This is a genomic window from Micromonospora haikouensis, from assembly GCF_000876225.1.
In the GTDB taxonomy this organism is placed as follows: domain Bacteria; phylum Actinomycetota; class Actinomycetes; order Mycobacteriales; family Micromonosporaceae; genus Micromonospora; species Micromonospora haikouensis.
The window spans coordinates 57,672-113,567 of record NZ_JXSX01000003.1; the positions used below are offsets into that span (position 1 = coordinate 57,672).

55 protein-coding genes, 3 pseudogenes and 1 riboswitch (2 of these 59 running past the window's edge) are annotated in these 55,896 nt (G+C 74.4%); of the genes and pseudogenes, 36 read left to right on the plus strand and 22 right to left on the minus strand.

Annotated elements, in window-relative coordinates; translation table 11 throughout:
* A protein-coding gene (locus TK50_RS21900) for a carbohydrate ABC transporter permease (protein WP_043969224.1) crosses the window boundary here: on the plus strand, window positions 1-156 show its final stretch. 678 nt of this gene lie to the left of the window's left edge; only the last 156 of its 834 coding nucleotides appear in the window; the start codon falls outside the window, past its left edge; its stop codon occupies window positions 154-156.
* Window positions 157-221: 65 nt separating this feature from the next.
* On the plus strand, window positions 222-866 hold the full coding sequence (locus TK50_RS21905; protein WP_043966772.1) for an MOSC domain-containing protein: 645 nt from the start codon (window positions 222-224) through the stop codon (window positions 864-866).
* A 130-nt stretch (window positions 867-996) separates the two neighbouring features.
* Here the strand turns inward: TK50_RS21905 and TK50_RS21910 are convergent, their stop codons facing one another.
* The 3 genes from TK50_RS21910 to TK50_RS21920 all read right to left on the minus strand — a co-directional run bounded on the left by TK50_RS21910 (window position 997) and on the right by TK50_RS21920 (window position 3,966).
* Window positions 997-1,899, minus strand: coding sequence for a phytanoyl-CoA dioxygenase family protein (locus tag TK50_RS21910; protein ID WP_228986774.1), 903 nt, complete (start codon window positions 1,897-1,899; stop codon window positions 997-999).
* Window positions 1,900-2,121: 222 nt separating this feature from the next.
* Window positions 2,122-2,991 (minus strand): hypothetical protein, encoded by an 870-nt coding sequence (locus tag TK50_RS21915; RefSeq protein WP_043969225.1) that lies wholly within the window; start codon window positions 2,989-2,991, stop codon window positions 2,122-2,124.
* Window positions 2,992-3,183: 192 nt separating this feature from the next.
* Window positions 3,184-3,966, minus strand: a complete 783-nt coding sequence (locus TK50_RS21920; protein WP_043966775.1) for an enoyl-CoA hydratase-related protein — start codon at window positions 3,964-3,966, stop codon at window positions 3,184-3,186.
* A gap of 19 nt (window positions 3,967-3,985) precedes the next feature.
* Here TK50_RS21920 and hemW point away from each other — a divergent pair, with 19 nt between their 5' ends.
* Window positions 3,986-5,209, plus strand: a complete 1,224-nt coding sequence (hemW, locus tag TK50_RS21925) for a radical SAM family heme chaperone HemW (protein WP_199486122.1) — start codon at window positions 3,986-3,988, stop codon at window positions 5,207-5,209.
* A 42-nt stretch (window positions 5,210-5,251) separates the two neighbouring features.
* On the opposite strand, the gene TK50_RS21930 is transcribed toward hemW, so the two are convergent.
* Window positions 5,252-5,875 carry a DUF4870 domain-containing protein gene (locus TK50_RS21930; RefSeq protein WP_043966777.1) on the minus strand — a complete coding sequence of 208 codons (624 nt, stop codon included), beginning with the start codon at window positions 5,873-5,875 and terminating at the stop codon, window positions 5,252-5,254.
* A 309-nt stretch (window positions 5,876-6,184) separates the two neighbouring features.
* Here TK50_RS21930 and hrcA point away from each other — a divergent pair, with 309 nt between their 5' ends.
* The 3 genes from hrcA (at window position 6,185) to TK50_RS21945 (ending at window position 9,162) form a co-directional block, all read left to right on the plus strand.
* A complete protein-coding gene (gene hrcA, locus TK50_RS21935; RefSeq protein WP_043966779.1) occupies window positions 6,185-7,207 on the plus strand; it encodes a heat-inducible transcriptional repressor HrcA in 1,023 nt (340 codons plus the stop codon).
* Between the two features lie 73 nt (window positions 7,208-7,280).
* Entirely contained in the window at window positions 7,281-8,426 is a 1,146-nt protein-coding gene (dnaJ, locus tag TK50_RS21940; protein WP_176734858.1) for a molecular chaperone DnaJ, read from the plus strand.
* Between the two features lies 1 nt (window position 8,427).
* On the plus strand, window positions 8,428-9,162 hold the full coding sequence (locus TK50_RS21945; protein WP_043966783.1) for a 16S rRNA (uracil(1498)-N(3))-methyltransferase: 735 nt from the start codon (window positions 8,428-8,430) through the stop codon (window positions 9,160-9,162).
* Window positions 9,163-9,195: 33 nt separating this feature from the next.
* On the opposite strand, the gene TK50_RS21950 is transcribed toward TK50_RS21945, so the two are convergent.
* Window positions 9,196-9,957 carry an SDR family NAD(P)-dependent oxidoreductase gene (locus TK50_RS21950; RefSeq protein ID WP_043966785.1) on the minus strand — a complete coding sequence of 254 codons (762 nt, stop codon included), beginning with the start codon at window positions 9,955-9,957 and terminating at the stop codon, window positions 9,196-9,198.
* A gap of 45 nt (window positions 9,958-10,002) precedes the next feature.
* On the opposite strand from TK50_RS21950, the gene TK50_RS21955 reads away from it, so the two are divergent.
* The 10 genes and pseudogenes from TK50_RS21955 to TK50_RS21990 all read left to right on the plus strand — a co-directional run bounded on the left by TK50_RS21955 (window position 10,003) and on the right by TK50_RS21990 (window position 18,692).
* Window positions 10,003-10,353, plus strand: a complete 351-nt coding sequence (locus TK50_RS21955; RefSeq protein WP_043966787.1) for a histidine triad nucleotide-binding protein — start codon at window positions 10,003-10,005, stop codon at window positions 10,351-10,353.
* 82 nt (window positions 10,354-10,435) lie between these two features.
* Window positions 10,436-11,842 (plus strand): serine hydrolase domain-containing protein, encoded by a 1,407-nt coding sequence (locus tag TK50_RS21960; RefSeq protein ID WP_422119954.1) that lies wholly within the window; start codon window positions 10,436-10,438, stop codon window positions 11,840-11,842.
* Between the two features lie 155 nt (window positions 11,843-11,997).
* Window positions 11,998-12,693, plus strand: a pseudogene (locus TK50_RS35020) (PhoH family protein); the annotation flags it as partial.
* Between the two features lie 258 nt (window positions 12,694-12,951).
* Window positions 12,952-13,500 (plus strand): annotated as a pseudogene (locus TK50_RS35025) (LAGLIDADG family homing endonuclease); the annotation flags it as partial.
* Window positions 13,501-13,764: 264 nt separating this feature from the next.
* Window positions 13,765-14,133 (plus strand): annotated as a pseudogene (locus TK50_RS35030) (PhoH family protein); the annotation flags it as partial.
* Window positions 14,134-14,142: 9 nt separating this feature from the next.
* Window positions 14,143-14,616: an rRNA maturation RNase YbeY gene (ybeY, locus tag TK50_RS21970; RefSeq protein WP_043966793.1), complete on the plus strand. Its 474-nt coding sequence runs from the start codon at window positions 14,143-14,145 to the stop codon at window positions 14,614-14,616.
* Window positions 14,592-16,010 carry a hemolysin family protein gene (locus TK50_RS21975; protein ID WP_043969227.1) on the plus strand — a complete coding sequence of 473 codons (1,419 nt, stop codon included), beginning with the start codon at window positions 14,592-14,594 and terminating at the stop codon, window positions 16,008-16,010. The genes ybeY and TK50_RS21975 overlap by 25 nt, the downstream gene beginning before the upstream one ends.
* Window positions 16,003-16,389, plus strand: a complete 387-nt coding sequence (locus TK50_RS21980) for a hypothetical protein (RefSeq protein ID WP_043966794.1) — start codon at window positions 16,003-16,005, stop codon at window positions 16,387-16,389. Before TK50_RS21975 ends, TK50_RS21980 begins: the two co-directional genes overlap by 8 nt.
* A 5-nt stretch (window positions 16,390-16,394) precedes the next feature.
* On the plus strand, window positions 16,395-17,315 hold the full coding sequence (era, locus tag TK50_RS21985; protein ID WP_043969228.1) for a GTPase Era: 921 nt from the start codon (window positions 16,395-16,397) through the stop codon (window positions 17,313-17,315).
* Window positions 17,316-17,507: 192 nt separating this feature from the next.
* Window positions 17,508-18,692 carry an acyltransferase family protein gene (locus tag TK50_RS21990; RefSeq protein WP_043966795.1) on the plus strand — a complete coding sequence of 395 codons (1,185 nt, stop codon included), beginning with the start codon at window positions 17,508-17,510 and terminating at the stop codon, window positions 18,690-18,692.
* On the opposite strand, the gene TK50_RS21995 is transcribed toward TK50_RS21990, so the two are convergent.
* The gene (locus tag TK50_RS21995; RefSeq protein WP_082106815.1) at window positions 18,679-19,497 is read right to left on the minus strand and encodes a DUF4097 family beta strand repeat-containing protein; all 819 of its coding nucleotides are present in this window, start codon (window positions 19,495-19,497) and stop codon (window positions 18,679-18,681) included. The two genes, TK50_RS21990 and TK50_RS21995, sit on opposite strands and share 14 nt — an antisense overlap.
* A 101-nt stretch (window positions 19,498-19,598) precedes the next feature.
* Between TK50_RS21995 and recO the strand changes: the two genes are divergently transcribed.
* The 3 genes from recO (at window position 19,599) to TK50_RS22010 (ending at window position 21,506) form a co-directional block, all read left to right on the plus strand.
* Window positions 19,599-20,411 (plus strand): DNA repair protein RecO, encoded by an 813-nt coding sequence (gene recO, locus TK50_RS22000; RefSeq protein ID WP_043966796.1) that lies wholly within the window; start codon window positions 19,599-19,601, stop codon window positions 20,409-20,411.
* A gap of 8 nt (window positions 20,412-20,419) precedes the next feature.
* On the plus strand, window positions 20,420-21,223 hold the full coding sequence (locus tag TK50_RS22005; protein ID WP_144420451.1) for an isoprenyl transferase: 804 nt from the start codon (window positions 20,420-20,422) through the stop codon (window positions 21,221-21,223).
* A gap of 97 nt (window positions 21,224-21,320) precedes the next feature.
* Window positions 21,321-21,506 carry a hypothetical protein gene (locus TK50_RS22010; protein ID WP_043966798.1) on the plus strand — a complete coding sequence of 62 codons (186 nt, stop codon included), beginning with the start codon at window positions 21,321-21,323 and terminating at the stop codon, window positions 21,504-21,506.
* 82 nt (window positions 21,507-21,588) lie between these two features.
* Here the strand turns inward: TK50_RS22010 and gndA are convergent, their stop codons facing one another.
* The 4 genes from gndA to TK50_RS22030 all read right to left on the minus strand — a co-directional run bounded on the left by gndA (window position 21,589) and on the right by TK50_RS22030 (window position 26,063).
* Entirely contained in the window at window positions 21,589-23,034 is a 1,446-nt protein-coding gene (gene gndA, locus TK50_RS22015; protein WP_043966799.1) for an NADP-dependent phosphogluconate dehydrogenase, read from the minus strand.
* Window positions 23,035-23,167: 133 nt separating this feature from the next.
* Window positions 23,168-23,968, minus strand: coding sequence for an energy-coupling factor transporter transmembrane component T family protein (locus tag TK50_RS22020; RefSeq protein ID WP_043966800.1), 801 nt, complete (start codon window positions 23,966-23,968; stop codon window positions 23,168-23,170).
* A 31-nt stretch (window positions 23,969-23,999) separates the two neighbouring features.
* Complete coding sequence (locus tag TK50_RS22025) at window positions 24,000-25,436, minus strand: ABC transporter ATP-binding protein (RefSeq protein WP_043966801.1); 1,437 nt, start codon at window positions 25,434-25,436, stop codon at window positions 24,000-24,002.
* A gap of 36 nt (window positions 25,437-25,472) precedes the next feature.
* Window positions 25,473-26,063: an ECF transporter S component gene (locus tag TK50_RS22030; RefSeq protein ID WP_043966802.1), complete on the minus strand. Its 591-nt coding sequence runs from the start codon at window positions 26,061-26,063 to the stop codon at window positions 25,473-25,475.
* A 70-nt stretch (window positions 26,064-26,133) separates the two neighbouring features.
* Window positions 26,134-26,239: riboswitch (TPP riboswitch) on the minus strand.
* Between the two features lie 322 nt (window positions 26,240-26,561).
* On the opposite strand from TK50_RS22030, the gene TK50_RS22035 reads away from it, so the two are divergent.
* From TK50_RS22035 to TK50_RS22065, 7 genes are all read left to right on the plus strand, one after another.
* Window positions 26,562-27,503, plus strand: coding sequence for a permease (locus tag TK50_RS22035; protein WP_043969230.1), 942 nt, complete (start codon window positions 26,562-26,564; stop codon window positions 27,501-27,503).
* Entirely contained in the window at window positions 27,500-28,276 is a 777-nt protein-coding gene (locus TK50_RS22040; RefSeq protein WP_043966803.1) for a TIGR03943 family putative permease subunit, read from the plus strand. The genes TK50_RS22035 and TK50_RS22040 overlap by 4 nt, the downstream gene beginning before the upstream one ends.
* Window positions 28,277-28,305: 29 nt before the next feature.
* A complete protein-coding gene (locus TK50_RS22045) occupies window positions 28,306-29,136 on the plus strand; it encodes an alpha/beta fold hydrolase (RefSeq protein WP_043969231.1) in 831 nt (276 codons plus the stop codon).
* Window positions 29,133-30,008 carry an AAC(3) family N-acetyltransferase gene (locus TK50_RS22050; RefSeq protein ID WP_082106497.1) on the plus strand — a complete coding sequence of 292 codons (876 nt, stop codon included), beginning with the start codon at window positions 29,133-29,135 and terminating at the stop codon, window positions 30,006-30,008. Before TK50_RS22045 ends, TK50_RS22050 begins: the two co-directional genes overlap by 4 nt.
* The gene (locus tag TK50_RS22055) at window positions 30,005-30,754 is read left to right on the plus strand and encodes a sugar isomerase domain-containing protein (protein WP_043966804.1); all 750 of its coding nucleotides are present in this window, start codon (window positions 30,005-30,007) and stop codon (window positions 30,752-30,754) included. Before TK50_RS22050 ends, TK50_RS22055 begins: the two co-directional genes overlap by 4 nt.
* A gap of 144 nt (window positions 30,755-30,898) precedes the next feature.
* Window positions 30,899-31,402 carry a DUF6328 family protein gene (locus TK50_RS22060; RefSeq protein WP_043966805.1) on the plus strand — a complete coding sequence of 168 codons (504 nt, stop codon included), beginning with the start codon at window positions 30,899-30,901 and terminating at the stop codon, window positions 31,400-31,402.
* A gap of 139 nt (window positions 31,403-31,541) precedes the next feature.
* Complete coding sequence (locus TK50_RS22065; protein ID WP_422119955.1) at window positions 31,542-33,599, plus strand: acyl-CoA dehydrogenase family protein; 2,058 nt, start codon at window positions 31,542-31,544, stop codon at window positions 33,597-33,599.
* A gap of 30 nt (window positions 33,600-33,629) precedes the next feature.
* On the opposite strand, the gene TK50_RS34505 is transcribed toward TK50_RS22065, so the two are convergent.
* The gene (locus TK50_RS34505) at window positions 33,630-33,800 is read right to left on the minus strand and encodes a hypothetical protein (RefSeq protein ID WP_176734065.1); all 171 of its coding nucleotides are present in this window, start codon (window positions 33,798-33,800) and stop codon (window positions 33,630-33,632) included.
* Between the two features lie 148 nt (window positions 33,801-33,948).
* On the opposite strand from TK50_RS34505, the gene TK50_RS34510 reads away from it, so the two are divergent.
* Window positions 33,949-35,148, plus strand: coding sequence for a cellulose binding domain-containing protein (locus TK50_RS34510; protein WP_241774089.1), 1,200 nt, complete (start codon window positions 33,949-33,951; stop codon window positions 35,146-35,148).
* Window positions 35,149-35,157: 9 nt separating this feature from the next.
* On the opposite strand, the gene TK50_RS22075 is transcribed toward TK50_RS34510, so the two are convergent.
* The 8 genes from TK50_RS22075 to TK50_RS22110 all read right to left on the minus strand — a co-directional run bounded on the left by TK50_RS22075 (window position 35,158) and on the right by TK50_RS22110 (window position 41,519).
* Entirely contained in the window at window positions 35,158-36,603 is a 1,446-nt protein-coding gene (locus TK50_RS22075; protein WP_063838615.1) for a cellulose binding domain-containing protein, read from the minus strand.
* A gap of 570 nt (window positions 36,604-37,173) precedes the next feature.
* A complete protein-coding gene (locus TK50_RS22080; RefSeq protein ID WP_043969236.1) occupies window positions 37,174-37,779 on the minus strand; it encodes a hypothetical protein in 606 nt (201 codons plus the stop codon).
* Between the two features lie 48 nt (window positions 37,780-37,827).
* Entirely contained in the window at window positions 37,828-38,223 is a 396-nt protein-coding gene (locus TK50_RS22085) for a Fur family transcriptional regulator (protein WP_043966806.1), read from the minus strand.
* On the minus strand, window positions 38,220-38,519 hold the full coding sequence (locus tag TK50_RS22090; RefSeq protein WP_043966807.1) for an ArsR/SmtB family transcription factor: 300 nt from the start codon (window positions 38,517-38,519) through the stop codon (window positions 38,220-38,222). The genes TK50_RS22085 and TK50_RS22090 overlap by 4 nt, the downstream gene beginning before the upstream one ends.
* A 43-nt stretch (window positions 38,520-38,562) precedes the next feature.
* Window positions 38,563-39,429 carry a metal ABC transporter permease gene (locus tag TK50_RS22095; protein WP_043966808.1) on the minus strand — a complete coding sequence of 289 codons (867 nt, stop codon included), beginning with the start codon at window positions 39,427-39,429 and terminating at the stop codon, window positions 38,563-38,565.
* Between the two features lie 2 nt (window positions 39,430-39,431).
* Window positions 39,432-40,193: a metal ABC transporter ATP-binding protein gene (locus TK50_RS22100; protein WP_043966809.1), complete on the minus strand. Its 762-nt coding sequence runs from the start codon at window positions 40,191-40,193 to the stop codon at window positions 39,432-39,434.
* The gene (locus TK50_RS22105; protein ID WP_422119965.1) at window positions 40,190-41,155 is read right to left on the minus strand and encodes a metal ABC transporter substrate-binding protein; all 966 of its coding nucleotides are present in this window, start codon (window positions 41,153-41,155) and stop codon (window positions 40,190-40,192) included. The genes TK50_RS22100 and TK50_RS22105 overlap by 4 nt, the downstream gene beginning before the upstream one ends.
* A gap of 106 nt (window positions 41,156-41,261) precedes the next feature.
* Window positions 41,262-41,519, minus strand: a complete 258-nt coding sequence (locus tag TK50_RS22110; protein WP_043966811.1) for a DUF6703 family protein — start codon at window positions 41,517-41,519, stop codon at window positions 41,262-41,264.
* Window positions 41,520-41,547: 28 nt separating this feature from the next.
* Between TK50_RS22110 and TK50_RS22115 the strand changes: the two genes are divergently transcribed.
* From TK50_RS22115 to dusB, 4 genes are all read left to right on the plus strand, one after another.
* Complete coding sequence (locus TK50_RS22115; protein ID WP_043966812.1) at window positions 41,548-41,889, plus strand: antibiotic biosynthesis monooxygenase family protein; 342 nt, start codon at window positions 41,548-41,550, stop codon at window positions 41,887-41,889.
* Window positions 41,890-41,913: 24 nt separating this feature from the next.
* Window positions 41,914-42,489 (plus strand): hypothetical protein, encoded by a 576-nt coding sequence (locus TK50_RS22120; RefSeq protein ID WP_229405238.1) that lies wholly within the window; start codon window positions 41,914-41,916, stop codon window positions 42,487-42,489.
* A 120-nt stretch (window positions 42,490-42,609) separates the two neighbouring features.
* Entirely contained in the window at window positions 42,610-43,989 is a 1,380-nt protein-coding gene (locus TK50_RS22125; protein WP_043966813.1) for a glycine--tRNA ligase, read from the plus strand.
* A 69-nt stretch (window positions 43,990-44,058) separates the two neighbouring features.
* Window positions 44,059-45,234, plus strand: coding sequence for a tRNA dihydrouridine synthase DusB (dusB, locus tag TK50_RS22130; protein ID WP_043966814.1), 1,176 nt, complete (start codon window positions 44,059-44,061; stop codon window positions 45,232-45,234).
* 101 nt (window positions 45,235-45,335) lie between these two features.
* Here dusB and TK50_RS22135 read toward each other — a convergent pair whose 3' ends face one another.
* Together TK50_RS22135 and TK50_RS22140 are read right to left on the minus strand one after the other, a co-directional pair.
* Window positions 45,336-45,989, minus strand: coding sequence for a C39 family peptidase (locus TK50_RS22135; RefSeq protein WP_043966815.1), 654 nt, complete (start codon window positions 45,987-45,989; stop codon window positions 45,336-45,338).
* 312 nt (window positions 45,990-46,301) lie between these two features.
* Window positions 46,302-48,044, minus strand: coding sequence for a beta-N-acetylhexosaminidase (locus TK50_RS22140; protein ID WP_043966816.1), 1,743 nt, complete (start codon window positions 48,042-48,044; stop codon window positions 46,302-46,304).
* Window positions 48,045-48,357: 313 nt separating this feature from the next.
* Between TK50_RS22140 and ppdK the strand changes: the two genes are divergently transcribed.
* Window positions 48,358-51,066: a pyruvate, phosphate dikinase gene (gene ppdK / locus TK50_RS22145; protein WP_043966817.1), complete on the plus strand. Its 2,709-nt coding sequence runs from the start codon at window positions 48,358-48,360 to the stop codon at window positions 51,064-51,066.
* A 122-nt stretch (window positions 51,067-51,188) separates the two neighbouring features.
* On the opposite strand, the gene TK50_RS22150 is transcribed toward ppdK, so the two are convergent.
* A complete protein-coding gene (locus TK50_RS22150; RefSeq protein WP_052504041.1) occupies window positions 51,189-51,689 on the minus strand; it encodes a roadblock/LC7 domain-containing protein in 501 nt (166 codons plus the stop codon).
* A gap of 278 nt (window positions 51,690-51,967) precedes the next feature.
* On the opposite strand from TK50_RS22150, the gene TK50_RS22155 reads away from it, so the two are divergent.
* The 4 genes from TK50_RS22155 to dnaG all read left to right on the plus strand — a co-directional run.
* Window positions 51,968-52,318 carry a VOC family protein gene (locus TK50_RS22155; protein WP_043966819.1) on the plus strand — a complete coding sequence of 117 codons (351 nt, stop codon included), beginning with the start codon at window positions 51,968-51,970 and terminating at the stop codon, window positions 52,316-52,318.
* An 11-nt stretch (window positions 52,319-52,329) separates the two neighbouring features.
* Window positions 52,330-53,565 carry a deoxyguanosinetriphosphate triphosphohydrolase gene (locus tag TK50_RS22160; RefSeq protein WP_043966820.1) on the plus strand — a complete coding sequence of 412 codons (1,236 nt, stop codon included), beginning with the start codon at window positions 52,330-52,332 and terminating at the stop codon, window positions 53,563-53,565.
* An 86-nt stretch (window positions 53,566-53,651) separates the two neighbouring features.
* Window positions 53,652-54,482 (plus strand): siderophore-interacting protein, encoded by an 831-nt coding sequence (locus TK50_RS22165; protein ID WP_043966821.1) that lies wholly within the window; start codon window positions 53,652-53,654, stop codon window positions 54,480-54,482.
* Between the two features lie 99 nt (window positions 54,483-54,581).
* Window positions 54,582-55,896 carry the 5' portion of a DNA primase gene (dnaG, locus tag TK50_RS22170; RefSeq protein ID WP_043966822.1) on the plus strand. The gene runs 557 nt beyond the window's last position, so only the first 1,315 of its 1,872 coding nucleotides appear in the window; it begins with the start codon at window positions 54,582-54,584; the stop codon falls past the right edge of the window.

Here is a 55,896-nt window from a genome sequence, read left to right on the forward strand (position 1 = left end):
CCCGTGGCGATGACGTTCTTCTTCGGCCGCGACGACACCGCCTGGGGGCCGGTGATGGCCGCCTCGACGCTGTTCACGCTGCCGGTGATCGTCTTCTTCCTGCTGGTGCAGCGCCGGATGGTCTCCGGCCTGGTGGCGGGCGCCGTCAAGGGCTGAGGCGCGCGGAGGGGCGGCGCCGGGCGGGGCATCGGCGGGCCGCGATGCCGCCGTAGGCTGTCGCCATGACGGGCAGGCTGGTGACGGTGAACCTCGGCGTGGTGACCGAGGCGGAGTGGGCGGGCGACGCGAGCGGCCGCAGCGGGATCGACAAGCGGCCGGTGGACGGGCCGGTGCTGCTGCGCGTCGACGGGGTGGCCGGCGACTTCATCGGCGAACGGGCCCACCACGGGGGCCCCGACCAGATCGTCTACGCGTACGCCGAGGAGGACGCCGCGTGGTGGGCGGCCGAGCTGGGCCGCGACATCCGGCCGGGTGCCTTCGGCGAGAACCTGACCACGTACGCGGTGGACGTGACCGGGGCGGTCGTCGGCGAGCGGTGGCAGATCGGGACGGCCCTGCTGGAGGTCACCAAGCCGCGCACGCCGTGCCGGACGTTCGCCGGGTTCTGGGGCGTACCGGACCTGATCAAGCGGTTCACGGTGCGCGCCGCCCCGGGGGCGTACCTGCGGGTGCTGCGGGAGGGCGAGGTCGGCGCGGGCGACCCGGTGGAGGTGGTGGAGCGGCCGGCGCACGGCGTGACCGTCGGCGAGGTGTTCCGGGCGAGCACCCTCGAACCGGAGCTGCTGCCCCGGCTGCTCGACGTCCCCGAGCTGCCCGAGTCGCTGCGGCGCAAGGTCGCGCGCCGGCTCGCCACGCCCGACGCCTGAGGGCCCCGGCGGCCCCAGGGGCGCCGCGCCCGATCGCCGCGCCCGCCACGTCGCCGATCGCCGTGCCCAGGTGTTAATAAGGGCCCCCTGCTATGCGGGATGCGTTAACAGGGGGCCCTTCCTCACACCGTCAGCGGAGCCAGGGGATGCTGCGGTCGAGCAGGCCGCGCTCCTTGAGCTCCTTGCGCAGCGGGATCTCGTCGTCGATGTACCCGTTCCAGTTGATGCCCCAGTAGTTGGCGGTGTGGGTGCCCTCGCCGCAGAGCTGGCGCTGCACCGGCGTGCGGTTGGCCCACCACTCGCCGTCGGTGTCGATGTGCAGCTCGTCCAGCGGCCGGATCCACCGGTAGGTGTAGCCGACGAAGAGCATCTTGCGGGTGATGTTCGACAGGTTTGTCGACCGGGAGTGCCACTGGCGGCGGTCGAAGATGAACGCGTCGCCCGGGTTCGCGGTGATCTCCACCGTGCCCTCCGGGTCCGGGTTGTGCACCGTCAGGTCCGCCGGGCGGGGCAGCGAGTTCCACAGGTGGCTGCCCGGGATCACCTTGGTCGCGCCGCGGCCGGTCTCCGACAGGTCGGAGAGCACGTACGCCACCTTCAGCGAGAACATCGGCCGGGGCAGGTTCGGGTCCATCGTCTCCGGGTCGGAGTTCTGCCGGTACCCGTCCTGGTGCCACCCCCAGTACGGCTTCTCCGGCTCCAGCGCCGGCGGGGTGACGTCGAGGTGGTTGTGGTGGGTGTAGATGTTCCAGCCGGCCAGCCCCCACATGTACGGGAAGGCGATCGGGTGGGTCAGCAGCTGGCCGAAGAGCTCGTCGCGCTCCAGGAAGCCCAGCAGGTGCAGGGTGCCGTCCTTGGTGGTGTTGCCCTTGGCCTTCTCCTCCGCGTACACGCGGTCGACGGCCTCCTCCAGGGCGGCCCGGTGGTCCTCCGTCAGCACGTTCCGCAGCAGGAGGAAGCCCTGCTCGTGGAACTCCTTGCGGTCGGTGTCGCTGATCGGTTCGTAGCCGGTCCGGCCGTCGTAATCGAACACCGCGTCGTACCCCTCCCCATGAGGTGAAACCATTTCTGGCACAGGACGCCGATGCTACTGCGCCCGCGCGGGCGGGTGCGGAGCGCGCCCGGCGGTGCGGGGGAGCGGCCGGACAGTTGGCACCCGTCTGGGTACGGAGGGTGAGATCAGGCGCTTCTCCGGCGGCTTTCGCCGGATATGGAGGATTGTGCGGTAACCGTCGGTGTGGAGAATCGAGGCCGCTCAGGCGTCGGCGAAGACCTCGGCGAGCACCTCGCCGTCGTTCGCCGGGGCGTCGCCCACCCGGCTCCAGGTGCCGGCCTTCGCGGTCCACTCCAGGCCGGCGAAGCGTACCCGCTTCACGCCGTGGTCGGAGGCGTGCGAGACCAGCCAGTGCGCGTACCGCCAGCCGTCGCGCCGGTCGTCGGCCGGCACCGCGAGGCCGGTCAGCTCGGCCGGGGACGCCGCCTCCGGCAGCCCCCAGTCCAGGCTCAGGCCCCGGGTCAGCGCGGCGGCGGCGGCCGCGCCCCGCATCACCGGCGTCGCGCCGACCGTGCAGGCCACCGCGCCGGTCGCCTCGCCGAGCAGCGCCCGGGTCAGCACCTCCGACTCGTCCGCCCACTTCTGGTACGCCTCGGGGAACGCCGAGCGCTGCACCTTCTGCGCCGCGTCGGTGACCCGCATCTTCTCCCAGCCGCGCACCCGCTTGAGCGCGGCGTAGAACTTCCGGGTCGCGTACCGGGGGTCGGCGATCTGCGCCTCGGTGCCCCAGCCCTGGCTCGGCCGCTGCTGGAACAGGCCCAGCGAGTCCCGGTCGCCGTCGGGGAGGTTGCGCAGCCCGGACTCCTGGTAGGCCGTCGCGAGGGCGACCACCACGGCCCGCTCGGGCATCTTCCGCTGGACGCCGATGGCGGCGATCGTGGCGGCGTTGGCCATCTGGTCGGCGTCCAGGCGCACCTGGCCGTCGGCCTGCACCGTGCAGGTGCGGCTGGTCAGGGACAGCGGCAGGCGTAGCTGCCCGCCGGCCTGCCGGACGACGAGCCAGATCCCCACCACGGCGATCACGGCGACGACGACACCGGTCGCGACGACTGCCCGACTTCGCACCCGCACCCCCTGTTCGACGGCGTCCGCCAAGAGTACGTCCCCGCCGCCGCCGTCCGGCCCGTCCGACCGATTCGCTCCGTTCCGTGGCGGGTCGGCCGCGATGCGTGTCCGCCTTCCCCGCGCCCCGGCCCTGAAACCGTCGGCCGACCGGGAACCGCTCGGCCGGCCCGCGGGTCGACCGGCCGGCCCGGGAACCGGTCAGTCCGTCGGCACCCAGCTCGCGTCGCGCTTCTCCCGGAACGCCAGCACGCCCTCGCGCCCCTCGTCGGACAGGAAGAACCCGGTCGACAGGGCGGCCAGCTCGGCGACCCCGGCCCGCAGGTCGGCCGCCGGCGGGCGGCGCAGCAGCTCCTTGGCCCCGGCCAGCGCGTTCGGCGCCCCCCGCACCAGCGAGGCGCAGGCCCGCGCCACCGCCGCGTCCAGCGCGTCCGCCGGCACCGCCGAGGTGACCAGCCCGATCTCGGCGGCCCGCCGCCCGTCGAAGGTGTCGCCGGTGAGGTACAGCTCGGCGGCGGCCCGGGGCGCCAGCCGGGGCAGCACGGTCGCCGAGATCACCGCCGGGATCACCCCGATCCGCACCTCCGTGAACGCGAACGTCGCCTCCTGCGCGCAGATCGCCAGGTCGGCCGCCGCGATCAGGCCCAGCCCGCCGGCCCGCGCGGGCCCGGCGACCCGGGCCACCACCGGCTTCGGGCACTCCCAGACCGCCGCGAGCACGTCGCCGAGCATCCCGGCCGGGACCGTGCCGCTGGCGTACGCGGCGGCGGTCTCCTTCAGGTCGGCGCCGGAGCAGAAGACGGGGCCGGTGTGGTCGAGCACCACCACCCGGACCGCGTCGTCGGCCACGGCGGCGGCCAGCCCGGCCAGCAGCTCGGTCATCAGCGGCGTGGAGAGCGCGTTGCGGTTGTGCGGGCTGTCCAGGGTGAGGGTGGTCACCCCACGGGCCGTGGCGACCCGCACGAGCGCGGCGGTGGAGGTCATGCCGGGCACACTAGTGGCCATGCCCGGCGTCCTTCCAGAAGGCGAGCCCGTCCCGGCCGACGGCTCGCTGCCCGCCACCGTGACCCGCGCCGTCGGCGCGCGCGGCTTCGGCGTGTACGTGCACGTGCCGTTCTGCGCCAGCCGCTGCGGCTACTGCGACTTCAACACCTACACCGCCGACGAGCTGGGCGGCGGGGCGAGCCGCGAGGGGTACGCCGACACGGTGCTCACCGAGCTGGCGCTGGCCTCCCGGGTGCTCGGCGGCAGCCCGCCGCCCCGGGTCGACACCGTGTTCGTCGGCGGCGGCACGCCCACCCTGCTGCCCGCCGACGACCTGGCCCGCATCCTCGACGGCATCGACCGCACCTGGGGGCTGGCGGCCGACGCGGAGGTGACCACCGAGGCCAACCCCGAGTCGGTGACCCCGGAGTCGCTGAAGACCCTGCGGGCCGCCGGGTACACCCGGATCTCGCTGGGCATGCAGTCGGCCGCGCCGGGGGTGCTGGCGATCCTCGACCGCCGGCACCGCGCCGGTCGGGCCACCGAGGCCGCCCGGGAGGCCCGCGACGCCGGGTTCGACCACGTCAACCTCGACCTGATCTACGGTACGCCGGGGGAGAGCGCCGACGACTTCGCCGCGTCCCTGGCGCAGGTGGTGGCCGCCGGGGTGGACCACGTCAGCGCGTACGCCCTGATCGTGGAGGACGGCACCCGGCTGGCCGCGCGGATGCGGCGCGGCGAGCTGCCGTACCCCTCCGACGACGTGGCGGCGGACCGTTACCTGGCCGCGGAGGCCGCCCTCGACGCGGCCGGTTTCTCCTGGTACGAGGTGTCCAACTGGGCCCGCACGCCGGCCGGTCGGTGCCGGCACAACCTGCTCTACTGGAACGGCGGCGACTGGTGGGGCCTCGGGCCGGGGGCGCACAGCCACGTCGGCGGGGTGCGCTGGTGGAACGTCAAGCACCCGGCCGCGTACGCGAAGCGCCTGGCGGCGGGGGAGTCGCCCGGCCTGGCCCGGGAGGTGCTCACGCCCGACGAGGCCCACACGGAGGACGTCATGCTGCGGCTGCGGCTCGCCTCGGGGCTGCCGCTGGCCGTGCTGGACGACGCGGGCCGCGCCGGGGCCCGGCGGGCCCTCGCCGACGGCCTGCTCGACCCGGCCGGCTACGCGGCGGGCCGGGCGGTGCTCACGCTGCGCGGCCGGCTGCTGGCCGACGCGGTCGTGCGCGACCTGCTGCCCTGACGGGGGTGGCCCCGACCGGCCGGGGGAGCGGCCGGTCGGGGGTCACTTGATCAGGTTGACGGTCATCGGGTAGCGGTAGGGGCTGCCCTCGTTCGCCTTGATGCCGGCGACGATGCCGAAGATGATGCCGACGATCATGGCGCCGAACCCGATCAGGAGCCCCACCAGGATGCAGGTGAGGATCCAGCCGATCAGGGCGATGACCGACCAGAGGAGCTGGAAGTTCAGCGCCGCAACCGCGTGGGCGCGGACCGTCGGCGACTGGTTGCCCCGGGCGAGCAGGGCGATCAGCGGCGCGAGCCAGCCGAGCACGCCACCGCCGAGGAACATCCCCGCCGCGCCGCCGAAGTGGGCGACCAGGACCCAGGTCTTGTCCTCGTTGTTGGCGTAGCCGCCGGAGGGCGGGCCGTACGCGCCGCCGGTCGGATATCCGCCACCGGGCGGGGGGAAGCCGCCACCGGGTGGCGGGTAGCCGGCCGACGGCGGCTGGTCACCGGTGGGCGGCGGATAGCCACCGGGCGGGGGATAGCCGCCCGCCCCGGGGGCCCCGGACAGTGGTGCGGTGGGGGGCTCGTGCCCCGGCGAGCCGTACGGTGCCGACGGGTTCGGCTCCGGCGGGTAGCCGCCGGGGTCGCCCGATCCGGGAGGGCGAGGTGGTTCAGTCATGCACGTCACGGTAGGGGTTGCGGGCAAGCGGGCACCAGAGCGACACCGCCGCGAAGCGGCGGATGTTCGGCCCGCGCAGGCAGGCGACGGCCCGCACCGGGCGGCCGTCGACCGGTCGGCGCGCGCCCGGCCGGGCTCCCACGCGGTGGCTGCCGCACCCGCGGTCCGTCGTTGATCTTACCCAGCACGGGGCAGCCGACGTAGACTGGCACTCGTTACAGTCGAGTGCCAGGCGTCGACGCACCGGCGGAGCGCCGACCTGCGGTGCCGCCGCGCCGCCGGGCCCGACATGCGACAGGAGGTGGCAGGGTGGGTCTGGACGACCGCAAGCTCGCCGTGCTCCGCGCGATCGTCGAGGACTACGTCGCCACCCAGGAGCCGGTCGGCAGCAAGGCGCTGGTCGAGCGGCACCAGCTCGGCGTCTCCCCCGCGACGGTGCGCAACGACATGGCGGTGCTGGAGGAGGAGGGCTACATCCGGCAGCCGCACACCAGCGCCGGACGGGTCCCCACCGACCGGGGCTACCGCCTCTTCGTCGACCGGCTGTCCCGCGTCAAGCCGCTCAGCCCGGCCGAGCGCCGGGCGATCGAGCGCTTCCTGGTGGGCGCGGTCGACCTCGACGACGTGGTGCACCGCACGGTGCGGCTGCTGGCGCAGCTCACCCGCCAGGTCGCCGTGGTGCAATATCCTTCGCTGGCCCGCTCCTCGGTGCGGCACCTGGAGCTGGTGCCGATCTCCACCACCCGGCTGATGCTGGTGATGATCGCCGACACCGGCCGGGTCGAGCAGCGGCTGGTCGAGCTGCCCGCGCCGGTGAGCGCCGACGATGTCACCGACCTGCGCCGGCTGGTCAACGAGAAGCTCGTCGGCAGCCGGCTGTCGGAGACCCCGCCGCTGGTGCAGGCGCTGGTCGAGGAGTCGAGCCCGCACCTGCGTGGCACCATGACCACGCTCTCCACCGTGCTGCTGGAGACGCTGGTCGAGCGGCACGAGGAGCGCATCGCCCTGGCCGGCACCGCCAACCTGACCCGGGGCGGCCTGCTCGACTTCCAGGGGTCCCTGCGGCCCATCCTGGAGGCGCTGGAGGAGGAGGTGGTGATGCTCAAGCTGATCGGCGAGGCCGAGTCGACCACCACCCGCGTGCTGATCGGCGACGAGAACGAGATCGACAACCTGCGGGCCGCCTCGGTGGTGAGCACCGGCTACGGCCCGGGGGCGACCGCGCTCGGCGGACTGGGCGTGGTCGGCCCCACCCGGATGGACTACCCCGGCACCATCGCCACGGTGCGGGCCGTGGCACGCTACGTGGGCGAGCTGCTGGCCCAGAACTGACCAGTCAGGGCCGACGGCCGGCTCCGGCCGACGACCGGCGCAACGCGACAAGAACATGAGGACACGGGACGCAGTGGCCAGGGACTACTACGGCATCCTCGGCGTGAGCCGGGAGGCCTCCGACGACGAGATCAAGCGCGCCTACCGCAAGCTGGCGCGGCAGTTCCACCCGGACGTCAATCCGGACCCGGAGGCACAGGAGAAGTTCAAGGACATCAACGCCGCGTACGAGGTCCTCTCGGACGACCGGAAACGGCAGATCGTCGACCTCGGCGGCGACCCCCTCGCCCCCGGGGGCGGTGGCATGGGCGGCCCGGGCGGGCCCGGCGGGGCCGGCCCGTTCGTCGGCTTCCAGGACATCATGGACGCCTTCTTCGGCGGCGCGGCCGGCGGCTCCCGGGGCCCGCGCCCGCGCACCCGGCCCGGCGCGGACGCGATCCTGCGCCTGGAGCTGGACCTGCACGAGACGGCGTTCGGCGTCGAGGCCCCCATCACCGTCGACACGGCGGTGCTCTGCACCACCTGCTCCGGGGCGGGCACGGCGGCCGGCACCCACCTGGCCACCTGCGAGGCGTGCGGCGGCCGGGGCGAGGTCCAGTCGGTGCAGCGCACCTTCCTCGGCCAGGTGGTCTCCGCCCGGCCGTGCACGGTCTGCCAGGGCTACGGCACCACCATCCCGCACCCCTGCCCGACCTGCACCGGCGACGGGCGGGTGCGCACCCGCCGCTCGCTGACCGTCAAGATCCCCGCCGGGGTCGAGGACGGCATGCGCATCCGGCTCGCCCAGCAGGGCGAGGTCGGCCCGGGCGGCGGCACCGCCGGCGACCTCTACGTCGAGATCCACGAGCGCCCGCACGACGTCTACTCCCGCAAGGGCGACGACCTGCACTGCCGGGTCACCGTCCCGATGACCGCCGCCGCGCTCGGCACCCGGCTGACGATCAAGACCCTCGACAGCGAGGAGACGGTCGACGTCAAGGCCGGCACCCAGCCGGGCAGCACCCTGCGGCTGCGCGCCCGGGGCGTGCCGCACCTGCGCGGCACCGGCCGGGGCGACCTCTACGTCCACCTCGACGTGCGCACCCCGACCAAGCTCGACGCCGACCAGGAGAAGATGCTGCGCGACTTCGCCAAGACCCGGGGCGAGGAGGTCGCCGAGCTGAGCAAGCAGGGCGGCTTCTTCTCCCGGATGCGCGACGCCTTCAACGGGCACGCCTGAGGTGTCGGCGCCGCTGTTCCTGGTCGACGCGCTGCCCACCGGCGACTCGCTGACCCTCGGCGGCCCGGAGGGGCACCACGCGGCCACCGTCCAGCGGCTGCGCACCGGCGAGGAGCTGCTGCTGGCCGACGGCCGGGGCGGCACCGCCGCCGCCGTGGTCACCGCCGTCGGCAGGGGCGCCCTCGACCTGCGGGTCACCTCCCGGGGATACGTCGACGCGCCCGTCCCCCGGCTCGTCGTGGTGCAGGGCATCGCCAAGGGCGACCGGGGCGAGCTGGCCGTGCAGGCGATGACCGAGGTCGGCGTCGACGAGATCGTGCCCTGGGCGGCGGCCCGCTCGGTGGCGCAGTGGCGCGGCGACCGGGGCGTACGGGCCCGGGAGAAGTGGGCGGCGACGGCCCGGGAGGCGGCGAAGCAGGCCCGCCGGGCGTGGCTGCCGGTGGTGGCCGGCGCCCCCGACGAGTCCACGGCCACGGTGGCCCGCCGGATCGCCGGGGCCGCCGCCGCGTTCGTCCTGCACGAGGAGGCGCAGGAGCCGCTGACCGCGGCCAAGCTGCCCGATGCGGGCGAGATCGTGCTGGTCGTCGGCCCGGAGGGCGGCATCACCGACGCGGAGGTGACCGCGTTCACCCAGGCCGGCGCCCGCCCGGTGCGCCTCGGCCCGCACGTGCTGCGCACCTCCACGGCGGGCGTCGCCGCCCTCTGCGTCCTGGCCACCCGCCTGTCCCGCTGGTGACCCGCCTGTCCCGCTGGTGAACCCCCGCTCCGGTCAGGTGCGCAGGTAGGACGCGCCGTTGAGGTCGACGATCGTGCCGGAGGCCCACTCCGCCTCCGCCGACGCCAGCCAGTGGACCGCCGCCGCGATCTCCTCCGGGCGGGCCACCCGGCCGAACGGGCTCTGCGCCCGGATCGTCGCGCCGCCCTCGCCGGCCAGGTGCTCTGTGGTCATGTCGGTCTCCACGAAGCCGGGGGCCACCGTCGCGACCGCGATGCCGTACGGGGCCAGGGCCACCGCGAGGGACTGGCCGAGCGCGTTGAGCCCCGCCTTGCTCGCCCCGTACGCCGGCTGCTCCGGCTCGCCCCGGAACGCGCCCCGCGACGAGACGTTGACGATCCGCCCGCCCCGCCCGCGCATGTGCTGGGCCGCGCACCAGGTCACGTTGGCCGCCCCGGTCAGGTTGGTCTCCAGCACCTGCCGCCAGCGCCGCTGCCACTCGGCGTAGGACGCGCCGAAGACCGGGTGCGGGGCGTTCCGCTCGCCGTACACCCCGGCGTTGTTGACCAGCACGTCCAGCCCGCCGAGGCGGGCCGCCGCGTCGTCGACCATCACCCGTACCGCCTCGGGGTCGGCCAGGTCCGCGCGGACCACGACGTGGCCGTCGCCCGGCAGCTCCGCGCGCAGCCGCTCGGCCAGCTCCCCGGAGCCCCTGTGGTGGATCGCCACCCGGTCCCCGCCCGCCGCGAACCGCGCCGCCACCGCGCGCCCGATGCCCCGCGAGGCCCCCGTCACCAGCACCGCCCGTGAAGTCACGCGGCCATCATGCCCCAGCAGTCCGGCACCACTTACCATGCCCCGATGGGATCCGACTGCCTGTTCTGCCGCATCGTCGCCGGGGAGATCCCGGCCACCGTCGTCCGGGAGACCGCCACCACCCTCGCCTTCCGCGACATCGACCCGAAGGCCCCGGTGCACGTGCTGGTCATCCCCAAGGAGCACTACGCCGACGTGGCGACCCTCGGCCAGGGCGACCCGGCGCTCGCCGGTGAGCTGCTGGCCACGGCCGCCGCCGTGGCCGAGGACGAGGGGCTGCTCGGCGACGGCTTCCGGCTCATGTTCAACACCGGGGCGTACGGCGGCCAGGAGGTCTTCCACGTGCACGCGCACGTGCTCGGCGGCGCGCCGCTGGGCCCGATGCTCTGCCGCTGAGGGGGCGGGCGCGTCCCGCGCGGGCGTCCGTCGCGGGCGCGTCCCGCGCCGGGGTGTTAGGAAGGGGCCCTTCCTATACGGAATGCGTTGGCAAGGGGCCCCTCCTTACACTGCGGGCGTGAGTGGAATCGACGAACGGCTCGGGCGGATGGTGCGGCGGGTCCAGGCCGAGGGGCGGGTGCCGGCGGTCGCGGCGGCCCTGCACCGGGCGGACCGCCCGCTCTGGACCTGCGAGGCCGGCGGCACCGGCAACGACACGGCGCTCGGCCCGCAGACGCTGTTCCGGATCGGCTCGGTCACCAAGACGTTCACCGCCGTGCTGGTCATGCAGTGCCGCGACGCCGGCCTGCTCGACCTCGACGACCCCGTCGGCGCGCACCTCGACGTGCCCGCACACGGCGAGCTGACCGTACGCCGGCTGCTGTCGCACACCTCCGGCCTGCAACGGGAGCCGCACGGCGACGTCTGGGACACCCTGCTCGCCCCCGGGGCGGACGAGCTGCTGGCCGACCTGGCCCGCGCCGAGCGGGTGCTGCCGCCGGCCCGCCGCTTCCACTACTCCAACCTCGGCATGGCCGTGCTCGGCCAGCTCGTCGCCCGGCTGCGCGGCGGCACCTGGGCCGAGGTGCTCGCCGACCGGGTGCTCGCCCCGCTCGGCCTGACCGCCACCACCGACCGGCCGGGCCCGGCGGCGGCCACCGGGTTCCTCGTCGACGCGTACTCCGACGAGGCGCACCCCGAGCCGCCCACCGACTTCGCCGCGGTCGGCCCGGCCGGGCAGCTGTGGAGCACCGCCACCGACATGGCCCGCTGGGCGGCGTTCCTGGCCGACCCGGCGGCGCTCGACCCCACCGGCGCGGTGCTCGCCCCGGCGACGCTCGACGAGATGCGCTGGCCGCTGACCGTCACCGACGAGACGACCTGGGGGGCCGGCTTCGGGCTGGGGCTGATCCTGCTGCCGCAGGGGGAGCGGGTCGTGCACGTCGGCCACGACGGGGCGATGCCCGGCTTCCTCGCCGCCGTCTACGGCCGCCGGGGCGGCGACGGCACCCCCGGGGCGATGGGCGCGGCGGTGCTCGGCTCGTCCGGGACCGGGGTGCAGGTCATGGAGCTGCCGCACCGGCTGCTCGCCGCCGCCGTCGAGCACGACCCGGCCGACGTCGAGCCGTGGCGGCCGGGCCCGCCGGCCCCGGAGCACCTGCGCGGGATGCTGGGCCCGTGGTGGGGCGAGGGCTTCGAGTCCGTCTTCAGCTGGCACGACGGCACGCTGCAGGCCCGCAGCGCGGGAGACCCGGCGGGGAAGCCCCCGGCGGTCTTCGCCCCGCTGCCGGACCGGCCGGACGTGTTCCGCACCGTCTCCGGGCGGGAGGCCGGCGAGCTGCTGCGGCTGACCCGGGACGCGACCGGGGCGGTGGTCCGGCTGCACTGGGCGACGTACCGCTTCACCCGGGGGCAGGAGACCTTCGACGGGTACGACTTCCGGCGCTGACGCCCCCGGCCGGGCCGGCAAGCCGGCGGCCGGGGGAAATGGGCGAGGTGCCGCCGAGCGGGAAACGTTACGATGGGGGTAACGTCCGATCGCCGCGCCAGCAGGGCCCGGCGCCGAGATCGAGAGCAGGTGCGCAGGGCCCCTCGGCCCGACCCATGACCGGCACCCCACCTCCCGGCCCGCCCCGGGTGCAGACCAGGATCACCGTCCCCGACTCGAAGATCATGGTCAACCTGCTGGGCGCGGGCGACGAGATCCTGCGACTCGTCGAGCGTTCGGTCGACAGCGACGTGCACGTCCGCGGCAACGAGATCACCATCACCGGTGCCCCGGCGGACAACGCCATCGCCGAGCGCCTCTTCAGCGAGCTGCTCGAACTGATCGAGAAAGGCGAGACCCTGACCACTGACGCCGTGCGGCGCACCGTCGGGATGCTGGAACAGGGCGGCACCGAGCGGCCCGCCGAGGTCCTGACGCTCAACATCCTCTCCCGGCGCGGGCGCACCATCCGCCCCAAGACGCTCGGGCAGAAGAAGTACGTCGACGCGATCGACGCGCACACCATCGTCTTCGGCATCGGCCCCGCCGGCACCGGCAAGACCTACCTGGCGATGGCGAAGGCCGTCCAGGCCCTCCAGGCCAAGCAGGTCAACCGGATCATCCTGACCCGGCCGGCGGTCGAGGCGGGGGAGCGGCTGGGCTTCCTGCCCGGCACGCTCAACGAGAAGATCGACCCCTACCTGCGCCCGCTCTACGACGCGCTGCACGACATGCTCGACCCGGAGACGATCCCGAAGCTGATGGCGGCCGGGACGATCGAGGTCGCGCCCCTGGCATACATGAGGGGACGGGCGCAGCCGTACGACGCGCGGGTCCTGACCCCGGAGGGGTTCCGGCCGTTCGGGTCGCTGCGGGTCGGTGACCTGGTCATCGGCTCGAACGGCACGCCCACGCCGGTGATCGGCGTCTACCCGCAGGGGCCGAAGCAGGTCTACCGGGTCACCACCCAGGACGGCGCGTCCACCCTCGCCTGCGGCGAGCACCTCTGGACCGTCGCCACGCCCGACGACAAGCGGCGCGGGCGTCGGCGCACCCTCGAAACCCAGGAGATGATCGGCAAGGAGTGGCGGGGCCACACCCGCCGGTACGAGCTGCCGGTCGTCGCGCCCGTGCAACTGGCGCCGCAGGACGTTCCGCTCGACCCGTACGCGCTCGGGCTGCTCCTCGGCGACGGCTCGATCTCGTGCCGCACGACGCCGGCCTTCTCCACCGCGGACCCGGAGCTGGCCGTCGCGCTCGACGAGGCGCTGCCCGGCATCGCCCTCGTCCGCAAGAGCGAGTACGACTACGTGCTCCGGCACGTCGACGGCCACCGGGGTGGGGTCATCGTCGCCAACCCGGTGACGGCCGTGCTGCGTGAACTGGGCCTGGCCGGGGCGACCTCGGGCACCAAGTTCGTGCCCGAGGTCTACAGGAACAACAGCCTCGACGTCCGGCTGGCCGTGCTCCAAGGGCTGCTGGACACCGACGGCGGGCCGGTCGTCCAGGCGGGGCGCACCTGCCGGGTGCAATACGCGACGACGTCGCCGCGGCTGCGGGACGACGTGGTCTACCTGGCCCAGTCGCTCGGCGGGGTGGCCACCTGGCGGGTCCGGGAGGCCGAGGGGCGTAAGCCCGGCCTGGCCAACGGCCGCCCGGTTCCCTACCGCGCCGACGCCTACGTCGTGGAGATCAGGCTTCCTGCCGGCGTCGCGCCGTTCCGCCTGTCGCGCAAGCGTGCGCTGTACGACGAGCATGGCGGTGGCCGGCCGATGCGGTTCATCGACTCGATCATCCCTGCCGGGGTGCAGGAGACGATGTGCATCCAGGTCGCGGCGGAGGACTCGCTGTACGTGACCGACGACTTCCTGGTCACGCACAACACCCTCAACGACGCGTTCATCATCCTCGACGAGGCGCAGAACACCACGCCCGAGCAGATGAAGATGTTCCTCACCCGGCTCGGCTTCGGTTCCAAGATCGTGGTCACCGGCGACGTCACCCAGGTGGACCTTCCCGGCGGGACGACCAGCGGCCTGCGGGTGGTCCGGGAGATCCTGGAGAACGTGGAGGACGTGCACTTCGCGCAGTTGTCCAGCTCCGACGTGGTGCGCCACCGGCTGGTCGGGGAGATCGTCGACGCGTACGCCCGCTGGGACGCCGAGCGGGAGAACCAGCAGGCGCAGGGCGTGCACGCCGTGCCGGGGCGCACCGCCCAGGGCGGCCGGGCCGGCCGGCGCCGACAGACCTAGGGAACCCAGTTGTCCATCGAGATCGCCAACGAGTCCGGTGTCGACGTCGACACCGACGCCGTGCTCGCCGTCGCCCGGCACGCCCTCGACGAGATGGGGGTCAACCCCCTCGCCGAGCTGTCCGTGCTGCTGGTCGACATCGACTACATGACCGAGCTGAACCACCGCTGGATGGGCGGCGACGGCCCGACCGACGTGCTCGCCTTCCCCATGGACGAGGGCAGCGTCGACCACGGGCCGGGCGAGTCCAGCTCGGCCGGCGGGGAGCCGGCGCTGCTGGGCGACATCGTGCTCTGCCCGGAGGTGGCGGCCAAGCAGGCCGCGACGGCCGGCCACTCCTCGGCCGACGAGCTGCACCTGCTCACCGTGCACGGGGTGCTGCACCTGCTCGGCTACGACCACGCCGAGCCGGAGGAGGAGCGGGAGATGTTCGAGCTCCAGGCCCGGCTGCTGGCCAGCTGGCGGTCGACCCGGTCCGCGTGATGCCCGCACAGGTGTCGGCGGCCGGCGCGGCGGCGGGCCTGCCCGACCTGCAACTGCTCGTCTTCGCGGCCGGGCTGGTGGTGCTCGCCGGCCTGATCGCGATGACCGAGGCGGCGCTGGCCGCCGTGTCACCGGCCCGGGCGGCCGAGCTGGCCCGCGACGGGGCCCGGGGCGCGCGCACGCTCCAGGCCGTCGCCGGTGACGTCGTACGCCACCTCAACCTGCTGCTGCTTCTGCGGCTGCTGGCCGAGCTGACCGCCACCACGCTGGTCGCGCTGGTGGCGGTCGACACGTTCGGCGCGGGCTGGCGGGCGGCGCTGGTCACCGCCGGCGCGATGACCGTGATCAGCTTCGTGGTGGTCGGGGTCGGTCCGCGTACCCTCGGCCGGCAGCACGCGTACGCGGTCGGCCGGGCCGTCGCGCCGCTGGTGCGCTGGCTGGGCCGGGCGCTCAACCCGCTGGCGTCGCTGCTGATCCTGATCGGCAACGCGGTCACCCCGGGGCGCGGCTTCCGGGAGGGGCCGTTCGCCACCCAGGTGGAGCTGCGCGAGCTGGTCGACCTGGCCGAGCAGCGGGGCGTCGTCGAGCACGGCGAGCGGCAGATGATCCACTCGGTGTTCGCGCTCGGCGACACCATCGCCCGCGAGGTGATGGTGCCGCGCACCGAGATGGTGTGGATCGAGGAGAGCAAGACCCTCTCCCAGGCCCTCGCCCTGTTCCTGCGCTCCGGCTTCTCCCGCATCCCGGTGATCGGGGAGAGCGTCGACGACGTGCTCGGCGTGCTCTACCTCAAGGACCTGATCCGCCGCACCCAGGGCGGCGACCCGGCGGCGTCCCGGCTGCCGGTGTCGGAGCTGATGCGCCCGGCGACGTTCGTCCCGGAGTCCAAGCCGGTCGACGACCTGCTGTCGGAGATGCAGGCCGCGCGCAACCACCTGGTCATCGTCGTCGACGAGTACGGGGGCACCGGCGGCCTCGTCACGATCGAGGACATCCTGGAGGAGATCGTCGGCGAGATCACCGACGAGTACGATGTCGAACGCCCGCCGGTCGAACGGCTGGCGGACGGCGCGGTGCGGGTCACCGCCCGGCTGCCCGTCGAGACCCTCGGCGAGCTGTTCGACGTCGAGCTGCCCGCCGACGAGGTCGAGACGGTCGGCGGTCTGCTCGCCCAGGCCCTGGGCCGGGTCCCGATCCCCGGCGCGGAGGCCGAGGTGGCCGGGCTGCGCCTGGTCGCCGAGGGCACCACCGGCCGGCGCAACCGGATCGACACCGTGCTGGTGAGCCGGGTCGAGCCGACCGACCATCCCGACACCACCCCCGGGCGCGGCGAGCCCGCCGAGTCCCGGGGCACCCAGAACCGAGCCGAGGAGAGGCAACCCGCCGATGCCTGAGTCACCCGCCGCGCCCGCCGCCCTGCCCACCCCGTCCGCGCCGGTCGAGCTGAGCGCCGAGGACGGCAAGCTGGTCATCCTCGCCCGAGGGGCCCGGGGCCGGGTGGGCGCCGTGGAGGGAGCCGCGGTGCGCGACCAGGACGGCCGGACGTACGCGGCGGCGAGCGTGTCGCTGCCCTCGCTGACCCTCACCGCCCTCCAGCTCGCGGTGGCCTCCGCCGTGGCAGCCGGGGCGACCCGGCTGGAGGCCGCCGTCGTGGTGACCGAGGCGTCGACCCTGGACGGGGCGGGGCACGCCGCCGTCCGTGACCTCGCCGCCGACGCGCCGATCCACGTGGCCGCGCCGGACGGCACCGTCCTCGGCACGGTGGTCGAGTGAGCGACGTGCGGGGTGGCCGGGCGGGCGACGTCGGCGGCGGGGGAGCGCGCCCGTACCGGGCGGGGTTCGCCTGCTTCGTGGGCCGGCCGAACGCCGGCAAGTCGACGCTGACCAACGCCATCGTCGGCACGAAGATCGCGATCACCTCGAACAAGCCGCAGACCACCCGGCACGTCATCCGGGCCGTGCTGCACCGGCCGGAGTCGCAGCTCGTCCTGGTCGACACCCCCGGGCTGCACCGCCCCCGCACGCTGCTCGGCGAGCGGCTCAACGACCTGGTCCGCTCCACCTGGAGCGAGGTCGACGTGATCGGCCTGTGCATCCCGGCCGACGAGCCGGTCGGCCGGGGCGACCGGTTCATCACCGGGGAGCTGGCCGAGCTGAAGGCCACCGTGCTGGCGGTGGTGACCAAGACCGACCTGGTGGACAAGAAGCGGCTGGCCGAGCAACTGCTCGCGGTCAGCGAGCTGGGCGAGTTCGCCGCCGTGGTGCCGGTCAGCGCGGTCTCCGGGCACCAGCTCGACACGCTGGTCGACGTGATGACCGGCTACCTGCCCGAGTCGCCGCAGCTCTACCCGGACGACATGCTCACCGACGACCCGGAGCAGGTGCTGGTCGCCGAGCTGATCCGGGAGGCGGCCCTGGAGGGGGTCCGCGACGAGCTGCCGCACTCCATCGCCGTGGTGGTGGAGGAGATGATCCCCGAGGGCAACCTCATGAAGATCTACGCCGACGTGTACGTCGAGCGACCCAGCCAGAAGGCCATCGTGATCGGGCACCGGGCCAGCCGGCTCAAGGAGGTCGGCACCACCGCCCGCCGGCAGATCGAGGAGCTGCTCGGCACCCGCGTCTACCTGGACCTGCACGTCCGCGTGGCCAAGGACTGGCAACGCGACCCCAAACAACTCCGCAAACTGGGCTTCTAACCCCCACCCCACGCCCCGCCCCACGTGCCGGATCGGTGGGCCGGGGCGGTGTGGGTGCGGGTGGGGGCGTTGCCGGTTTCTGGCGGAAGAATGGCGTTTCTCACTTTCGGGGCGGCTCCCTGGGCGTTTTGCGGCGGTGGGCCGGAGGGTAGGAAGCCGTTGCCCCCTCTGCTCCCGACCGGAAGCCGGCTGATGCGAAACCGGTACCTGGACCTGCTCCGTGCCCTGGCGATCGTCCGTGTCGTCGTCTACCACGTGACCGGATGGGCCACGCTGACCCTGGTCTTCCCGGCCATGTCGGTGATGTTCGCGCTCGCCGGTTCGCTGATGGCGGCGTCGCTGGACCGGTCCGGCCCGCCGGCCGTAGGCCGGCGGCTGCGCCGCCTGTTGCCCTCGCTGTGGGTGCTGGCCGCGGTCTTCGTCCCTGCCATGCTGCTCACCGGGCTGCCGCTGACACCCAAGGTGCTGCTGTGGGCGTTCCCGGTCGCCGACCCGCCGGCCAACTACTGGGGGGCGCTGGCGCTCAGCGTGATCTGGTATCTGCGCGACTACCTGTGGTTCGTGTTCGCCTCGCCCGTCGCCCTGTGGCTGTTCCGGCGGGCCCCGTGGCCCACCCTGCTCGCCCCGTACGCGCTGCTGGCCACCATCGAGTTCGGACTGTTCCCCGCCGCGCCCACCGTGCTGCGGGAGTTCGGCCTCTACTTCGGCGCGTGGCTGCTCGGCTTCGCCCACCACGACGGCCTGCTGCGGCGTACGGCCAATCGGGTGCTGGTCCCGGCGGCGCTGGCCCTCGGCGTCGCCGGGGCGGCCTGGATCGCCACCCATCCCGGGCCGCGCGGGTACGACCTGAACGACATCCCGCTGGGCAACGCGTTGTGGTCGGCCGCGTTCATCCTCGTGGCGATCGGCCGGGCCCCGGCGTCGGCGGCCTGGGTGGACCGGTCCGCCGTGGCGGGCCGGGCGGTGACGGTGCTGAACCGGCGGGCGCTCACCGTCTACCTGTGGCACATGCCGTTCGTGGTGGCGCTCACCCCGCTGGTCGACGTGGTCGGCTGGTCCCATCAGGACCCGGTGGGCCTGGCGATCCGGGTGGTGCTGGTCTTCGCGCTGGTCGGCGCGGTCACCGCGGCGGTCGGCTGGGTCGAGGACGTCGCCGCCCGCCGGCCCCCGGAGCTGTTCCCCGGCGGCGCTCGCCCCGAACCGCGCACCCGAACCGGGGCCGGAGCGGGAGCCGGAACCGGGGCCGCCGCCGGCCGCCCCGTGCCGGCCGGCGGCAGCCCCGTGCCCGTCAGCCCGGCGCCGGCCGGCTACGACCGGGCGGTGCTGCCCGCGCCCCGCGCCCCCGAGGAGCACACCCTCAAGCTCAGCGCGCGGTGACCGTCACGTTGCCGCTGTCGGCGGCCACGTCGAGCAGCAGCGACGCGCCCGGGTCGTCGACGATGCCCAGCTCGGCCTCGCCGGAGTCGACGTCCGAGCGCACCCGGTACCGGCCGGCGGGCACGACGAGCTGCACGTCGCCGCTGGCGGCGTGCGCCCGCACCGAGGCCGGGACGGCCAGCTCGACGGTGACGCCGCCGGATTCGGCCTCGGCGTCCACCTGGCCGCCCAGGCGGCTGCCCGTGATGTCGCCCGACGAGGTGCGCAGGGTCGCCGGGCCGCGTACGTCGTCGACCTCGACGTTGCCGGAGCTGGCCTCGGCGCGGACCGCCCCGGTCGCCCGGGTGATCTCCAGGTTCCCCGAGTCGAGCCGGAAGTCCACCTCGCCGACCCGGCTCAGCACCACGTTGCCCGACCCGGTCGCGCCGCTCACGGCGACGCCCTCCGGGGCGTTCACCTCGTAGGAGATCGTGCAGCGCGAGCCGCAGTCGGTGTCGAGCACCAGCTCGTCGCCCCGGATCTCGTACCGGGCCTCGGGCTGGTCGCCGTGGTAGCGCAGCACCCGCTTGATCCGCACCTGGCCGGCGGGGCCGCCGCCGACGACCGTCACGTCGCCCGAGCCGGGCAGCACGGTGACCCGGGCGATCCGCGTCGACTCGACGTCGTCGAAGTCCAGCCGGCGCAGCGACAGGTTGTCGCACCCGGCGAGGAGGATCAGGGCGGCGGCGACGGCCCCGACCGCGACGGCGCGGGCGGGGACGCCGCGGGTGGGGCGGGTGGCGTGGGCGGTCGGGTGCGAGGCCATGGCCGGCACGCTACGGCCGGTCCGGCCCGCCGCGCATCGGGGATCACCCGCCGGGCACCCCGATTCGACCCTGATTCCGTGGGCCGGGAGAGAATGATCGGATGGCCGGGTACCGCCGACAGCTCTACCGCGACGACGCGGTGGTCCTGCGCGTGCAGAAGCTCGGCGAGTCCGACCGGATCATCACCCTGCTGACCCGCCGGCACGGGCGGCTGCGCGCGGTGGCCCGGGGGGTCCGCCGCACCACCAGCAAGTTCGGTGCCCGGCTGGAGCCGTTCGGCCACGTCGACGTGCAGCTCGCCGGCGACCCGAAGGGCAACACCGGCAGCTCGCTGCACAGCGTCAGCCAGGTCGAGGGGATCGACCTGTACGGCAAGCGGTTCCTCGGCGACTATCCGCGCTACACGGCGGCCAGCGCGATCGCCGAGACCGCCGAGCGGCTCACCCCGGTCGAGCGGGAGCCGTCGCTGCGGCTGTTCCAGCTCACCCTCGGCGCGCTCAAGTCGCTCGCCCGGGGCGAGCACGCCACCACGCTGGTGCTCGACGCGTACCTGCTGCGGGGGATGGCCCTGGCGGGCTGGGCGCCCGCGCTGACGGCCTGCGCGGTCTGCGGCACCCCCGGGCGGCACCGGGCGTTCTCCGTGCCGGCCGGGGGCGCGGTCTGCCCGGACTGCCGGCCCCCCGGCGCGGCCCATCCCGCCCCGGCGACCGTCGACCTGATGTCCGCGCTCACCACCGGCGACTGGGTGCTCGCCGACGCCACCGAGACCGGCGTACGCCGGGAGTGCAGCGGCCTGGTCGCGGCGCACCTGCAGTGGCACCTGGAGCGCGCGCTACGCTCGCTGCCGCTGGTCGACCGGGGCGGCCCGACGGCCGGCGGTGCCGCCGCCGTGGACAGGGGGAAGACCGAGTGATCCGATCGATGAGGGCCGGCCGGCGTGAGCCGGTGCCGCCGACTCCGCACCCGTCGGGCGCCCGGCCCCCGGCGCTGCCGGCCGACGCCCTGCCCAAGCACGTCGCGATCGTCATGGACGGCAACGGCCGGTGGGCCAAGGAGCGGGGGCTGCCCCGCACCAAGGGCCACGAGCAGGGCGAGCACAGCCTCTTCGACACCATCGAGGGCGCGATCGAGCTGGGCATCCCCTACCTGTCGGCGTACGCGTTCTCCACGGAGAACTGGCGGCGCTCCCCGGACGAGGTCCGGTTCCTGATGGGCTTCAACCGGGACGTCATCCGTCGCCGCCGCGACCAGCTCGTCGACCTGGGCGTGCGGGTCGTCTGGTCGGGCCGTGCCGGCCGGCTGTGGAAGAGCGTCATCTCCGAGTTGCAGACGGCCGAGGAGATGTCCCGGGGCAACTCGACGCTGACGCTGCAGTTCTGCGTCAACTACGGCGGGCAGGCCGAGATCGCCGACGCCGCCGCCGCGATCGCCCGCGACGTGGCGGCCGGCCGGCTCGACCCGGAGCGGGTCACCGAGAAGACCGTGGCGAAGTACCTCTACCACCCGGAGGTCCCCGACGTGGACCTCTTCCTCCGCCCGTCCGGCGAGGAGCGGATCTCCAACTTCCTGCTGTGGCAGACCGCGTACGCGGAGCTGGTGTTCCTCGACACCCTCTGGCCCGACTTCGACCGCCGCCACCTGTGGTACGCGTGCGAGCTGTACGCCCAGCGGGACCGCCGGTTCGGCGGGGCGCTGCCCAACCCGGTCGCCCCGCCGCAGCCCTGACCGGTCCGCAGCCCTGACCGGCCCGTAGGGACGCTTACCGGCGCGGCCGGTGGGGTATCACCTCCGGCAACGGACCCGACGGCGGAGGTGAACCCACATGATTCAGAAGCGGATTGCCCAGTGGGCGGTCATGGCGGTCGCCGTGCCGCTGGCGGCGGCCGGCGCGCGCCGGCTCAGCCACACGCTGGAGGCCCGGCGCGGCCCGACCGGCGTGACCCGGATGCTGACCAGGGGCGCCGACCTGCTGCGCCCGCAGAAGACGAAGCGCCGCCGGTTCTTCTGACCCGACCGGTTCTCCCCGACCCGACCGCGCCGGTGCCGCCCCCGAACCCCGGGGGTCGGCACCGGCGCGGTGGCGCTGCGGCTCAGGCCTCCACTTCGGAGCGGCCCTCGGTGGCCCACAGGGTGTGGAACGAGCCGTCCCGGTCCACCCGGCGGTAGGTGTGCGCGCCGAAGTTGTCCCGCAGCCCCTGCAGCAGCGCGGCGGGCAGCCGCTCGGCGCGCAGCCCGTCGAAGTACGCCAGCGACGACGAGAACGCCGGCGTCGGCACCCCGGCCCGTGCCGCGTCGATGACGACCCGCCGCCAGCTCGGCACGCCCGCGCTGACCGCCTCGGCGAAGTACGGCGCGACCAGCAGCGACGGCAGCTCCGGCTCGGCGTCGTACGCCTCCTTGATCCGGTCCAGGAAGCGGGCCCGGATGATGCAGCCGCCCCGCCAGATCGTGGCGGTGCCGCCCAGGTCGATGTCCCAGTCGTACTCGCTGCTGCCGGCGCGGATGTGGTCGAAGCCCTGCGCGTACGCGACGATCTTGCTGGCCAGCAGCGCGCGCCGCACGTCCTCGACGAAGGTGTCGCGGTCCTCGACCTGCCACTTCTCCCCGGCGTCGCCGAAGGCGCGGCGGGCGGCCTCGCGCTGGCCGGCGTGCCCGGACAGCGACCGGGCGAACGTCGCCTCGGCGATGCCGGTGATCGGGATGCCCAGGTCGAGCGCGCTCTGCACCGTCCAGCGGCCGGTGCCCTTCTGCTCGGCCTGGTCGAGCACCACGTCCACGAACGCCCGGCCGGTCGCCGCGTCGGTGTGCCCGAGGACCTCGGCGGTGATCTCGATGAGGAACGACTCCAGCTCGCCGGTGTTCCACTCCCGGAAGATCTCCGCGATCTCCGCCGGGCTCGCCGACAGCCCCGCCCGCAGCAGGTCGTACGCCTCGGCGATGAGCTGCATGTCGGCGTACTCGATGCCGTTGTGGACCATCTTGACGAAGTGGCCGGCGCCGTCGGGGCCGATGTGCCGGCAGCACGAGGTGCCGTCCACCTGCGCGGCGATCTTCTCGAACATCGGGCCGAGCTTCGCGTACGACTCGGCGGAGCCGCCCGGCATGATGCTGGGCCCGAGCAGCGCGCCCTCCTCGCCGCCGGACACGCCGGTGCCGGAGAAGTGCAGCCCCTTGGCGCGCAGCGCCTCCTCCCGCCGCCGCGTGTCGGCGAAGTGGGCGTTGCCGCAGTCGACGATGATGTCGCCCTCGTCGAGCAGCGGCACCAGCTCGTCGATCACCGCGTCGGTGGGTGCGCCCGCCTTGACCATGATGATCACGGCGCGGGGGCGTTCCAGCGAGCCGACGAAGTCCGCCAGGGACTCGGACGGCACGAACGTCCCCTCGTCACCGTGCTCGGCGACCAGGCTGCGGGTCCGCTCCGGCGACCGGTTGTGCACCGCCACCGTGAACCCGTTCCGGGCCAGGTTGCGGGCCAGGTTCCGGCCCATCACCGCCAGCCCCGTCACGCCGATCTGCGCCGTCGCCTGTTGCGTCATCCGTACCCGCCACCTCTCGCGTCGCCTGTAGTGCTGCGACGGTATCGCGCCGCCCGCCGGGCCGGGACCGGTGGTCGACGCGGTGTCACAGTGTGGTGGCGTCCGCCCCGCCGTCGCCGCGCTGACCTGCGGGTCAGCCGATCAGCGGGCGGAACGTGCCCAGGGCGACGCTGACCGCCAGCGCCGCCCCGGCCAGCGCCGCCGCCCCGGCGACCAGCAGCCCGTCGGCGGGGCCGAACCGCTGCCGCCGGGCGACCGTGCGCGGCGTGGCCGCGTCGAAGCCCCGGGCGTCCATCGCCACCGCCAGCCGGGTGCCCCGCCGGATCGCGCCGACCAGCAGCGCGAACGCGGTCGAGACGAACAGCCGCAGCCGGGCCACCGGGTTACGGCCGGCGTCCACCCCGCGCGCCCGCCGGGCCATGCTGATCATCTGCCACTCCTGGCCGAGCAGCGGCACCAGCCGGAACGCCGCCAGCGCGCCGATTGCGAAGCGGGCCGGGGCCCTCGCGTTCTGCACCAGCGCGTCGGCCAGGTCGGTCGGGTCGGTGGTGGCGAAGACGATCACGCCGGGCAGCGCCACCGCGAGCATGCGCAGGGCCAGCCCGAGCGCGGTCAGCAGCACCCCGCTGGTGACCGCCACCGGCCCCGCCTCGACCAGCGTCCGGCCAGTGCGCTCGGCGGCGAACAGGACCAGGGTCACCACGATGCCGGCGGCGCTGAGCAGCAGCGGGGCGGCCCGGCGGGCGAGCACCCCGTACCGGATGCCGAACAGCGGCAGCACGGCCAGCTCGACGCCGATGGCGACGGCCGGCGCCACCGGGTCGAGGGTGGCGAGCAGGGTGAACGAGAAGACCAGCGCGGCGGCGACCTTCGCCACGGGGTTGCGCCGGGCCAACGGGGCGCCGGGCACGGCCACCGGAGAGATGCTGATCACGCCGCCACCGCCCGTCTGCGGCCGGTGCCGGTCACGCCGCCACCGCCGCCGGGTCGCGGGCCAGGGTGAGCCGCCGGTCGGCCAGGGCCGCCACGAAGTCCGCGTCGTGGGTGACGGCGACGACGCCGTGCCCGCCGTCGCGCAGCTCGGCGAACAGGTCCACCAGCTCCAGCCAGGTGCGCCGGTCCTGGCCGAAGGTGGGCTCGTCGCAGACCAGCAGGCGGGGCGCGGTGGCCAGGGCCGTCGCCACGCTCAGCCGCCGCGCCTCCCCACCCGAGAGGGTGTACGGGTTCGCGCGCGCCAGCCGGGCCAGGCGCAGCCGGTCCAGCAGCCCGTCGACGGTGGCCCGGACGGCGGCCTCGCCGTGGCCGGTGCGGCGCGGGCCGAGGGCCAGCTCGTCGTAGACCGTGCCGGTGACGAACTGGTGCTCCGGGTCCTGGAAGACCGACCCGATCCGGCGGGCCAGGGCGGGGGCCCGCCAGCGGTGCGGCGCGGTGGCGGCGTCCCGCCCGGCCAGCTCCCGGGTCGCCGCCACCTGCCCGGCCCCGGGCCGCAGCAGGCCGCCCAGCAGCAGCGCCAGGGTCGACTTGCCCGCACCGTTCGGGCCGAGGACGGCGAGCGCCTCGCCGGCGCGTACCGCCAGGTCGGTCGGGGCGAGGCGGGGCGGCAGGGCGGCCCCGTCGGCGGTGAGCAGCGCCTCGCCGGGGGCGGCGGTGGCCCGCCGGGGCGGCACCGTCCGGCCGGGCACCCAGACCCCCTCGGCGGCGAGCGCGTCGCCGTGTGCGGCGAAGACGGCCTCCGGCGGCCCGTCGGCGCGCACGCCGCCGCCCGGCTCCAGCACCACCACCCGGTCGACCAGCGGCAGCGCCTCGGCGACCCGGTGCTCGACCAGGACCAGCGCGGTGTCGGCGGTGACGGCGTCGGCCACGGCCCGGCGGACCAGCGCCGCCCCGGCCGGGTCGAGGTTGGCGGTCGGCTCGTCGAGCAGCAGCAGCCCCGGCCGCGGGGCGAGCGCTCCGGCCAGCGCGAGCCGCTGCTGCTCGCCGCCGGAGAGGGCGGCGGTCGGACGGTCCCGGTCGTACGGGAAGCCGACCCGGCGCAGCGCCTCGTCCACCCGGGGCCAGATCTCACCGGCGGGCACGCCCCGGTTCTCCAGCCCGAACGCGACGTCGTCGCCGCAGCGGGCCATCACGAGCTGGCTCTCCGGGTCCTGGAAGACGATGCCGACCCGGTCCCGGTCGGCGCGGGGATCGACGCCGTCGACCTCGACGGTGCCCTCCTGCTCGCCCGAGTCGTCGGACAGCAGCCCGGCCAGCGCGGCCAGCAGCGTGCTCTTGCCGGCCCCGGAGGGCCCCAGCAGCAGCACCCGCTCGCCGGCCTCGACGCTCAGGTCCACCCCGCGCACCGCCCAGGCCCGCCGCCCGGCGTGCCGCCACCCGAACCCCCGCAACACCACCCGTGCCGTCACCCGTCCCCCTTCCCGGTCGGCCTGTGGACGCTCCCGCTAGATCGGGGTGCGGGCGCGGGCGGCGGGGAAGCGGTCCAGGGCGCCCGTGGTGAGCAGGGCGCGCAGGAGGGCCCACGCGCCCGCGCCCGCGATGATCGTGGCGCTGACCACGGTGAGCAGGGCGTACGGGAGGCGGTAGCCGGTCAGGTCGTACTCGGCGTTCCACACGAGGAAGTCGAACAGGGCGGCGCCGACGCCGGTGAGCGCCCCGGCGAGCAGCGCGGTCGGCAGCCGGAAGGAGCGGTAGCGGAACGCGGCGAACGCCAGCTCCGCGCCGAGGCCCTGGACCATGCCCTGCGGGATCACCGTGCCGGCCCACTGGCTGCCCAGCAGGGCGGACAGGACGGCGGCGACGGTCTCGCAGTACAGGGCCGCGCCCGGCTTGCGGATCACCAGGCCGCCGAGCACGGCCGGCATCAGCCAGACGCCGTAGAGCAGGGTCTGCGCGGGCGGGAAGAACGCGAACGCCCCCTCGGTGGCGCTCCAGACCAGGCCCCAGGCCCAGAAGATGACGCCGAAGGCGACGGCGATCACCGAGGCGACCACGATGTCGATCGTGCGCCAGCGGTTGCTGTCGGTGTGGTTCATGGTGGCTCCCAGTCCTTGACGAACCAGGAGAAGACGCACGCCGCGCCCGGTGGCACCGGACGTCGACGCGGCTGGAGGTCGACCGAACTCCCTGCGCTGGCATTACCCAGATCAGGTTCGAGGGTCTGCGGGCGGTGCCCGCACTCTCAGCGCTGTGCGCTCCCCTGTCGGATGTGAAGTTGTCTCCCCGACGCTAACACCCGGGAAGATCACCGGGCAAAGTGATCTTTCCGCAGCTCACCAGGGAGGATCCCGGAACCCGGTCACCGCCGTTTCGGCGTCGTTCATCGACCCGGCCCGCTGGGCGCGATAGTGTCGCGCCGCCGAACCTCACCCGCCTCCAGGGAGCAGACCGTGGCGTCGACGACCGACAGCTCCGCGCCGCCCGTCGGCCCCGACGGACGGGCCCCGGCGACGGGGCCGGGCGGCGGGGACGGGCCGGACGTACCCCAGGGGGAGGCGGCGTCGGGCGGGCCGCGACGGTCGGTCGGCGGCCGGATCGGCTCGGTCGAGGTGCTGGCCGCGCTGCTGGTCCTGCTGATCGTGTTCCGCGCGCCGCTGACCGACGCGCTGTCCGCGCCCCGGCTGCAGACCTGGACGACGGTCTTCGTCTCGGTGCTCGTGCAGGCCGTGCCCTTCCTGGTCTTCGGGGTGCTGCTCTCGGCGGTGATCGCGGTCTTCGTGCCGCGCTCGTTCTGGGCCCGGGCGCTGCCGCGGCACCCGGCCCTCGCGGTGCCGGTGGCCAGCGCCGCCGGCGTGGTGCTGCCCGGCTGCGAGTGCGGCTCCGTGCCGATCGCCGGGTCGCTGATCCGGCGCGGCGTCACCCCGGCGGCGGCCCTGGCGTTCCTGCTCGCCGCCCCGGCGGTCAACCCGGTCGTGCTCGCCGCCACCGCCGTCGCCTTCCCCGGCGCACCGGAGATGGTGCTCGGCCGGGCGGTGGCCAGCCTGGTCGTCGCCATGGTCATGGGGTGGCTCTGGCTGCGGCTCGGCCGCGCCGACTGGATCCGGCTGCCGCGCCGGCCCGAGCTGGACGGGGCGTCGCGCGGCGCTGCCTTCTGGGCGGCCGTGCGGCACGACGTCGTGCACGCCGGGGGCTTCCTGGTCGTCGGCGCGATGGCCGCCGCCAGCATCAACGTGCTGGTGCCGGAGCGCTGGCTGCAGACCCTCGCCGACTCCCCGGTGCTGTCGGTGCTGGCCCTGGCCGTGCTCGCCGTGCTGCTGTCCATCTGCTCGGAGGCCGACGCCTTCGTCGCGGCGTCGCTGTCGCAGTTCTCCCTCACCTCCCGTCTCGTCTTCCTGGTGGTCGGTCCGATGGTCGATCTCAAGCTGATCTCCATGCAGGCCGGCGTCTTCGGCCGCCGGTTCGCGGTCCGGTTCGCCCCGGCGACGTTCGTGGTCGCCGTCGGCGTGGCCGGCCTCGCCGGGGCGGTGCTGCTGTGAACCGGCAGGCGCAGGCCGTCGTCCTGCTGCTGCTCGGCGGCGCGGTGGTCCGGGCCAGCGTCACCGACCTCTACCTGCGCTACGTCAAGGAGGGGCTGCGGCCGTTCCTGATCGCCGCCGGGCTCGTGCTGATCGCCGCCGCGGTCATGACCCTGTGGTACGACCTGCGCCCCGCGCCGCGCGGCGACGCACCCGCGTCCGGCGGCGACGGGCCCGCGTCCGGCTCCGGTTCCGGCGGGCAGCCGGAGGACGACGACGGGCACGGGCACGGCCACCACGGGCCGCGCGTCGGCTGGCTGCTCCTGCTGCCGGTGCTCGGGCTGCTGCTGGTCGCCCCGCCGGCCCTCGGCTCCTACGCGGTGGGCCAGGCCGGCACCGCGCTCGCCGGCCAGCAGCAGTCGGACTACCCGCCGCTGCCGCCGGGCGACCCGGCCCCGGTCACCGTCCTCGACTACGCCTCCCGGGCCCTGTTCGAGCGGGGCGCGTCGATCGGCGAGCGGCGGGTCCGGCTCACCGGGTTCATCGCGCCCGGCCCCGACGGGCAGCCCATCCTGGCCCGCATGGTGCTCTCCTGCTGCGCCGCCGACGGCCGCCCCGTCAAGCTGGGCATGACCGGCGACGTGCCCCTGGGCCTGCCGCCCGACACCTGGGTCGAGGTCACCGGCCGCTACAGCGACCGGGTCGGGCGGGACCCGGTCAACGACGCCGAGATCCCCTACCTCGCCGTGGAGTCCTGGCGGGAGGTGCCCGCCCCGAGAAACCCGTACGAGTGACCGGCCCCGCCCTGGGTAGGCTGCCGATCATGCGGGTCGACGCGCGAGGGCTGACGTTCGAGGTGCACGCCGGAGGGCCAGCCGACGGCGAGCCGGTGCTGCTGCTGCACGGTTTCCCCCAGCACAGCGGCGAGTGGGACGAGGTCACGCCGGCGCTGCACGCCGCTGGGCTGCGCACGTACGCGCTCGACCAGCGCGGCTACTCGCCCGACGCCCGGCCGGCGGAGGTCGAGGCGTACCGCATTCCCGAACTGGTCGCCGACGCGGCGGCGGTGCTCGACGCGCTGGGCGTCGACGCGGCCCACGTGGTGGGGCACGACTGGGGCGCGATCGTCGCCTGGGGGCTGGCCGCCGCCCACCCCCACCGGGTGCGCACCCTCACCGCCGTGTCGGTCCCGCACCCCGCCGCGATGGCCCACGCGCTGGCCACCGACACCGAGCAGAAGGCCCGCTCGTCGTACATCGCCCTGTTCCGCAAGCCCGGCAAGGCCGAGAAGGTGCTGCTGGCGTTCCGGGCCGTCGCCCTGCGCCGGCTGCTCGGCGGCATCGGCGACGCCGCCCGGGTCGCCCGGTACGCCGACCCGATGCGCGCCCCGGGCGCGCTGACCGCCGCCCTGAACTGGTACCGCGCGATGTCCGGGAAGGACCTCGCGGCGGTCGGGCCGGTGTCGGTGCCCACCACGTACGTGTGGAGCGACCGGGACACGGCGGTCGGCCGGGTCGCCGCCCGGGCCTGCGCCGCCCACGTCACCGGCGACTACCGCCCCGTCACGCTGGCCGGGGTGTCGCACTGGATCCCCGACGAGGCGCCCGGCCCGCTGGCCGAGGCGATCCTGGCCCGCACGGCCACGGCCCGATGACGCCGGCACCGGCCGCCCGGCCGCACACCCGCGCCTCGCTCGCCGCGCAGCTCACCGACCTGGGGGTACGCCCGGGCGCGGTGGTGCTCGTGCACGCCGGGCTGAAGGCGCTCGGGTTCGTCTGCGGCGGCGCGCAGGCGGTGGCCCTCGCGCTGCGCGACGTGCTCGGCGAGCGGGGCACGGTCGTGGTGCCCACCCACACGCCGGAGAACAGCGACCCGGCCGAATGGACCAACCCGCCGGTGCCGGCGCACTGGTGGCCGGTGATCCGGGCCGAGACGCCCGGCTTCGACCCGGCGGTCACCCCGAGCCGGTTCATGGGGGCGCTGGCCGAGACCGTCCGGGGCTGGCCGGGTGCCCGGCGCAGCGACCACCCGCAGGTCTCCTTCGCCGCCCTCGGGCCCGCCGCCGAGCGGATCGTGGCCGGGCACCGGCTGGCCGGCATGCTCGGCGAGGACTCGCCACTGGGCCGGCTCTACGACGCCGACGCCGACGTGCTGCTGCTCGGCGTCGGCCACGACTCGAACACGTCGCTGCACCTGGCCGAATACCGGCAGCCCGCCCCGCCGAGGCGACGGGAGGGCGCGGCGGTGCGGACCCCGGACGGCGGCCGGCGCTGGGCGGGGTGGGACGACATCGTGCTCGACGAGAGCGACTTCCCCCGGCTCGGGGCGGCGCTGGAGGCGACCGGCGCGGTGCGGGTCGGCCCGGTCGGCGACGGGACGGGGCGGTTGATGCGCCAGCGGGCCGCGGTCGACTTCGCGGTCGACTGGCTGGCCCGCCACCGGGCAACGGTGGCCGGCGGCCGGACAAGGACCGACGGGACCGGCGAGACGCCGGACGGCAGCCGGGGGACGGAGGACGACGCATGACGATCAGCGCCGAGGACTACCTGGCGGTGGTGACGGAGACGATCGGCCGGGTGTCGGCCAGCCAGCGGGAGGCGGTGGGCCGGGCGGCCGACCTGATCGCCGACGCGCTGCGCGCCGACGGGGTGGTCCACGCGTTCGGCACGGGCCACTCCGAGGCCCTCGCCATGGAGATCGCCGGCCGGGCCGGCGGCCTGGTGCCGACCAACCGGATCGCGCTGCGCGACGTGGTGCTGCGCGGCGGGGCCCCGGCCGACGTCCTGGGCCCGCTGCTGGAGCGGGATCCGGCGGTGGCCCACCGCCTCTACGAGCTGGCCCCGGTCCACCCGTCCGACGTGTTCGTGGTGGCCTCCAACTCCGGGGTCAACGGGGCGATCGTGGAGTTCGCGGCGCTGGTGACCGGGCGGGGGCACCGACTGGTCGCCATCACGTCGGCGCAGCACTCGGCGCGGATGGCGTCCCGGCACCCGTCGGGGCGCAAGCTGGCCGACTTCGCCGACGTGGTGCTGGACAACGGCGCACCGTACGGCGACGCGACCCTGCCGCTGCCCGGCGGCGGCGCGGTCGGCGCGGTCTCCTCGATCACGGCGGCCCTGCTCGCGCAGCAGGTCACCGTCGAGGTGGTGGCCCGGCTGCTCGCGGCGGGGGAGCCGCCCCCGGTCTACCTGTCGGCCAACATCGCCGGCGGCGACGCGCACAACGACGCCCTGGAGGCCCGGTACGCGGGCCGGATCCGCCGGGGGGCGTGACCGCTTCCGATCGGGTTCGGCCGCGCCCCGCCGCCCCGCGCGGGCGCGGGCGTGAATGGGTTTCGTCGTCGATCCGATCGGGCAATGGCGATGCTGCCGGCGGGCCGCACCCGCCGGCAGTACCGTCGCCCCCGGAGGTAACGCGTGTCCAAGGAAACCGAGCGGCAGCGCTGGCAGCGCAACTTCGCCGACCTGCTCCAGGAGTTGCGGGTCGCGCAGACCGGTGTGCAGATCCTCTTCGCGTTCCTGCTGACGCTGCCGTTCAGCAACGGTTTCACCAGGACCAGCGACTTCCAGAAGGACGTCTACATCGTCGCGCTGCTGTCGGCCGCCGCCGCCACCGCGATGATCATCTCCCCGGTGGCCTTCCACCGGGCGCTGTTCCGGCAGGGCCGCAAGCCGGAGCTGGTCCGCTTCGCCCACCGGATGGCCAGCGGCGGGCTCGCGTTCATGCTGGTCTCGATGGTCAGCGCGGTCCTGCTGATCACCGACTTCGTGCTGGACCGGGGCATCGCGTTCGTGCTCACCGCGGTCACCGCCGTGTGGTTCCTGACCTTCTGGGTCTTCCTGCCGTTCGCCCGCCGCAACTGGGGCGAGGACGACATCGACGACGACGATGACGACCCGCAGACGCTGACGGGCGACTGACCGCGCCCGCTGCGACCAGCGGTGACGCTGTCGGAAATCCGAAGTGCACGCGACGCTACCCCTGGGTAACAACCGGGGGTAGCGTCGCTCGTGAGTCGAGCACGTCGACGCATCCGGACCGAGGTTCGAGGAGGCAGCCGTGACCACGACGCAGAACAGCCGACCCGCGCCCGACCCGGCGGAGGGAGCCACGCCGGACGCCGGCCCGCAGCCGGTGCGGGGGAGCGCGGCGGCGGACGACGCCGGCCCGACGCCGGCCCAGGGAAGCACCGGGCCGCTGCCGGCGGAGGCCGGGCAGGTGTCCGAGAAGGAGGCCCGGCAGGTCGCCGAGGCGGCCCGAGAGTCGGCCTGGGACCGGCCCAGCTTCGGCAAGGAGCTGTTCCTCGGGCGGTTCCGGCTCGACCTGATCCACCCGTGGCCGCGCACCGATCCGGCCGAGGACGCCCGCGCCGAGGAGTTCCTGGGGCGGCTGCGCGCGTACCTGGCCGCCGAGGTCGACGGCGCGGCGATCGAGCGGGACGCCCGCATCCCCGACGAGGTGTTCCGGGGCCTGGCCCGGCTCGGCGCGTTCGGCATGAAGATCGACCGGAAGTACGGCGGGCTAGGGCTGAGCAACCTGCACTACTGCCGGGCGCTGATGCTGGCCGGCTCGGTCAGCCCGGCGATCGGCGCGCTGCTGTCGGCGCACCAGTCGATCGGCGTGCCGCAGCCGCTGAAGATGTTCGGCACCGACGAGCAGAAGCAGCGCTTCCTGCCCCGGCTCGCCGCCGGCGAGGTGTCGGCGTTCCTGCTCACCGAGCCCGACGTCGGCTCCGACCCGGCGCGGCTGGCGACCACCGCCGAGCCGACCGCCGACGGCACCGGCTACCGGCTCAACGGGGTGAAGCTCTGGGCCACCAACGGCACCGTGGCCACGCTGCTGGTGGTGATGGCCCGGGTGCCGGCGACGCAGGGGCGGCGCGGCGGGATCACCGCGTTCGTCGTCGACGGCGACGCCGAGGGCATCACCGTGGAGCGGCGCAACGAGTTCACCGGTCTGCGCGGCCTGGAGAACAGCCTCACCCGGTTCCACGACGTGTTCGTGCCGGCCGAGAACGTCATCGGCGGCGAGGGCAAGGGTCTCAAGATCGCCCTGACCACCCTCAACACGGGGCGGCTCTCGCTGCCGGCGATGTGCGTCGGCGCGGGCAAGTGGTCGCTGAACGTGGCCCGGGAGTGGGCCGCCGACCGCGTCCAGTGGGGCCGGCCGGTGGGCGAGCACGAGGCGGTCGCCCAGAAGCTCGCCTTCGTCGCCGCCACCACGTACGGCATGGAGACGATGCTCGACCTGTGCTGCCTGCTCGCCGACGACGACCGCAACGACATCCGGATCGAGGCGGCGCTGGTCAAGCTGTACGCCAGCGAGATGGCCTGGAAGATCGGCGACGAGCTGATCCAGATCCGGGGCGGGCGCGGCTACGAGATCGCCGACTCCCTGGCCGCTCGGGGCGAGCGCCCGGCGGCGGTCGAGCAGCTGCTGCGGGACCTGCGGATCAACCGCATCTTCGAGGGCTCCACCGAGATCATGCACCTGCTGATCGCCCGCGAGGCCGTCGACGCCCACCTGTCCGTGGCCGGCGACATCATCGACCCGGACGCCGGGCTCGGCCGCAAGGCGAAGGCCGGCGCGCGGGCGGGCGCGTTCTACGCGCGGTGGCTGCCGACCCTCGCCGTCGGCCGGGGGCAAGCCCCGACGGCGTACGCGGAGTTCGGCCCGATCGCCGGGCACCTGCGCCAGGTCGAGCGGTACAGCCGCAAGCTGGCCCGGTCGACGTTCTACGCGATGTCCCGCTGGCAGGGCAAGATGGAGCGCAAGCAGGCGTTCCTCGGCCGGGTGGTGGACATCGGCGCGGAGCTGTTCGCGATGAGCGCGGTCTGCGTCCGGGCGTACGCGGAGAAGGACGCCCGCCCGGAGAACGTCGAGCTGGCCGACCTGTTCTGCCGCCAGGCCCGGCTTCGGGTCGACGCCCTGTTCACGGCCCTGTGGGCCAACACCGACCCGGTCGACGTGGCCGCGGCGCGGCGGATCCTCGCCGGCCGGTACGCCGCCCTGGAGGACGGGGTGATCACGCCGTCGGCCGACCTGCCCTGGGTGGCCCGCTGGACGCCGGGCCCGTCCACCGCCGACGACGTTCGCCGCCGCATCCCGCCGGAGTGAGCCGCATCCCGCCGGAGTCGAGGGGGCCGGTCAGCGGGAAGCGATCGCCCAGGCCAGCACGGCCGCCAGGATGAGCCCGTTGAGCAGCGCCAGCACCAGGTACGCCTGCGGCGGGATCTTGCGGCCCCGCTTGACGAAGCTCACCAGCACGGCGGCGTACGCCAGCAGCAGCACGGCGACGACGATCAGGAAGTAGAGCACCGCCCCACCCTAGACGAGCGGCTCGGCGGCCGGCCGACGGTCGGCCGCCGAGCAGGGCCGGGCGGCGGGCACGGCCGGGTAGCATGCGCGTATGAATCGAATCTCATCAATCAATAGGTGGGGCGCGGCGTATCGGCGCGCCGCCGGGGTGGTCGCGATCGCGCTGGCGGTCCTGGCGGGCGGGGTGGCGGTCGCGGCCGGGGCCGCCACCGCGGCGGCCACCGGCTGCCGGGTCGACTACAAGGTCACCAGCGAGTGGCAGGGCGGCTTCGGCGCGGACGTCGCCATCACGAACCTCGGCGACCCGGTCTCCGGCTGGACGCTCACCTGGTCCTTTGCCACCGGGCAGCGGGTCACCCAGGCGTGGAACGCCACCGTCACCCAGAGCGGGTCGGCGGTCAGTGCGAGGGACGCCGGCTACAACGGCGCCATCGGCACCAACGCCAGCGTCAGCTTCGGCTTCACCGGCGCGTGGACCACCGCCAACCCGGTGCCGACGGCGTTCTCGCTCAACGGGGTGCCGTGCACCGGCGCGCCGACCGCCACGCCGTGCGCGCCGCCGTCCACCCCGTCGTCGCCGTCGGCCACCCCGTCCCGTACGCCGACCCCGACGCCCTCCACGCAGGCCCCCGTCACCGTCTGGCTGGCCGGCGACTCCACGGTCGCCAACCCGTCCTCCAGCGGCGCCTGCCCGGTCGGCTGGGGCAACCAGTTCGGCCAGTACCTCAACGCCAACGCGACCGTGGTGAACAGCGCGGTCGGCGGGCGCAGCATCCAGACCTGGCTGTACGACCCGAACGTCACCACCACGAAGAACTCGGCCGGCGAGTGCGTGGTCAGCCCGGAGACGTACTCGACCCGCTGGCAGGCCATGCTGAACTCCGGCACCGGGATGAAGGCCGGCGACTACCTGTTCATCCAGTTCGGCATCAACGACGGCGACCCCAACTGCAACCGGCACGTCGGCTCCGCGCGGTACAAGCAACTGCTCGGCGTGATGGCCAACGCCGCCAAGCAGCGCGGCGCGCGCCCGGTCTTCCTCACGCCGGCCGCCGCGATCACCTGCTCGGGCAGCACCGCCGTCGGCAACCGGGGCTTCCTCACCGAGACGTTCGACGCGGGCGCGGCCAACAACGTGCCGGTCATCGACCTGCACAGGCTGAGCTACACGCTGTACAACCGGCTCGGGCTGTGCCCGAACAACGGCGACTACGGCTCGGGTGCGGTGGGCGCGTTCTTCTGCAACGACCACACGCACTTCGAGGCGGCGGGTGCCCGGCAGATCGCCGGCGTGGTCGCCACCGCGCTGCGCGACCAGCAGATCGGCCTGGCGGCCTACCTGCGTTGACGACGGCGGTCAGGAGAGCGCGCAGGCGGCGCCGTTGAGGGTGAACGCGGTCGGCCGGGTGTTCGCGCCGGGGGCGTCGGCCAGGAAGCCGAAGCTCACCGTCGTGCCGGCCGCGATCGTGCCGTTCCAGCTGGCGTTGGTCGCCCGCACGGTGCCGCCGCTCTGCGCGTAGCTCGCGTTCCACGCCTGGCTGATCCGCTGGCCGTCGGCGAACGTCCACTGCACCGTCCAGCCGTCGACCGGCGCGGTCCCGGTGTTGCGGACGGTGACCTCGCCCTGGAAGCCGCCCTGCCACTGGCCGGTGACCGCGTACCCGACGGAGCAGCCGGTCGTGCCAGCCGGCGGGGTGGTGACGGGCGGCGTGGTTGCCGGCGGGGTGGTGGCGGGCGGGGTGGTCGTGCCGGGCGTCGGGGTGGTGGTGCCCAGCTTCGCGGCGACGATCGGGGCGAGCCGCGCCGCGATCGCCCGGTGTCCGGCGTCGTTCGGGTGCACCGAGTCGCTCAGCCCGTCGGCCGGCAGCCACCCGGTGGTGTCCACGTAGAACACGTTGCGGTCGCCGCCGCCGGTCACCGTCGTGACGGCGGCGGCGGTCTCCGCGGCGTACCGGCCGCTGAAGGTACGCAGCGCGAAGATCGCCGCGCGCGGGTACTTCCCCCGCACGGTACGGATGAACGTGGCGTACTGGCTCTGGAAGTCCGCGCCGCTCACCCCGTGGCCGCGGTCGTTGGTGCCCAGGTTGATCACGACGGCGTCGGCCTGGTAGCGGCTGAAGTCCCAGTTCGGGCTGGTGGCCGCGTATCCGGTCTTGAGGAACTGCGCGGCCACGCTGACGCAGCCGTCGGCGGTGGCCACCAGGCAGCCCCCGCCGTAGCCAAGCTGGGTGTGCTCGGTGCCGAGCTGCTCGCCGGTCAGCCAGCCGTACGCGGTCAGCGCCACGCGCGACGACGTGGTGCCCAGCGTGATGGAGTCGCCGACGAACTCGATCAGCCGGGGCCGCACCGGGGTCGGCAGGGTGGTCGCGCCCGCGTCGAGGGTCAGCCCCTGGAACACCGCGTCCCCGGTGTACGAGCCGCCGACCACCCGGTACGACACCAGCAGCGTGTGGTTGCCGGCGCGCAGCGGGGTGGGGGTCAGGTTGACGGTCCCGCTGACGTTGGTCAGGTACGTGAAGTCGGCCCCGTCGATGCTGTAGTACAGGTCGATGGTGCGGCGTTGCCGCAGCTTGACCGTGGTGCCGGTGAACCCGGTCCTCAGGTAGGCCCCGGCCCAGTTCGGCACGTACGCGGTGCTGTTGCTCTTGTCCCAGCGGCCGACGAACGCGATGTTCGGGTCGGTGGGCGAGCCGTCACCGGTCGCCGCCCGTGCCGGCGGCAGCCCCAGGAGCGTGGCGGCGAGCATCGCCACCACGCCGACGGCACCGGCCGCGACGATCGACCGCCTGCGAGACACGGACATGGGTCGCTCCCTCCCGGCACCCCGGCACCCGGCGCAGGGCAGGCACCCGAGGCGAACGCATCGATGCCTATCTAATCCCCTTCCCGTGGTGCGCACAACCGCGGCGGACGCGACGGTCGTGGCGGCGCTGGCGGTCTGGCCCGCGTGGTGGTCGCCCTGCGTCACGATCGTGGCTCCTTCGAGGTCCCCGGTCGGTCTGACTCTGCGTCACGGCCTTGCCGCACCCGACACGTCTCCTCGCTCCCTTTGCTCTGCACCCATCCACGCAACACCCGGCTTGAGCAGCCGGGATGCAAGATCGCGGACCATGTTGAGGGGCGGCGTGCGGTTGCGCTGCGTGACTGCTGCGCATGTGGGTGCAGAGCAAAGGGGGCGGAGGGGGTGCCGGCGTCGGGGCGGCGAGTCACGCGGCGTCACGTGCCGCCGGGGCGTCGGTGCGGCGGGCCGACGCCCGCCGGTCCGCCCGGCAGGCACGCCGGTCCACCCGACAGGCCCGGCAGGCCGGCGGGCCGCCCGGCGGGCCGGCAGACCCGACGCTTGCCGGTCCGCCCGGCAGGCCCGGCAGCCCGGTCAGCGGCCCGTGCGCAGGCCGAGTCGGCGCAGCTCCAGCGCCGCGAGCGCGTCGACGGTGGCGTCGTCGCCGCGCCGCCACGCCTCGGCCACGTCCGGGGCGATCCGGGCCAGCTTCCCCAGCGGCTGTCCGGCCAGCGCCCGCAGGGCCAGCAGGTCCCGGCCGGCGGGGGCGGTGGCCAGCGCCTTCGCCGAGGCGGCCCGACGCATCCAGCGCAGCCGCAGCGGCAGCCAGCCGAACAGCACCAGGCCGAGCGGGAAGACCAGCACCGCGATGCTGAGCGCCAGCGCGAGCTGGCCGACCAGCTCCTGCTGGTCGCGGCCCGCCTCGGCGACGGCCCGCGCCGCGTCGGCGGCCTTCGTGAACGGGGCGGTCAGCTCGTCGCCGACCAGCGGCACCCGGCCGACCTTGCCGCCGGCCTCGGCCAGGTTGTCGGCCAGGCCGCCGCCGGCCCCCTCCAGCTTCTGCCCGGGTACGGCGAGCTTCTGCACCAGGTCGTGCACCCAGAGGGCGAAGCGGATCGCGGCGTACACCCAGGCGAGGACGAGCAGGTCGGTGAGCAACTGACGGGCGGCGGTCGGGAAGCGATCGGCGTAGATTTTCACGCCGCACAGCGTGCCACGGCCGCCCCGGCTCGGCACGGGTCGGAATTGTCAGCCGGTGCAGGCCGGGCAGGTGCCGAAGATCTCCAGGGTGTGGCTGACGTCGGCGTACCCGTGCTGCGCCGCCACCCGCTCCGCCCAGGCCTCCACGGTCGGCCCCGCGACCTCGACGGTGCGGCCGCAGACCCGGCAGACCAGGTGGTGGTGGTGGCCCTCGCTGCACCGCCGGTAGAGGTGCTCGCCGCCCGGCGGGCGCATCACGTCGATCTCGCCCGCGTCGGCCAGCCCCTGCAGCGTGCGGTAGACGGTGGTCAGCCCCACCCGCTCGCCGCGCTCGCGGAGCATGGCGTGCAGGTCCTGCGCGCTGTGGAAGCCCTCCACCTCGCCCAGCAGCGCGCTCACCGCGGAGCGTTGCCGGGTGTTCCGGACGGCGGTGCCCTCGCTCATGATGCCTCCCCGGCGTGACTGACCGCGTCGGCCACGATGTGCGCGACGTGCTCGTCGACCAACGCGTACGCGATCTCGCGGCCACGCCGGGAGCCCCGGACCACGCCGGCCCCGCGCAGCACCCGCAGGTGCTGGGAGACCAGCGGCTGGGCGGCTCCGAGCTTCTCCACCAGCTCGTGCACGCACCGTTCACCCTGCGCCAGCTCGCTCACGATCGCCAGTCGGATGGGGGCCGAGAGCGCGCGCAGCAGCTCACCGGCGCCCTCGTAGGCCTCGTACCCTGATCCGCTGGTCACTGGATAACGGTAACCAATCCCGCCGACACGCCGGGGCGCAGGATCAACGAAGTACCACCTCGTGGGGTTCCGGGGCCGGCGTGCCGGCCTCCGCGCGCCGGCGGCGCAGTGCCCGCCAGGCCGCCGCGACGACCGCCACCGCGAGGAAGGAGGCGATCGCCAGCAGCACCACGGACGCCCCGGGCGCGGTGTCGGCGTTGGCGGCCACCCACACGCCGGAGCCGGCGGCGAACAGCCCGAGCGCCATGGCCGCCGTCATCGTGGCGCGGAACCCCCGGGTGACCTGCTGGGCGGTGGCCACCGGGACCACCATCAGCGCGCTGATCAGCAGCACCCCCACGGCCCGCATGGCGATCGTCACGGTGACCGCGGTGCCGACCGCCAGCAGCAGGTTCAGCGCCCGCACCGGCAGGCCGGCGACCCGGGCGTACTCCTCGTCGTGGCAGACCGCGAACAGCGCCGGGCGCAGCGCCAGCATGGTGACCAGGATCGCCGCCCCGAGCACCACGATGGTGGTCAGGTCCTGCGGCGAGATGGTGGTCAGCGACCCGAACAGGTAGGCGTTGAGGTTGGCGCTGGTGGCGTCGGAGAGCCCCACCAGCATCACCCCGCCGGCGATGCCGCCGTAGAACAGCAGCGCCAGCGCGAGGTCGCCGGAGGTGCGGCCCCGGGCCCGGACCAGCTCGATGGCGACCGCGCCGAGCGTCGCCACGACCACCGCCACCAGCACGGGGGAGCGGTTGAGCAGCAGCCCCGCGCCGACCCCGGTCAGCGCCACGTGCCCCACCCCGTCGCCGATCAGCGCCAGCCGGCGCTGCACCAGGTAGATGCCGAGCGCCGGAGCGGCCAGGCCGATGACCAGCGCGCCGATCAGGGCCCGCTGCATGTACGGGTACTGGAAAAGCTCCATGCTCAACTGCTCCACAGCCCTGCGGGCTCGTCGGGTGCGTGCGGGTGCACGTGGTCGTGGTCGGGGTCGGCGTGGTGCCCGGCCGGTTCGGGGACCGCCCCGTCGTGCGCGATCCCGCCCTGGTGCACCACCACGGCGCGGCTGATCAGCGGGCGCAGCGGCCCCAGCTCGTGGGCGACCAGCAACACCGTCCCGCCGCCGTCGAGGAAGCCGCGCAGCGCCCCCGCGAACGCCTCCTGGCTGGCCGCGTCGACCCCGGCGGTCGGCTCGTCGAGGACCAGCAGCTCCGGCTCGCCGGCCAGCGCCCGGGCGATCAGGGTGCGCTGCTGCTGCCCGCCGGAGAGGGTGGCCACCGGGTCGCCGGCCCGGTCGGCCAGGCCCACCGACGCCAGCGCGGCGTCGACCGCCGCCCGGTCGGCCCGCCCCGGCGGGCGCAGCACGCCCCGGCGGGCCAGCCGGCCGGAGGCGACCACCTCGCGGACCGTGGCGGGGACCCCGCCGCCCGCGCCGAGCCGCTGCGGGACGTACCCGATGCGTTTCCACTGCCGGAACCGCCGCAGCGGGGTGCCGAACAGCGATACGGACCCGGAGTGCAGCGGGACCAGCCCGAGCACCGCGCGGATCAGCGTGGACTTGCCGGAGCCGTTGGCGCCGAGAATGGCGACGACCTCGCCGGTGTCGACGGCGAGGGAGACGTCCCGCAGCACGGGGCGGCCGTCGTAGCCGACCACCCCGTGTGCGACGGTGATGACAGGTTCGGTCACGAGCAGCTCAACGCCGTCCTCAGGGTCTGCAGGTTGGTGCGCATCACCGAAAGGTAGTCCTGCCCGCCGCCGTCGGCCGACAGCCCCTCCAGCGGGTCGAGCACCGCCGTCTTCGCGCCGACCTCGCGGGCGATGGTCTCGGCGACCTTCGGGCTGACCAGGGTCTCGAAGAAGATCGTGGTCGCGCCGTGCTCCCGGGCCTCCTTCGCCACCTCGGCGAGGCGCTGCGGGGCGGGCTCGGTCTCCGGGGTGAGCCCGGTGATGCCGACCTGTTCGAGCTGGTAGCGCTCGGCCAGGTAGCCGAACGCGGTGTGGCTCACCACGATCTCCCGCCGCTGGCAGGTCTTCAGCCCGGCGGCGAAGTCGGCGTCCAGCTTCTCCAGCTCGGCGCGCAGGGTCTTCGCCCGCGCGGTGTAGTCGGCGGCGTGCTCCGGGTCGGCCTTGCCGAGCCGCTCGGCGAGCTGGTCGGCGACGCCGGCCAGCCGGGTCGGGTCGAGCCACAGGTGGGGGTCCTTGCCACCGTTGCCCTCCTCGTCGGCGTGCTCCTCCTGGCCCGCGCCCTCGCCCTCGTGGTCGTGCCCGCCCGCGCTCGCGGCCAGCAGTGGCTGCACCCCGGCCACGTCGAAGGCCCGGTCGCCGCCGCTCTGCGTGATCGCCTCGTCCACGGCCGGCTGGAAGCCCTTGAGGTAGATGACCAGCTCGGCCTGGTTGACCTCGCCGACCTGGCTCGGGGTGAGCTCCAGGTCGTGCGGCTCGGCGCCGGGCTTGGTCAGGTTGGTGACCCGGACCGCGTCGCCGCCGACCCGCTCGGCGACGAACTGCAGCGGGTAGAAGGCGGCGGCCACGTCGACCCGCTGCGGGTCGGCGCCGGTCGTGCCGTCGTCGGAGCAGGCGGTGGCGGCACCGAGCGCGACCAGGGCGGTCGCGGCGGCCAGGACACGTACGGTGGGGCGGCGGAGCATCATGCCCCCAACTCTCCGCGATAACGAAATTGATTGTCAAAAACGCATGCTTGCATGCGAGTGGCTCTTCTGCTAGTGCCGACTCCGCTGTTGGCGGCTGGGCGGCTCAGAGCAGCTTCGCCAACGCCACGGCCACCAGCAGGGTCAGCATCACCAGCCGGATCACCCGGGTCGCCGGGGACTGCACCGGCCAGGTGGTGACCAGCAGCGCCACCAGCGCGGCGGCGAGCACCAGCAGCAGCGCCCCGCCGAGCACCCCCGGGGCGAACAGCCCCACCAGCACCAGCACCAGGGCCGCCAGGAAGACCGTCGTCGGGTTCGCCCGGGCCAGCCGGAGCGGCAGGGAGCGCTGCGTACGCTGCATCCCACAGACTCTACGAGGAGGATCCCGGGTGCTGGTCACCAACCGGTTCGTGATCGACGAGGACGTCGCCCCCGCCTTCACCGAACGCGCGCACGCCGCCCTCGCCGCGCTCGCCGCCCGCCCCGGCTACCTGCGCGGGGAGCTGCTGCGGGCCCTGGACGACCCCCGCCACTGGTGCCTGGTCACCGAGTGGGAGTCCGTCGGGACGTACCGGCGGGCGCTCGGCGGGTTCGACGTGAAGGTGCACGCCACGCCGCTGCTGGCCGAGTCGCTGGACGAGCCGTCCGCGTACGAGACGCTGGCCGGCGCGGCACCCGGCGGCGCCGTGGAGGTCAACCCCAGTGATCGGGCCGCTGATCCGCTGCGCTGAGCCGCCGGGCACTACCCTGCACCTATGACCGCACCCGGACCGTCCGGTCCACCCCCGTACCCCGTGGCGCCCGGGCCCGACGGCCCGCCGGCCCCCGGCGTGCCGCCGACGCCCCCGGAGCCGCAGGTCCCCGCGCCCCCGGCCGGCCCCGGGGTGGTCCCGCCGTTCGCGGCGCCCCCCACCGAGGGGCGCGGCGCCCGCCTGTGGCTCGGCCTCGGCGCGGGGGCGCTCGCGGTGCTGATCTGCTGCGGCGGGGGCGGCACGGCCGTGGTGGGCCTCGCGGTCAGCAACGTGCAGGCCGTACGCGAGCAGGGCCGGTCGGTCACCGACGACTACTACCGGGGGCTGGCCGAGCGCAAGTACGACCAGTCGTACGACGCGCTCTGCGACGACGCGCAGCGGCGCGAGTCCCGGCAGGAGTTCGAGCGGCGGGTCGCCGCCGAGCCGCAGATCGACTCGTACCGGGTGGGTGACGTCGACACGGTCAACCTCACCGTGCCCGTCTCGGTCACCTTCAGCGGCGGTGACCGGGGCGACCAGGAGGTCACCCTCGCCCCCGACGAGCAGACCGGCGCCATGGAGGTCTGCGGGGTGAGCTGACCGCCGCCCCCGGTATTCTGCTGGGCTCGGGGTCCCCGCGGTCGTACCGTGGGTCCCGAACCGACCGTTCCGTCCACCGCGCGCCCCCGCCGACCGCCAGCCGGCGTAGGAGGAAACAACATGCCAGCCGACCGTATCGACGCCGTCGTCAGCCTCGCCAAGCGCCGAGGCTTCGTCTTCCCCTCCAGCGAGATCTACGGGGGCACCCGGTCGGCGTGGGACTACGGCCCGCTCGGCGTGGAGCTGAAGGAGAACGTCCGCCGGCAGTGGTGGCGGACCATGGTCCAGCAGCGCGACGACGTCGTCGGCCTGGACTCGGCGGTCATCCTGGCCCGCAAGGTCTGGGAGGCCAGCGGCCACATCGCCGAGTTCGTCGACCCGCTCACCGAGTGCCAGTCCTGCCACAAGCGGTTCCGCGCCGACCACCTGGAGGAGGCGTACGAGGCCAAGCACGGCAAGCCGCTGACCTCGCTGACGGAGCTGAACTGCCCCAACTGCGGCAACAAGGGCACCTTCACCGAGCCGAAGATGTTCAACGGCCTGATGAAGACCTACCTCGGCCCGGTGGAGAGCGACGAGGGCCTGCACTACCTGCGCCCCGAGACCGCCCAGGGCATCTTCGTCAACTACAAGAACGTCGAGACGGTCGCCCGCAAGAAGCCGCCGTTCGGCATCGCGCAGACCGGCAAGTCGTTCCGCAACGAGATCACCCCGGGCAACTTCATCTTCCGCACCCGCGAGTTCGAGCAGATGGAGATGGAGTTCTTCGTCGAGCCGGGCACCGACGAGCAGTGGCACGAGTACTGGCTGCAGGAGCGCTGGAACTGGTACCTCGACCTCGGCCTGTCGGAGGAGAACCTGCGCTTCTACGAGCACCCCAAGGAGAAGCTCTCCCACTACTCGAAGCGCACCGTCGACATCGAGTACAAGTTCCAGTTCGGCGGCAGCGAGTTCGCCGAGCTGGAGGGCATCGCCAACCGCACCGACTTCGACCTGTCCACGCACAGCAAGCACTCCGGCGTCGACCTGTCGTACTTCGACCAGGCCAAGGGCGAGCGCTGGATCCCGTACGTGATCGAGCCGGCCGCCGGCCTCACCCGCGCGGTGCTCGCGTTCCTGCTGGAGGCGTACGACGAGGACGAGGCCCCGAACACCAAGGGCGGGGTGGACAAGCGCACCGTCATGCGCTTCGACCCGCGCCTGGCCCCGGTGAAGGTGGCCGTGCTGCCGCTGTCGCGCAACGAGGCCCTCTCGCCGAAGGCCAAGCAGCTCGCCGCCGACCTGCGCAAGCGCTGGGTGGTGGAGTTCGACGACTCGCAGGCCATCGGCCGCCGCTACCGCCGCCAGGACGAGATCGGCACCCCGTTCTGCGTGACGGTCGACTTCGACACCCTCGACGACAACGCGGTGACGGTACGCAACCGGGACACCATGGCCCAGGAGCGCATCGGCCTGGACCAGGTGGAGCGCTACCTGATCGAGCGCCTCCCCGGCTGCTGACGGTGTAGGAGGGGCCCCGGCCATGCGGAAGGCGTCGGCAGGGGCCCCTCTTACACTTGCCGGGTGAGTGTGAGCGGAAGGCAGGGGAGCGGGCCCGGCGGCGGGCTGCGCATCGGGCGGCACGAGGTGTGGCCGCCGGTGGTGCTCGCCCCGATGGCCGGGATCACCAACGTCGGGTTCCGCCGGCTGTGCCGGGAGCAGGGCGGCGGCATCTACGTCTGCGAGATGATCACCACGGTCGCGCTGGTCGAGCGGAACCCGAAGACGCTGCGGATGATCGCCTTCGGCGACGACGAGCGGCCGCGCAGCCTCCAGCTCTACGGCACCGACCCGGAGATCACCGCCGCCGCCGTGCGGATCGTGGTGGAGAAGGATCTCGCCGACCACATCGACCTCAACTTCGGCTGCCCCGTCCCGAAGGTCACCCGGCGCGGCGGCGGATCGGCCCTGCCCTGGCGGCGGCGACTGTTCGCCCGGCTGGTGCGGGCCGCCGTGGACGCCGCGTCGCCCGCCGGGGTGCCGGTCACCGTGAAGATGCGCAAGGGCATCGACGACGACCACCTGACGTACGTCGAGGCGGGGCTCGCCGCCCAGGACGCGGGCGTCGCGGCGGTGGCCCTGCACGGGCGTACGGCCGCGCAGCGCTACTCGGGCACCGCCGACTGGGACGCCATCGCCACCCTCAAGCAGGCGCTCGACGTGCCGGTCCTCGGCAACGGCGACATCTGGGAGGCCGACGACGCGCTGCGGATGGTCGCCCACACCGGCGTCGACGGCGTGGTGATCGGGCGCGGCTGCCTGGGTCGGCCGTGGCTCTTCGCCGACTTGGAGGCCGCCTTCGAGGGCCGGCCCGAGCGGCGGCTGCCCACTCTCGGCGAGGTGGCAGCGACCATGCGCCGGCACGCCGAGCTGCTGGTCGACCAGTTCACGGCGGGCGCGCGCAACCCGGGCCGGGGCGAGCGGGACGGCTGCACGGACTTCCGCAAGCACGTGGCCTGGTATCTCAAGGGCTTCCCGGTCGGCAGCGAGCTGCGCCGCGAGCTGGCGATGATCGAGAGTCTGGCCCAGCTCGACGACCTGCTCGGCAAGCTCGACCCGGCCGAGCCGTTCCCGGTGGCGACGCTGGGTCAGCCGCGCGGCCGGACGAACTCGCCGGGCAAGGTCTTCCTGCCCGACGGGTGGCTGGCCAGCCGGGACGACGACACCGTGCCGGAGGGCGCCGAGCTGGCCGACTCCGGCGGCTGACGTTTGCAGGGGCCCCTGTGCAACAGAGGCGTTGACAAGGGGCCCTTCCTTACGACGAAGGGCCCGACCCCTGCCGGGGTCGGGCCCTTACGTGTGGTGCGTCAGGAGGCGTAGCCGCGGCTGGCGATCCAGTGCGCCAGGGCGTCGACGTCGATGCGGTAGCTGGCCTGGTCCGGGTTGGCCGAGTCGGCGATCGTCACGGTCTTCCCGCCCTCGGAGTAGCCGACGACGCTGATGTAGTGGCCGCCCTCGAAGGAGTGGCTGACGCCGTCGGTGTCGGTGGCGGTGCCGGCGATGTTGGCCACCACGGCCCGGCCGTCGTCGACCGCGCGGACGATGTCGGCGCGCAGCTTCTCGACGCGCTTACCGTCGACCTTGTCGGCCGGCATCTCCGTGCTGTGGTACGCCTTGCGGCCGGTCTCCTTGTTGAGCACGGGGGTGATGTCGTTGATGGAGTTGGTGCCGGCCTCGGTGGTGCCCATCTCCTTGGCCATGGTGTCCACGTCGATGTTCTTGCCCTGCACGCTCAGCGCGTTGCGCGCCGCCGCCGGGCCACAGTAGAAGAAGTTCGGCTGCGCCTCGTAGCGCACGTCCAGCTGACGCTCACCCGCCGGCCGACGCTCCGCCTGCACCGACGCGGCGGCCCGCTCCGCGGGAGCGGCCTGCGCGGCCAGCGCCGGACCCGCGATCCCACCAGCGGTCGCAGCGATACCAGCAACGGTCAGAGCGGTACGACGAATCAGATCGGTACGCATAACAGCGTGCTCCTCTGCTCGGGGGAAAGACACGGCGCCACGGGGGAACGGCGGCACCGCGAGAAGACTGGGGGACACACACCCGGCGGCCGGGGGGCCTGCTCGGGGCGTCCGGGAGATGTAACCACCCCGGCCCGTCCGCCATTCCCCGACCCGGCATCCGGGCTCACGGGGCGGGGCCGACCAGGGAACCGACCAGGCGGCAGAGCCCCGGTCGCATGCCAGATACAACGCCCCCACCCCCACGCCGATTCCGCCACCGCGGTGACCCGGGCCACGGGACGCGATGGTGCAAACCGGGCATCCCTCGCGTCAGGGCAGGTCGGCCGTGGGTGCGGTCGGCTGCGGTGCCGGGCGGGGGCCGGGGAGCCCGGTGGGGACCGTGGTCGGCCAGGGAATCTCGGGGGCGGGGTGGAACGTGATGCCGGCGGTGCGCCAGCGGGGGCCGTGCCCGGCGAGGCGACGGCGGAAGGACGCCCAGTCGTGCGTACGGCGGGGCGACCAGCCCAGCTCAGCGAGGGCGGGCAGCCGGGGCAGCAGCATGAACTCGATCTCGGCCAGCGAGGTCACCGACTCGGTCCACAGCGGGGCCTCCACGCCCAGCACCGCCTCGGCGGGCACGCCGCCCAGGTGCGTGCCCGGATCCCAGTCGTACGCCCGTTCCACGTCGATGAGGCCCGCCCAGTCGTGCCCGATCGGGGTGTCCGGGGCGTACTTCATGTCCAGGTATGCGCGGTTGCCGGGGGAGAGGATCACCCGCGCGCCGCGCCGGACCGCCTCGGCCGTCACGGGGTCGTCGCCCCCGGTGCCCCACCACTGCAGCACCCGACCGTCGGCGTGCCCGGCCGGGGCGATCTGGTGCCAGCCGACCACGGTCTTGCCGGTGGCGGCGACGATGCCCTGCGTCCGCGCGACGAAGCGGGCGTACGCGTCGGCCGGGACCTTGAACGCCTCGTCCCCGCCGATGTGCAGCCACGGCCCGGGGGTGAGCGCGGCGACCTCGCCGAGCACGTCGGCGACGAAGGCGTACGTGCGCTCGTCGCCCGGGTCGAGGTAGCTGAAGCCGACCTCGGTGCCCGTGTACGGCGGCGGCGCGATCCCGTCCGGCGCGAGCTGCGGGTACGCGGTCAGCGCCGCGTTGGTGTGGCCGGGCAGGTCGATCTCCGGGACGACGGTGACGTGCCGGCGGGCGGCGTAGGAGACGATGCGCCGGTAGTCGGCCCGGGTGTACGCCCCGCCGGGGCCGCCGCCCACCTGGGTCGCCCCGCCGACGGCGGCCAACCTCGGCCAGCCGTCGACGGCGATCCGCCAGCCCTGGTCGTCGGTGAGGTGCAGGTGCAGGTGGTTGAGCTTGTAGCGGGCCAGGTGGTCGATCACCCGCAGGACGTCGGCGACGCCGAAGAAGTGCCGCGCCACGTCGAGCATCGCGCCCCGGTAGGCAAACCGGGGCCGGTCGACGATCACCCCGCCGGGCACCGCCCAGCGGGCGGCCACCGGGGTGGGGCTCTCGATGGCGGGCGGCAGGAGCTGGCGCAGGGTCTGCACGCCGTGCAGGAGGCCGGCCGGGGTGGCGGCGGTGATGCGTACCGCGTCGGGGGTCACGTCGAGCCGGTAGCCCTCCGCGCCGAGCGCGGCGACCGGGCCGGGGCCGGCACCCGCGGCGACCGGGCCGGGCGTGCCGGAGAGCTGGAGGGTCAGGCCCTCGGCGGGCGGCGTGGCGTCGGTCACCGGGAGCGGGTATCCGGTGGCCGGCCGCAGCAGGGCCGCGAGTTGCTCGGCGACGTCCCGGGCGGCCGGGTCGGGGCTGACCCGGACGGCCGCGTCGGCGGGGAGCGTGAAGTCGGCGGCCGGGTCGGGCTCGACCCGTTCCGGGGCGGGGACCACGTCGCCCAGCCGGACGGGGGCCGGCGGCGCGAGCCGGTCGACGGCGGCGCGGGCGGCGGCGTGGGCCAGGTCGGCGGCGGCCGGCCCGGGTGCGGTCGGGTCGACGGCCGGGCCGGTCTGGTCGAGCGGTCTGCGGCCGGGCTCGGCGGGGCGGGGCGCGGTGGGCGGCACGGTGCGGACTCCGGGGGGTGTATTTGCGAGGGATATGGCAAAGGTGAAGTTCGGCAGAACCGGTGCGGTCAAGAGTACGAGGGGAGCCGAGAAATGCGTGATCGTGCTCGTGGAAACGTTCCCAAAAACCGGTACGGACGCGGATAGTCGTGACGGCTGTGCCGATTGTCACCAAGTAGTCCCAGGTCATGCGATGTTCGCTTAGCCTTCGCCCACCGATCGGCGACGGCACCGGATTAGCGGTGGTCAGCCCTGGGGTATCAGCAAACTGAACCTTCGTTAAGTGTCAGTCCGGCGCGCGTGGGAGGCTCTGGTGGCAGCGCAAGAGACGGTCGATCACAAGTACGTCTACGACTTCGCCGAGGGCAACAAGGACCTCAAGGACCTGCTCGGCGGCAAGGGGGCGAACCTCGCCGAGATGACGAATCTCGGCCTGCCGGTGCCGCCCGGCTTCACCATCACCACCGAGGCCTGCAAGGCGTACCTCGCCACCGGACGGGAGCCGGACGGGCTCGCTGGCCAGATCGAGGCGCACCTGGAGTCGCTGGAGCGGGGGATGGGCCGCCGCCTCGGCGACCCGCACGACCCGCTGCTGGTCTCCGTACGCTCCGGGGCGAAGTTCTCCATGCCGGGCATGATGGAGACCGTCCTCAACGTCGGCCTCAACGACCGCAGCGTCGTCGGGCTCGCCGCCCAGGCGGGTGGCAACGAACGGTTCGCCTGGGACTCCTACCGCCGGCTGATCCAGATGTTCGGCAAGACCGTCTGCGAGGTGCCGGGCGAGGAGTTCGAACACGCGCTCGACGAGGCCAAGCGCGCCCGGGGCACCACCAGCGACCTCGACCTGGACGCCGACGACCTGCGGGGGCTGGTCGACGCGTACAAGAAGATCTTCCTCAAGCACACCGGGCGCGACTTCCCGCAGGAGCCCCGCGAGCAGCTCGACCTGGCCATCCGTGCGGTCTTCGAGTCGTGGAACGCCGAGCGCGCGGTGCTCTACCGCCGGCAGGAGCGCATCCCCGCCGACCTCGGCACCGCCGTCAACGTGGTGGCCATGGTCTTCGGCAACCTCGGCCCGGACTCCGGCACCGGCGTCGCCTTCACCCGCGACCCCGCCAGCGGCGCGCAGGGCATCTACGGCGACTACCTGGCCAACGCCCAGGGCGAGGACGTCGTCGCCGGCATCCGCAACACCGTGCCGCTGCAGGACCTGGAGCGCCTCGACAAGCGGTCCTACGACGAGCTGCTCGGCATCATGGCCCGGCTGGAGGGGCACTACCGGGACCTGTGCGACATCGAGTTCACCATCGAACGCGGCAAGCTCTGGATGCTCCAGACCCGGGTCGGCAAGCGCACCGCCGCGGCGGCGTTCGTCATCGCCGGCCAGCTCGTCGACGAGGGCCTGATCGACCTCGACGAGGCGCTGCACCGGGTCAACGGCGCACAGCTCGCCCAGCTCATGTTCCCCCGGTTCCAGCTCGACCACGACTTCGAGCCGGTCGCCAAGGGCGTCGGGGCGTCGCCGGGCGCGGCGTCCGGCAAGGTGGTCTTCACCTCCGCCCGCGCCGTCGAGCTGGCCGCCGAGGGCGAGGCGGTCATCCTCGTCCGCCGGGAGACCAACCCTGACGACCTCAACGGCATGATCGCCGCGAAGGGCATCCTCACCTCCCGCGGCGGTAAGACCAGCCATGCCGCCGTGGTCGCCCGGGGCATGGGCAAGACCTGCGTGTCCGGCGCCGACGAGATCGACGTCAACGTGCCGGCGAAGCGGTTCAGCGTCGCCGGACAGACCGTGAGCGAGGGCGACGTCGTCTCGATCGACGGCACCACCGGTAAGGTCTACCTCGGCGAGGTGCCGGTCATGCCGTCGGAGGTGGTGCGCTACTTCGAGGGCACGCTCGACCCCGACGAGGCCGACGACGCGCTGGTCAGGGCCGTACACCGGATCATGACCCACGCCGACGCGGCCCGGCGGCTGGCGGTACGCGCGAACGCCGACACGGGCGAGGACGCCGCCCGGGCCCGGCGCTTCGGCGCGCAGGGCATCGGCCTGTGCCGCACCGAGCACATGTTCCTCGGCGACCGGCGTGAGCTGGTCGAACGGCTGATCCTGACCCGCACCGACACCGAGCGCTCCGACGCCCTCGCCGCGCTGCTGCCGTTGCAGCGCGACGACTTCGTGGAGATCTTCCGCGAGATGGACGGCCTGCCGGTCACGGTGCGGCTGATCGACCCGCCGCTGCACGAGTTCCTGCCCCCGCTGGAGCAGCTCGCGGTCGACGTCGCCGTCGCCCAGGAACGCGGCGAGGACGTGGCCAAGGAGGAGGCGCTGCTCGCCGCCGTCCGGCGGATGCACGAGGAGAACCCGATGCTGGGCCTGCGCGGCGTGCGGCTCGGCCTGGTCATCCCCGGCCTGTTCGCCATGCAGGTGCGGGCGATCGCCGAGGCCGCCGTGCGGGTCACCCGCGAGGGCGGGTCGGCCTGCCCGGAGATCATGGTCCCGCTGGTCGGGGCGGTCCAGGAGTTGGAGACGGTGCGCGCCGAGGCCGAGAAGATCATCGCCGAGGTGGTCGGGGACAGCGGCGTCGAGGTGCTGATCGGCACGATGATCGAGGTGCCCCGGGCGGCGCTGACCGCCGGCCAGATCGCCGAGGCGGCGCAGTTCTTCTCCTTCGGCACCAACGACCTGACCCAGATGGGCTGGGGCTTCTCCCGCGACGACGTGGAGGGGGCCTTCTTCTGGCGCTACCTGGAGCTGGGCATCTTCGGCATCTCGCCGTTCGAGTCGATCGACCGCGACGGCGTGGGCCGGCTGGTGCGGATCGCCGCCGAGGAGGGCCGGGCGGCGCGGCCGGAGCTGAAGCTCGGTGTCTGCGGCGAGCACGGTGGCGACCCGGAGTCCGTCCACTTCTTCCACTCCGTCGGCCTGGACTATGTCTCCTGCTCGCCGTTCCGGGTGCCGGTGGCCCGGCTGGAGGCCGGTCGCGCGGCGGTCGAGACGGTCGGCTCCGACAGCCGCTGAGCGACGGAGCCGTCGCACCGCCGGCGCGGCGGGGCCCGGCCGCACGACGGGCCGGCGGTCGCCGCGTCCGGCGCCGGCCCCGGTGGGGAAGCCGCACGCATCACCCACCGGGGCCGGCGGGCTCAGATCGGCGGACGCCGCCAGCCGGTGGCGCGGGACGCGTTCGGGGTGCGCCCTGGCAGGGTCGCCATCGGGGTCCGCATGGCCAGCGGCGCGTGCGGGTCGGGCGCGGGCATGCTGACGGGCGCGCTGCGCTCCTGGTCGAAGGCCGAGCCCGTCCGGGCGGCCACCTCCCGGGCCTCCCGGTGCAGGGTCTCCAGGTCGGTGCGGGCCCCGGTGACCAGGGTCAGCAGCGCGTGCCGGCCGGCCGGGTAGGTCACCACGCAGCCCCGGGCGGTGAACACGACCGACTCCTGGAACTCGCCGTGTCGGACAGTGTCGGCGACCCGGTGGCCGAGGCCGAAGCTGGCCGCGGCCAGGGCCGCCAGGTGGGTGGCGTCGGTGGTCGGCAGGTCGCTGGAGATGAGCAGGCCGTCGGTGCCGGCGAGCACGCCCCCGGCGACCTCCGGCCGGCGCTGGCGCAGCCCCCGTAGTTCCGTTTCCAGCACCGTGTCAGCGTCCACGAGCGTCACTTCCCGTCGTCCGATTCATCTGGTTCGGATCTGATTCAGGTGTGCGGATCATCGGTAACGTTCTGCTCTGGGAACGCTACCGGTCGCCATGGTGGACCGCGACCCGTCACGGTCGGCGATTAGCCGACAACTCTCGACTGATCGGCTGTTGCGCGCCGCCGGGCGGGGACTCGTCGCGCGGGAGTCGTCGCCGCGCCGTCGGCAGCCCTCAGGCGTAGCCTGGGGGCTCTCGCGAAGGATGTCGTATCGCCGGTGGAGGGTGGAACCGCATGACCAGCGTCTGGGAGAGTCTCACCGTGGACGCGCGGGATCCGGCCCGGCTCGCCCGCTGGTGGGCCGAGGCGCTGGGCTACCGGGTGGTGGCCGAGCGGCCCGGCGAGGTGGAGATCCGGCAGTCCGCCGACCGGCTCCCGGGCATCGTCTTCCTGCCGGTCTCCGGCGACAAGCAGGGCCGCAACCGCCTCCACCTCGACCTGCGCCCGGCCGACCAGGAGGCCGAGGTCGAGCGGCTGGTCGACATGGGCGCCCGGCACGTCGACGTCGGCCAGGGCGACGCCGACCGGACGGTGCTCGCCGACCCCGAGGGCAACGAGTTCTGCGTGCTGCGGCAGCGGGGATAGCCGGTGCGCGGGTGAGCGACCAGCACTCCGCCGGCGCGCGCTGGGTCGACGAGCCGGCCAAGGACACCGGCGCGGGCCGCTCGCCGTACGAGCGGGACCGGGCGCGGGTGCTGCACTCGGCCGCGTTCCGCCGGCTCGCCGCGAAGACCCAGGTGCACACCGCCGGCACCGACGACTTCCTGCGTACCCGGCTGACCCACTCGCTGGAGGTGGCGCAGATCGCCCGGGAGATGGGCGCCCGGCTGGGCTGCGACCCCGACGTGGTGGACACCGCCGGGCTGGCCCACGACCTCGGTCACCCGCCGTTCGGGCACAACGGCGAGGCCGCCCTGGACCAGCTCGCCGCGTCGTGCGGCGGCTTCGAGGGCAACGCACAGACGCTGCGGGTGCTCACCCGGCTGGAGGCCAAGGTGCTCGCCCCGGGCGGCGGGTCCGCCGGGCTCAACCTGACCCGGGCGTCGCTCGACGCCACCGCGAAGTACCCGTGGCCGCGCCGGCCGGCGGGCGGCAAGTTCGGGGTGTACGCCGACGACCGGCCGGTCTTCGACTGGCTGCGCGCCGGCGCCCCGGCCGAGGGGCGGCGCTGCCTGGAGGCCCAGGTGATGGACTGGGCCGACGACGTGGCGTACTCGGTGCACGACGTCGAGGACGGCGTCCACGGCGGGTACGTGGGCCTCGGCCCGCTGCTGGCCGACCCCGACGAGCGGGCCGCGCTCTGCGCCGACGTGGCCGCCACCTACTCCGGGGAGTCCCCGGCGGACCTGGGCGTCGTGCTGGTCGAGCTGCTCGCCGACCCGGTGCTCGCCCCCCTCGCCGGCTACGACGGCAGCCACCGGGCCCAGGCCGCGCTAAAGGCGACCACCAGCGTGCTCACCGGCCGGTTCGTCTCGACCGTGGTGGCCGCCACCCGGGAGCGCTGCGGGCCGGGCCCGCTGCGCCGGTACGCGGCCGACCTGGTGGTGCCGCGCCGGGTCCGCGCCGAGTGCGCGCTGCTCAAAGGGCTGGCGCTGCGCTACGTGATGCGCCGCCCCGGCGCGCGGTGCCGGTACGAGCGGCAGCGGCAGATCCTCGCCGAGCTGGTCTCCGCCCTGACCCGACGGGCCCCCGAGGCGCTGGACCCGGTCTTCGCCCCGCTGTGGCGGGACGCCCCGGACGACGCCGCCCGGCTGCGCGTGGTGATCGACCAGGTCGCCTCGCTCACCGACCCGGCCGCCGTCGCCTGGCACGAGCGGCTGCGGGCCGACTGAACGCCGAGGCCAGGGCCGCGAACGGGCCGGTGGGCGGCGGCGGACGGCCGGTGGGCAGCCGAGCGGACTTAGGCTAGCCTAAGCGCATGACGGAGCGCCCGAAGAAGGTCACCACCGCCCGGGTCCTGCGGACCTGGCGGCCCACCCCGCACGTGATCCGGCTGGTGCTCGGCGGGGAGGAGCTGACCGGCCTCCCGGTGGGCGAGCACACCGACCACTACGTGAAGCTGGTCTTCCCGCCGGACGGGGTGACCTATCCGGAGCCGGTCGACCTCGCGGCGATCCGCCGCCTGCCCGCCGAGCAGTGGCCGCGGCTGCGCGCGTACACGGTGCGGTCCTTCGACGCGGCGGCCGGCGAGCTGACCATCGACGTGGTGCACCACGGCGACGAGGGGGTGGCCGGCCCCTGGGCGGCCCGGCTGCGCCCCGGCGACCCGGTGCGGTTCGTCGGCCCCGGCGGGGCGTACGCGCCGAGCCCGGACGCCGACTGGCACCTGCTGGTGGGCGACGAGAGCGCGCTGCCGGCGATCGCCGCCGCCCTGGAACGGCTCCCGGCGGGCGCCCCGGCGCGGGTCTTCCTGGAGGTGGCCGACGCCGCCGAGGAGCAGCCGCTGCCCAGCAAGGGCGACGTCGAGCTGACCTGGCTGCACCGGGCCGACCGGCCGGTCGGCGAGGCGCTGGTGGCGGCGGTGCGGGCGCTGGACTTCCCGCCCGGCACGGTGCACGCGTTCGTGCACGGCGAGGCGACCTTCGTCCGCGAGCTGCGCCGGCTGCTGCGCGTCGAGCGCGGCGTGCCCCGGGAGTGGCTGTCGATCTCCGGCTACTGGCGGCGGGGCATGGACGACGAGGGCTGGCGCTCGACGAAGCCCGACTGGAACCGGCAGGTCGAGGCGGACGAGGCCACCGCGCCCGCCTGACGCGGTGATCGGGACGGCGGGGACGCCTCCGTCCGCCGTCCCCCCGACGCCGCGTGGGTCACCCCGGCAGGGCAGGATGTAGGGCCGAGGGGGTGGCGAATGGCTGGGCGGATCCGCGACGAGGACATCGCGCTGGTCCGGGAGCGCACCTCGATCGCCGAGGTCATCTCGGACACGGTGACGCTCCGGTCGGCCGGCGGCGGCAACCTCAAGGGGCTGTGCCCGTTCCACGACGAGAAGAGCCCCTCGTTCAACGTCTCGCCGGCCCGCAACGTCTGGTACTGCTTCGGCTGCGGTGCCGGCGGCGACGCGATCAAGTTCCTGATGGACGCCGACCACCTCAGCTTCGTCGAGTCCGTCGAGCGGCTCGCCGCCCGCGCCGGCATCCAGCTGCGGTACGTCGAGAACGACCAGGCCGCCCCGCGCGCCGCCCGCCCCCAGCAGGGGCAGCGGCAGCGCCTGGTGGCCGCGCACGCCGCCGCCGTCGAGTTCTACCAGGCGCAGCTCGGCACGGCCGGCGCCCGTCCGGCCCGGGAGTTCCTCGCCCAGCGGGGCTTCGACCGGGCCGCCGCCCAGCGCTACGCCTGCGGCTTCGCCCCGGACGCCTGGGACCTGCTCACCAAGCACCTGCGCCAGCAGGGCTTCACCCACGACGAGCTGGTCACGGCCGGCCTGTCCCGCCCGTCGCGCTCCGGCACCCTGATCGACCGGTTCCGCCGCCGGCTGATGTGGCCGATCCGGGACATCACGGGCGACCCGATCGGCTTCGGCGCCCGCAAGCTGTTCGACGACGACGACGGCCCGAAATACCTGAACACCCCCGAGACGCCGATCTACAAGAAGTCGCACGTCCTCTACGGCATCGACCAGGCCAAGCGGGAGATCGCCAAGCAGGGCAAGGTGGTCGTCGTCGAGGGCTACACCGACGTGATGGCCTGCCACCTGGCCGACGTCCCGACGGCGGTGGCGACCTGCGGCACGGCGTTCGGCGCGGACCACATCTCGGTGCTGCGCCGGCTGCTGCTGGACACCGACGACGTGGCCGGCGAGATCATCTTCACCTTCGACGGCGACGCCGCCGGGCAGAAGGCGGCGCTGCGCGCGTTCGACGACGACCAGCGCTTCGTCGGGCGTACCTTCATCGCGGTCAGCCCCGACAACATGGACCCGTGCGACCTGCGCCTGGCAAAGGGCGACCTGGCGGTGCGCGACCTGGTCGCCCGCCGCGAGCCGCTTGTCGACTTCGCGCTGCGCCACGTCATCAACCGGTACGACCTGGACACCGTCGACGGCCGGGTGGAGGCGATGCGCCGGGCCGCGCCGATCGTCGCGAAGATCAAGGACCGGGAGAAGCGCCCCGAGTACGTCCGCAAGCTCGCCGGTGACCTCGGCATGGAGATCGAGCCGGTGCAGC

What these genes read in the sequence shown, in the direction of transcription:
- TK50_RS22135 (WP_043966815.1), bottom strand. Translation starts at nt 45,989, where the DNA reads ATGCGTACCGATCTGATTCGTCGTACCGCTCTGACCGTTGCTGGTATC.
- TK50_RS21990 (WP_043966795.1), top strand. Translation starts at nt 17,508, where the DNA reads ATGCGAAACCGGTACCTGGACCTGCTCCGTGCCCTGGCGATCGTCCGT.
- TK50_RS22075 (WP_063838615.1), bottom strand. Translation starts at nt 36,603, where the DNA reads ATGTCCGTGTCTCGCAGGCGGTCGATCGTCGCGGCCGGTGCCGTCGGC.
- TK50_RS21955 (WP_043966787.1), top strand. Translation starts at nt 10,003, where the DNA reads ATGGGATCCGACTGCCTGTTCTGCCGCATCGTCGCCGGGGAGATCCCG.
- TK50_RS22030 (WP_043966802.1), bottom strand. Translation starts at nt 26,063, where the DNA reads ATGAACCACACCGACAGCAACCGCTGGCGCACGATCGACATCGTGGTC.
- TK50_RS22095 (WP_043966808.1), bottom strand. Translation starts at nt 39,429, where the DNA reads ATGGAGCTTTTCCAGTACCCGTACATGCAGCGGGCCCTGATCGGCGCG.
- TK50_RS22010 (WP_043966798.1), top strand. Translation starts at nt 21,321, where the DNA reads ATGATTCAGAAGCGGATTGCCCAGTGGGCGGTCATGGCGGTCGCCGTG.
- TK50_RS22085 (WP_043966806.1), bottom strand. Translation starts at nt 38,223, where the DNA reads ATGAGCGAGGGCACCGCCGTCCGGAACACCCGGCAACGCTCCGCGGTG.
- TK50_RS21980 (WP_043966794.1), top strand. Translation starts at nt 16,003, where the DNA reads ATGCCTGAGTCACCCGCCGCGCCCGCCGCCCTGCCCACCCCGTCCGCG.
- TK50_RS22005 (WP_144420451.1), top strand. Translation starts at nt 20,420, where the DNA reads ATGAGGGCCGGCCGGCGTGAGCCGGTGCCGCCGACTCCGCACCCGTCG.
- TK50_RS21930 (WP_043966777.1), bottom strand. Translation starts at nt 5,875, where the DNA reads ATGACTGAACCACCTCGCCCTCCCGGATCGGGCGACCCCGGCGGCTAC.
- TK50_RS21995 (WP_082106815.1), bottom strand. Translation starts at nt 19,497, where the DNA reads ATGGCCTCGCACCCGACCGCCCACGCCACCCGCCCCACCCGCGGCGTC.
- TK50_RS22125 (WP_043966813.1), top strand. Translation starts at nt 42,610, where the DNA reads ATGCCAGCCGACCGTATCGACGCCGTCGTCAGCCTCGCCAAGCGCCGA.
- TK50_RS22105 (WP_422119965.1), bottom strand. Translation starts at nt 41,155, where the DNA reads ATGCTCCGCCGCCCCACCGTACGTGTCCTGGCCGCCGCGACCGCCCTG.
- TK50_RS22050 (WP_082106497.1), top strand. Translation starts at nt 29,133, where the DNA reads ATGACGCCGGCACCGGCCGCCCGGCCGCACACCCGCGCCTCGCTCGCC.
- TK50_RS22120 (WP_229405238.1), top strand. Translation starts at nt 41,914, where the DNA reads ATGACCGCACCCGGACCGTCCGGTCCACCCCCGTACCCCGTGGCGCCC.
- TK50_RS22055 (WP_043966804.1), top strand. Translation starts at nt 30,005, where the DNA reads ATGACGATCAGCGCCGAGGACTACCTGGCGGTGGTGACGGAGACGATC.
- TK50_RS21960 (WP_422119954.1), top strand. Translation starts at nt 10,436, where the DNA reads ATGCGTTGGCAAGGGGCCCCTCCTTACACTGCGGGCGTGAGTGGAATC.
- hemW (WP_199486122.1), top strand. Translation starts at nt 3,986, where the DNA reads ATGCCCGGCGTCCTTCCAGAAGGCGAGCCCGTCCCGGCCGACGGCTCG.
- TK50_RS21920 (WP_043966775.1), bottom strand. Translation starts at nt 3,966, where the DNA reads ATGACCTCCACCGCCGCGCTCGTGCGGGTCGCCACGGCCCGTGGGGTG.
- gndA (WP_043966799.1), bottom strand. Translation starts at nt 23,034, where the DNA reads ATGACGCAACAGGCGACGGCGCAGATCGGCGTGACGGGGCTGGCGGTG.
- TK50_RS21905 (WP_043966772.1), top strand. Translation starts at nt 222, where the DNA reads ATGACGGGCAGGCTGGTGACGGTGAACCTCGGCGTGGTGACCGAGGCG.
- recO (WP_043966796.1), top strand. Translation starts at nt 19,599, where the DNA reads ATGGCCGGGTACCGCCGACAGCTCTACCGCGACGACGCGGTGGTCCTG.
- TK50_RS22155 (WP_043966819.1), top strand. Translation starts at nt 51,968, where the DNA reads ATGACCAGCGTCTGGGAGAGTCTCACCGTGGACGCGCGGGATCCGGCC.
- TK50_RS22110 (WP_043966811.1), bottom strand. Translation starts at nt 41,519, where the DNA reads ATGCAGCGTACGCAGCGCTCCCTGCCGCTCCGGCTGGCCCGGGCGAAC.
- TK50_RS22045 (WP_043969231.1), top strand. Translation starts at nt 28,306, where the DNA reads ATGCGGGTCGACGCGCGAGGGCTGACGTTCGAGGTGCACGCCGGAGGG.
- TK50_RS22165 (WP_043966821.1), top strand. Translation starts at nt 53,652, where the DNA reads ATGACGGAGCGCCCGAAGAAGGTCACCACCGCCCGGGTCCTGCGGACC.